Below are 57,671 nucleotides of genomic sequence, written 5' to 3'. Positions count from 1 at the left end.
ACGGGTGACCACCTTCCTCTGGGTCAGCCGTTTGAGCAGTTGCTCACGTAACGCCGGCAGCCCCAGCGGTGTGCTGTAGTTGAACAGGCCGGCGGTGTCGGTTCGGCTGATTTCGCGTATGGCGTAACAAATGTCATCGCTTTCACGCCAGGTGTCCGGCAACCAGCCGCAACCCAACTTCAACTCGCCCAACGGGCCATCCACATAGGCGCCCCAGCCGAGCTCCGCACCTTCATACCAGTGGCTTTCAACGCACAGCGGCGGCTGGGCCACCACATATCCCGAGCCCTGTTTTGACACCAACAGACCCTGAGCCACCATTCGCTCGAACGCCTCGATCACATTGGATTGGCTGAGCAGGTTGTCGAGGGCCAATTGCCGGATGGATGGCAAACGTGTGCCAGGGCTCGCCCCGCTCGTGCGAATCCATTGCGCCACCGCGCTGACGATTTGCTGCACTACCGGTACAAGGGCTTGTCGATCGATGCCTAAATCCATGAGCCACTCACTTCAACTGTCTGTTATTCAACCCCAAACAGTTAAGCACAGAAGCCTGACCCCGCCGGTCGCAAACTTTTATTAAAGTATTGATTTTATTGAGTTATTTACCTGCTGATACACATTCTGACGAGGCCTTGTGCCAGCCATGGAAACGCCCCACAGCGCTCCCTACCCTTTTCGAATAAGGAGTGGCGTGGTGTCTTAGATCGCGGTTGCGCCCCCGTCCACTGCCAGCGCCTGGCCTGTGGTGAACGCGGCACCGTCGCTGCACAGGTACAGCACGGCGCTGGCGATTTCCTCGACCTTGCCAATGCGCCCGACCGGGTGCATGGCCGCGGCAAACTCGGCCTTGCGCGGGTCGGCTTCATAGGCACGGCGGAACATATCCGTGTCGATCACCGCCGGGCACACCGCATTCACACGGATTTTCTTCTTCGCGTACTCAATGGCCGCCGATTTGGTCAGGCCGATCACGGCGTGTTTGGACGCAGCATAAATGCTCATCTTCGGCGCCGCCCCCAACCCCGCCACCGAGGCGGTGTTGACGATCGCCCCGCCGCCCTGGGCCAGCAGCAGCGGCAACTGATACTTCATGCACAGCCACACACCTTTGACGTTAACCCCCATGATGGCGTCGAACTCATCCAGGCTGCCGTCGGCCAGCTTGCCCTTTTCGATCTCGATCCCAGCGTTGTTGAAGGCATAGTCCAGGCGACCATAGGCGGCAACCGTCTGTGCCATCAACTGCTGCACGTCCGCTTCCTGCGTGACATTGCAGCGTACAAACAGCGCCTCGCCCCCGGCCTGCAAGATCTGCGCAACCGTGCCCTCGCCGCCTGCCACGTCCAGGTCGGCAACCACTACTTTCAAGCCTTCTGCGGCGAACGCCAGCGCGGTGGCGCGGCCAATACCGGCGGCGGCGCCGGTTACCAGGGCGACCTGGCCGGAAAACGTCATGCTCATGGGGGATGTCCTATGCAAGAAATAGCCGTGGCGCGAGTCTAGCCAACGCCAGCACCGGTGCGTCAGCACTATCAGAAGGCCAGTGAGCGCTGCATGAATGGCAGTGATAAGGCGCCCCGCGCCACTATCAGCCAGGCCTATCGGCGGGCATTCGCGCCCCTCGCATAACCTTGCCCTCAGGCCATTGCAGGTCTATCACTTAAGGTCCATTTCCAACGAGTCCTTGCCATGACTGCCCAGACCAACCGCCAGTTCCTGCTTGCCAAACGCCCGGTCGGCGCGGCCACGCGGGAGACCTTCACCTACCAGGAAGTGCCGGTGGGCACGCCTGGAGAAGGGCAAGTGCTGGTACATAATGAATACCTGTCCCTGGACCCGGCGATGCGCGGTTGGATGAACGAGGGCAAATCCTATATTCCGCCCGTCGGCATTGGTGAAGTGATGCGTGCGCTGGGCGTGGGCAAGGTGATTGCCTCCAACAACCCAACATTTGCGGTAGGCGACTATGTGAACGGTGCGCTGGGGGTGCAGGATTATTTCCTCGGCGAGCCACGTGGCTTCTATAAGGTCGACCCGGCACTCGCACCGCTGCCGCGCTACCTGTCTGCCCTCGGCATGACCGGCATGACGGCTTACTTCGCCCTGCTCGACACCGGCGCGCCCAAGGCCGGCGAAACCGTAGTGATCTCTGGCGCCGCCGGCGCGGTGGGCAGCATTGCCGGGCAAATTGCCAAGATCAAAGGTTGCCGCGTGGTGGGCATTGCCGGCGGCGCCGACAAGTGCAAGTTCCTGGTGGATGAATTGGGCTTTGACGCGGCCATCGACTACAAAAGCGAAGACGTGCCTGCCGCCCTCAAGCGCGAATGCCCCAAAGGCGTGGACGTGTATTTCGATAACGTCGGCGGCGACATTCTCGACGCCGTGCTCAGCCGTCTCGCGTTGAAGGCGCGGGTAGTGATCTGCGGTGCGATCAGCCAGTACAACAATAAAGAAGCGGTTAAAGGCCCAGCCAATTACTTGTCATTGCTGGTCAATCGCGCGCGGATGGAGGGGTTTGTGGTGATGGACCACGCGGCGAACTTTGCCGCAGCCGGGCAGGAAATGGCCGGCTGGATGGCGCAGGGCAAGCTCAAGAGCAAGGAAGATATCGTCGAGGGTCTGGAGACGTTCCCGGAAACGTTGATGAAGCTGTTCAACGGCGAGAACTTTGGGAAGTTGGTGTTGAAGGTCAGCTGACACACCACAAGACCTAATGTGGGTACGGTCAATGTGGGAGCTGGCTTGCCTGCGATGGCATCGGCTGGTTATGCCTGACAAGTGCCATCACAGGCAAGCCAGCTCCCACACTTGACCGTGCCCACTTTCAATCACACTAATCAGGCGATCTCAGCAACCACTGCCGCCAACGCCTTCGCCGGATCCGCCGCCTGGCTGATCGGGCGACCGATAACCAAGTAATCCGAACCCGCGTCCAACGCCTGACGCGGCGTCAGAATGCGACGCTGATCGTCCTGCGCACTGCCCGCCGGGCGAATCCCCGGGGTCACCAGCTGCAACGACGGGTGCACGGCCTTCAGGGCCTGGGCTTCCAGCGCCGAACACACCAGACCATCAAGGCCAGCCTTCTGCGCCAAGGCCGCCAAGCGCAATACCTGCTCCTGAGGCTCGATATCCAAGCCGATGCCGGCCAAGTCTTCACGCTCCATGCTGGTCAGCACGGTCACACCAATCAGCAGCGGCTTCGGCCCGCTACGCTGTTCCAGCACTTCACGGCAGGCGCTCATCATGCGCAGGCCGCCGGAGCAGTGCACATTGACCATCCACACGCCCATTTCCGCAGCGGCTTTAACCGCCATCGCAGTGGTATTGGGGATGTCGTGGAATTTCAGGTCGAGGAATACTTCGAAACCTTTGTCACGCAGGGTGCCGACGATTTCGGCGGCGCAGCTGGTGAACAGTTCCTTGCCAACCTTGACCCGGCAAAGCGTGGGATCCAACTGGTCAGCTAGCTTCAGTGCGGCGTCACGAGTGGGGTAATCCAGGGCGACGATGATAGGAGTCTGGCAGACGGACATTGGAATAGGCTCTCAGGCAAGTCGAAATCGGCGCGGATTGTAGCGCAAGCGGCGCCGTTGCGGGATCCGATGATCGGTAAATACTGACCAACCGCGCTACGGCGACCATTTTAACCAAATGTGTCAAGGCTGATACATTCACGACATGCCCCCAACACGACCCGCCGCTAGCCTCGCGCACATGACCGCCCGCCCAGCACTTCCAGCCATGGAGCTGGGCGCCTATGCTGACAGCAACAACCAGGCAGATGATCGCACTATGCATACCCCTACCGTCTCTGTAAATGAAGAGCAAAACGGCGCGGTGATCGCCGAAGACAAGCGCTGGAGCACCCGTGCGCTGATCGTCGATGACGATGTACCGATTCGTGAATTGCTGATCGATTACCTGGCCCGCTTCAATATTCTCGCCATCGGCGTCACCGACGGCACCGCCATGCGCCAAGCCATGCAAGCCGAAACCTTTGATGTGGTGGTGCTCGACCTGATGTTGCCGGGCGAAGACGGCCTGTCACTGTGCCGCTGGCTGCGCGGCGAATCGGACATCCCGATCCTGATGCTCACCGCGCGCTGCGAACCCACCGACCGCATCATCGGCCTGGAACTGGGCGCCGATGACTACATGTCCAAACCCTTCGAACCGCGCGAGCTGGTGGCCCGCATCCAGACCATCCTGCGCCGGGTGCGCGATGACCGCACCGAGCAACGCGCCAATATTCGCTTCGACAATTGGCGCCTCAACAGCGTACTGCGCCAACTGGTGGCCGACGACGGCCTGGTAGTGCCGCTGTCCAACGCCGAGTTTCGTTTATTGTGGGTGTTTATCGAACGACCACGCCGCGTGCTGAGCCGCGAACAGCTGCTGGACGCTGCACGTGGCCGCTCTATCGAGGCGTTTGATCGCAGCATCGACTTGCTGGTGTCGCGCCTGCGCCAAAAGCTGGGGGATGACCCCAAAGCTCCGCAACTGATCAAAACTGTGCGGGGCGAAGGCTACCTGTTCGACGCGCGGGATATCGGCTGATGCGTGCCACCTTCAATACGCTGTTTGGCAGGCTGTTCGGCGTATTGCTGGTGGCCATTGTGCTGGCCCACGTGCTGGCATTCTTCTGGTTTCACCACTACGGCCCGCCACCGCCGCCGCCCCAGGAAACCTTCGTCGAGCAGCCGGACGGCACGATGAAGCCGCTGCCCAAGCATCATCGCCCCTGGTTCGGCGGCCCCGTGGTGCCGCTGACCTTTCAGTTTATCTCGCTGATTATCGCGGCCTGGTACGGTGCCAAACTGCTGAGCCGGCCGATCCAGCGCCTGAGCGCGGCGGCCGAACGCTTGAGCCTCGACCTCGACAGCCCGCCGCTCAGCGAGTCCGGGCCTCGCGAGGCGCGGCAGGCGGCGTCGACGTTCAACCTGATGCAAAAACGCATTCGCGAGCAAGTCAGCCAACGCGCACGCATGCTCGGCGCGGTCTCCCATGACCTGCGCACGCCGCTGTCACGCCTCAAGCTGCGCCTGGAGCAGATCGAAGACACCAAGCTGCAAGGCCAGATGCGCCAGGACTTGGATGACATGATCGGCATGCTCGATTCCACCCTGAGCTACCTGCACGAACAACGCACCAGCGAAACCCGGCACTGGCTAGACGTGCAGGCGCTGGTCGAATCCCTCAGCGAAAACGCCCAGGACCAAGGCTGCGATGTGCAGTTCGCCGGCAATTGCGCGCCCTTGCAGGTGCAGCCGATGGCGTTGCGCTCATGCCTCAACAACCTGATCGACAACGCCTTGCGCTACGCCGGTACCGCGCGAATAGAACTGGCGGACAGCCGCGAGGCCCTGGTCATCCGAGTGATCGACCACGGCCCGGGGATTGCCACGGATAAGCGTGAGGCGGTGTTCGAGCCATTCTTTCGCCTGGAAGGTTCACGCAACCGCAACTCGGGCGGCGTCGGCCTGGGCATGACGATTTCCAAGGAAGCGGTGGAACGCCTCGGCGGCCGCCTGAACCTGGAAGAAACCCCAGGCGGCGGCTTGACCGCCGTGATGTGGTTGCCGAGGGCTTGGTTTGGTTGCCGAGGGCTTAGAGGGGTTTGTCTTCGCGACGGGCCTGAGCCTGGGTTTCACTCCAATCCGTCAGCAGGCTGTAGGCCACCGCGAGTAAGGTCGGGCCGATAAACAGGCCGATAAACCCAAAGGCGATCAACCCGCCAAACACGCCCAACAGTACAATCACCAGCGGCAAGTTGCCGCCGCGGCTGATCAGGTAAGGCTTGAGCACGTTGTCCACGCCGCTAATGATGAACGTGCCCCACACGCCGAGGAATACCGCGTGGCTGTAGTCGCCCTTCCATGCCAGCCAGGCCGTGGCCGGGATCCACACCAGCGGCGGGCCCATGGGGATCAGGCTGAGCAGGAAGGTGACGATGCCCAGCACCAGCGCGCCCGGCACTCCGGCGATCAGGAAACCGATCAGCGCCAGCAGCGCCTGGGCCGCAGCCGTACCGATCACGCCGTTAACCACGCGTTGCACGGTGCCGGCCACCAATTCGATGTAGTAGCCAGCACGGTCGCCAATCAGGCGTTCCAGCAAGCGATGCACAAAGGTCGCCAGGCGCGGCCCGTCCCGGTAGAAGAAAAACACGAACACCAGGCTCAGGGTCAGTTCGAGAATGCCGCCGCCGATCTGCGCACTGCGCGCCAGCAGCCAATTACCGACCTGCCCCAGGTACGGTTTAATGCTGACCATCAGCGCCGCGCCCTGTTGGTCGATGCTGTCCCAAGTAGCCACCAGGCGCTCACCGACAAACGGGATCGACCCCAGCCAGGTCGGCGCGGCAGGCAAGCCGTCGACCTGGATATCCTTGATCAGGCCCACGGCGTCGCGCACATGGTCGGCCAAGTTGAAGCCCAGCCACACCAGCGGCACCGCCACCAGCAACATCCAGCCTAACGTCAAAATGCCCGCCGCCAGGGATTCCCGGCCGCCCAGCCAGCGGGTCAGTAAACGCATCAGCGGCCAACTGGCAAACGCCAGCACCGCGCCCCAGAACAGCGCCGACCAGAACGGCGCCATGACCCAGAAGCTGGCACCAAACAGCACCAGCAGCAGGATTTGCACCAGTAGGCGATCGTTATTGAGCATCGGGTATCTCGAGAAGAAGGCTGTAGGAAGAGAGCTTAGGCGAACGGCGCGGGTCCGTTCGCCCTGTAACGGTCAGCGTATCAGATGCAGGTGCAAACCCTTAGCGTCACCGGTGCCGGTTTCCAGGCGCGCGGCGCGCACACCGCTGTCGATCAGGCCCTGGCGCCAGGCTTCGGCGCTCGCCCCGGTCAAACTGATGCGCAAGGTAGCGTCGAGGTTCAGGCCACGGGAAATAAGGGTCAGCCAGGTGGCGTCAGGTTCGGCGCCGAGTGCCGGGAAGTCCAGTTCACCCGTGCTTTTCAACTCACGCAGCAGGGTGGCCGAGGTGGGCAGCACGTCTCCCAGCGGCGCACTGGCGTCGAGTTGTTCAACATGCAGATAGGCGCGACGGTTGCCGCGCGTGATGCCGTACAGCGCTACCAGAGAGTTATCCTGGGGGGCCGCGAGGCGTAACAGCAGGTATTCCTGCTGACCATCGGCGCCGACCAGCTTGGCGTTGCCGAACACTTCATTGGCCCACAGGCTGCTTTCACCGCAATCACGGGCCTGGCACCAGAACAATAACTGCGCGCCTTTGGCCTGCAACGCTTCGCGGGTCGCGGTAAACGCGGCGCTAGAGGTGTGCTCGGCGGGCAGTTCATAGGTAATGGCGGTGGCTTGGCCGCGCGCCGTGGCCTGGCCTTCGTAGCGCAGTTGGCCGCTGATTTTGCGGATCGCGCCCATCGGGTAGATGCGTTCCTTTTCTTCGGCAGGGCGGTAATCGACGATTTGCGCATCGACCTGGCGGGACACGGCCGGTAAATCCAGGCTTCCCGGCACGTCGGCGGCGAACACCAAAGGGCTGAAACAGCACAGCCCGAGGGCACGGATACATCCTTTACGCAGGCTCATCGCAGGGTTGAGCCATGGCCATTAGAGGTCGCAGCAGTGTTCATATCGTACATGGTTGACTCCCTTTCAATCCGCCCAGCCTCGGCAGTTGCCCACGCCAAGTCAAGGCGCGTGGAAGAACCGATTGAAACAGTCTGCAACAAGGATCGCGCCGGGCTCATCATTAAGGTGTAAATGATGGCCGCCCGGCAGTGTGTCCACCGTAAAAGGTAGCTGGGAAAGCAATTCGGAATGTTTCACCAGCATGCCGTCAGCCGCGACCACCAATTGTGTAGGGCAACCCACACGCCGCACGAAAGCCATCGCCTGTTCATCGGTCAGGCGCATCGGCGATGCCAAGGTCAGGCGACTGTCCGTACGCCAAGTGTAGCCACCCGGCACCGGCATCAAGCCGCGCTGGGCCAGCAGTTCAGCGGCTTCGCGGCTGACCGCCACCACGCCTTTCATGCGCGCTTCAACCGCCCGATCCAGCGTGTGGTAGACCGGTTTGCGCTTGTCCTGCAGGCTCAACTGCGCCTGCAACGCCATGCCCAGCCGCTCGGCGGCGTTCTCGCCTGGGGCGGTCGGCGGGATCACACCGTCGATCAATCCCAGGTGCGTGACCCGTTCCGGTAAGGCACCGGCCAGTACCATGGAAACGATGGCGCCGAGGGAATGGCCAAGTAATGCAAAACGTTTCCAACCCAGTTGTTCGGCAACTTGCAGCACATCAAAGACGTAATCCCAGAGGGAATAACCGGCGCCTAAAGGGCGATGCGCCGAATGCCCATGGCCGGCCATGTCCAGCGCAACGATGCGCAAACCGCGCAGTTTCGGCGCCAACCGCGCAAAGCTGTTGGCGTTGTCCAGCCAGCCATGCAGGGCGATCACCGGCAGACCGTCTTCGGGGCCAAACAGATGCGCCGCCAACTCGATATGCGGCAGGCTCAGGCGAACCTCTTCGACCGGTGTGCTCATGCGCAACGGCGCTCGCGCGCTTCCCAACGCGAGAACAGGTTCTTGATCAACGTCGCGGTGTCCTGAGGGCGCTCAAGCGGGAACATATGGCCGCCAGGCATAGTGAGCATCTCGCCCATGGGCAGGCGGTCGACGCCGCTGGCATGGTGACGCATCACCACCCGACTTTGACGGCCACGGACGACAGCCAGCGGCACCTTCAACTGGCGAACCTGGCCCGGGCTAGTGTGGGGCACGCCCCGGTAGATGCTGATTTCGGTGGCCGGATCAAAGCGCAGGCGCAGGCGATCACCCACCTGCTGCAGGCCATGTTGCAGGTAAGCATCAAAGCATTCCGGGTCGAAGCCGCGAAACAACGTCTTGCCGGCGAAGTAACTGCGCGCGGCATCCAGGTCGGTGAACTCTTCACGGCGGCCCAAGGTGCGCCCGGCCGGGGTCAGGCGGTCGATAAAACCGAAGCGCTTGGCGGCACGGATAACCCAGCGATCGGCGCGGGTCAGCACCGGCGAATCGAGCATCACCACACCCCGGTACAACTGCGGGCAGCGCATGGCCGCGTGCAAATGCAATACGCCACCCAGGGAATGGCCCACGCCCCACACCGGTTCCGGCTGCAGTTCCAGATGGTGGATCAGCTCGTCCACCAGGTTCTGCCAGTTGTCGTCCACCGGAAACCTGGGGTCGTGACCGTGCTGCGGCAGGTGAGCCACTGCATATTCGGGGGCCAGGGCGGCAAACAACTTGCCGTAGGTGGCCGAAGGGAAGCCATTGGCGTGAGCGAAAAACACATGCTGCGACATACCGGACTCATCTACAAAAACAGAAGTTGATTGTCACCATGCCTGGCCGTTACAGCAATGACTGTAACCGCCAGGAATGATGACACTCACGCCACGCCTATCGCGCCGGCGGGTTCTCGCCCAAAGGCACCACGGCCATGGTCAGGCGCGATACGCAGCTGGCTTTGCCATCGTCGCTGGTCAAGCGAATGTCCCACACCTGGGTCGTGCGGCCGATATGGATCGCCCGCGCCACCGCCGTGACCCGCCCGCTGCGCACACCGCGCAGGTGGTTGGCGTTGACCTCCAGGCCCACGCAATAGAACTTGCTGGCATCAATACACAGGTAAGCGGCCATGGAGCCGACGCTCTCGGCCAGCACCACCGACGCGCCGCCGTGCAGCAGGCCGTAGGGTTGATGGGTGCGATGGTCGACCACCATGCTGGCGGTCAGGGATTGGTCGTCGAAGCTTTCGAAACGGATATCCAGCAGCTCACCAATGGTGTTTTTCTGGATCGCGTTGAGTTGCTCGATATTCGGTTGGGTGCGCCACAGGCTCATGCGATTGTCCTTGTTAGTTTTATTACGGCCCTAATCCTGCCACAGAATGGATTCGCTGCGCGCGCTCCAACGCTGGAATTGGGCACCGTAGGTCGACTCGATCACCGTGCGTTTGATCTTCAGGGTCGGCGTCAGAAAGCCGTTTTCCACCGCCCAACTGTCTTTTACCACCACCAGTTGGCGCAAGCGCTCATGCTTATCCAGCGCCTGGTTGACCTGTTCCAGCCAGCGTTCGAGGCTGCTGCGCAACGCGTGTCGGTCTTGAGGCCCGGCGGATAAAACGCACAAGCCGATCGGCGCACTCAGGCCATCGCCGACCACGCATACTTGCTCGATGCGTGCATGTTCGGCCAGGCGATTTTCAATCGGCGCCGGGGCCACGTATTTGCCCTTGCTGGTCTTGAAGATTTCCTTGAGCCGTCCGGTCAGGCGCAGGCGGCCGTCGGCATCCTGCTCGCCCTTGTCGCCGGTGCGCAGGAAACCATCGTCGGTGAGGGTTTCGGCGGTTTTCTGCGGGTCTTTGAAGTAACCGAGCATGGTCGCGCCGCTGCGCACTTGCACTTCACCCGATGCGTCGATGCGCACTTCAACCCCAGGGCACGGCAGGCCGATCCAGCCGAGCGTCTGCTGGCCGGGGCGACAGACGTGGGAATAGCCGCAGCTTTCGGTCATGCCGTACACCTCCAGCACGTCCAGCCCCAGGCGCTGATACCAGCGCAGCAAGGCCTCGGGCACAGGCGCCGCACCGGACAGCGCAATGCGCAGCGCATCCAGCCCCAAACCCGCGAGGATTTTATGGCCGACGCGTTTGCCGATAAACGGCAGGCCCAACAGGGTGTCGAGGCGCTTTTGCGGGATCTTGCTGTAGACGCCCATCTGGAACTTGGTCCAGATTCGCGGCACGCCGAACAGCGCCGTCGGTCTCGCCCTCTGCAAATCGGTTAGAAAGGTGTCGAGGCTCTCGGCAAAAAACACGGTTTGCCCAGTGTAGATCGACGCCAGCTCCACAAACATCCGCTCCGCCACATGGCACAGCGGCAGGTAAGACAGCAGGCGGTCGCCCTCCCCCAGGCCAAACAACTCAGTGCCACGGGTGGCAGCAAAGCCCAAGGCGCCGAAGGTTTGCATCACGCCTTTGGGCAAGCCGGTGGTGCCGGAGGTATAGACGATGGTGGCCAGGCTGGAGGCGGCAGGTTCGGGGCTGTCCTGGATCGGCGAGCAGGCTTGCAGATCGGCCCAGCGGTAATCGAAGTCACCGGCCGGGCACAGCGGCAGGCTGATGGTCGGCAACCCGTTCGGGATACCCGGCGCCATGTCCGGCCAGTCATCCAGCTTGCCGATCAGCGCCAGCGCCGCCTCGGAATGGGTCAGCACATGGGCGACGGAGTCGGCGGTGAGGTTGGGGTAGAGCGGCACCGACACATGCCCGGCCATCCAGATCGCCAGGTCTGCGATGATCCAGTGCGCGCAGTTTTTCGAGATCAGCGCAATGTGTGAGCCTGCCGGCAGCTCACGGGCACGCAGCCACTGCGCGGCGCAGCGGGCCTGGTGGCCGACCTCGCCCCAGGTGAGGGTCTGCACTTCGCCGCCGCCGGTGGGCTGCACCAGAAAGGGCTTGCGCGGGTGTCGCGCTTCACGTTCGAAGAAGACCTGCAACGGCAAACGAAAAGCGACAGGCATGGGACGCGCTCCTTTGTGATCCGATGATAGCCAACCAAGCACTTGCTTGGTTGACTATATAGCACACACGACTCCAACCCTACGGGTTCTTCACACTCACCAAGCTCATCAACCCCGCCAGCGGAAAATCCCCTTCAAGCTCCGCCAGGCTGGCGGTATACATCGGTTGCGGCTGCCGCAGATGGCCATGCTGCAAAAAGCTGATCAGGCTGCCAACCAAGGGCTGGTGGCTGACCAGCAGCACATTGTCATCAGTGTCGAGTTTTTCCAGCACCTGCACCGGGTTGCTGTCCGGCGTCAGCCACGCCACGGTGCGAATGTCCGGCTCAAAACCCAACACATCACGCACCAGGTGCGCAGTTTGCTGCGCACGCACATACGGGCTGGCGAAGATGGCACTGATCGGCAACCCGATCAACTGCGCGGCACTGCGCAACACTTCGCTGCGGCCATGCTCAGTGAGGTTGCGCTCGGCGTCGGTGCGCGCATGCCCTTCGGCTTCACCGTGACGCAAAACCCACAGCTTCACAGTTTTGGCTCTTCATCACGCACCGGGTGCGGCGCCGGCGGCACGCTGTGGGCAGCCTCACCTTCGGGTGCGCGCGGCGTCGGCCAATCGGCGAACGGCCAAGGTTTTTGCTCGGTGTGGAAGCTACCGAAACGGCCGATCTGCGCAAGAAACTGGCTGAGACTGTCACCAAAGTTCATCAGGCCCAGGTTCGGCGCGCCGTAGATCAGGCGATACACCAACTGCACCACCACCAGCGCGCCAAGCAGGAACTGCGCGACTTGCCACACCAGGGCAAACACCAGCATCCACAGGACACGCAGGAGAATGGACTCGTATTTAGGGGCCGCTTTCGGATCGTTCATGGCGCGTTCCTCAGTTGAAACCACTGGTGGAAATAAAGTCGACATCGGTTTTCGGTTCGGCGCGCATCAGCAACTCGATGACCTGATTCAAGGTGCGCCCTTCAAACAGAATCGCATGCAGCCCGGCGACCAGCGGCATGTACACACCGACTTCCTGGGCCTTGGCCTTCAACACTTTAAGGGTGTTGACGCCCTCGGCAACTTCGCCCAGGCGCGTCACCGCGTCTTCCAGGCTCAGGCCCTGGCCCAGGGCGAAACCCACCTGATAGTTGCGGCTTTTGGGCGACGAGCAGGTCACGATCAAGTCGCCAACGCCCGCTAGCCCCAGGAAAGTCATCGGGTTAGCGCCCTGGTTCACCGCAAAGCGGGTCATCTCCGCCAAGGCGCGGGTGATCAGCATGCTCTTGGTGTTTTCACCCATGCCCAAGGCCACGGCCATGCCGGCGATGATCGCGTAGACGTTTTTCAACGCCCCGCCCAGTTCGACGCCAAAGCGATCGCTGCTGGCGTAGACGCGGAAGGTGCGGCCATGCAGCACCGCCTGGACGCGCTCACACAATTCTTCATCTTCACTGGCGACCACGGTAGCCGTCAGCGCGTGCTCGGCGACTTCTCGCGCCAGGTTCGGCCCGGACAGCACGCCAATGCGCGCCTGGGGGGCGATCTCTTCGAGGATTTCGCTCATCAGCTTAAAGGTGTGCGCCTCGATGCCTTTGGTCAGGCTGACCAGCAGCTTGCCCGCCAGGCGTTCGGCATGGGGTGCCAGCACCGAACGCAAGGCGCTGGAAGGCAGCGCGACGAAGCACAGGTCACACTCATTGAGCGTAGCCAGCAAGTCTGTGACCGGTTCCACAGCCGCATGGATCTTGATGCCTTTAAGGTAACGGGGGTTTTCACGGTGAACGCGGATGGCCTCGGCCTGCTCGGGGTCGCGCATCCATTGGCGCACCGCGTGGCCGTTTTCGGCCAGCAGGTTTGCCACGGCGGTACCAAAACTTCCGCCTCCCAGGACCGCAATAGGGCGCTGCTCAGTCATATGCAATCCGTTAATCCATACCAGTGGCGATGCCAGCATTATACGGGGCGACCCGCTTGCGGCCAGCCCCCATGACAATTCACACGCTTGTCGGAAAATGCCAGGTTTGTGTGAAGTAATTGCAAGGGCGACGACTGGCAAATGGCCCCACCTCAGTTAACATGGGCGGCTATCCGCAATTATCAAGGCTGTACCGTGTATCTGGGCCCTCCTCCTCGCTCATCTGTGTTGTTGATGCTGCTTTGCAGCGCGTCTGCATTGGCCGATGACCTGTTCCTCGACAGTCAGCCGCTGCCCCAGGTACTGACGGCCACACGCCTCAAGCAATCGGCGGCCGCCGTGCCCGGCAGCATGACCGTGATCGACAGCGAGCTGATCAAGGCCAGCGGCGCGCGAGACATCGCCGAGTTGCTGCGGCTGGTGCCGGGAATGATGGTCGGCTATACCACCGGCAACCAGGCAGCGGTGAACTACCACGGCACCAGTGCCAGCGATGCGCGGCGCATGCAGGTGTTGATCGACGGGCGCTCGGTGTACCGCGCAGGCCTGGCCACAGTGGACTGGAGTGATATCCCAGTGGCCATGGAAGACATCGAACGTATCGAGGTGTTTCGCGGCCCCAACACCGTCAGCTATGGCGCCAATGCGTTGATGGCGGTGGTCAATATCCTCACACGCTCACCGTCCAACAGCCACGGCTCGCGGGTCAAAGTGGTGCGTGGCGAACGCGGCATCAACGATTTCTACGCCAGCCAGGGCATGGGCTGGGAAACCGGTGACTTGCGCCTGTCGATGTCCGGGCAACAGGACGATGGTTTTGACAGCGATAAGGTCGGTGCCGACCGTCGGGACGGCCGCCGCCTCAGCCGTTTCAGCTTGGCCGTGAGCCAGACCCTGAACGCGCAGCAGAGCATCGATGTGCAACTCGACGCCAAAGAAGGCAGCAATCAGCGCCCTTATACCTACACCCCGGTATTCGCCGGGATTACCGAAGGTGGCACCAATTCCGACGTGACGGCCAAGGACTATGCCGGCTCCGTGCGCTGGAACGTCGAGTTCAACCCCGAACACAGCCTGTATATCCAGGGCTCGGCCCAGCAATGGGACCGCCAACAGATCTGGAAAGCCTGTGACGCCAAGGTGTCGTTCAGCCCGGAACTGACCCAGCTGTGGCAGCTCAACCCCAACTATGCCGAGCAGTTGGCCCGGCATATGAACACCTACACGCCCGGCAATCCGCCGCCAGGCAGTAGCGCCGAGCGGGCGCTGGCCGAGCAAGTGCTGCAGCAATGGGGTGGCGACGGCAAAAACCCTGTCTGCGGCAATATCGACCAAAGCACTCGCGAGAGTCGCTACGACCTCGAGATCCAGGACACTCTCAGCCTGTCCGACAGCCTGCGCCTGGTCAGCGGCATGAATTACCGTTATGACCGCGCCGACTCCGACACCTACTTCAACGGCACCCTCGACGACACCACCTGGCGCCTGTTCGGCCACCTGGAATGGCGCGCCAGCGAACACTGGCTGCTGCAAGGCGGCGCGATGTACGAAGACACCCACTTGAGCGGCAACTCGCTGACGCCGCGGGTGGCGGTCAATTACCTGATCAACCCGCGCCACGGCCTGCGCGCGGTGTATTCCGAGGCGATTCGCTCGCCGGACATGTTCGAGAACAACGTCAACTGGAGCTATCGCGTCACCAATCTCAGCTCGCCGACCTACGGACAAAACTCCGGGCAATATTTTGTGGTAACACGCGGGCCCGGGAACCTCGATAAAGAGTTGATGCGTTCGCGCGAGCTGGGCTACAACGGCTTCTTTGCCGACCTTGGGCTGAATGTCGACGTGAAACTGTTCTACGACGAAATCACCGACATGATCAGCTCGCCGCTGCGCAACAACCAATACATTGCCAGCAATGCCAACAGCTCGCGGTTTACCGGCGCCGAATCACAGTTCGACTGGCGTATGAGCAACGCCGACCGCCTGCGGCTGACCTATGCTTACGTCGACGCCACCGCCAGCAACCCCAAGGACAAAGCGCAAACTGCACGCAACAGCGGCTCGGCCGGCTGGTTGCGCGAATGGGGCCACGGCTGGTCGAGCGCGCTGTTCTACTATGGCGACGACGCACTCAACCACTATCGCTTCGAACGGGTCGACCTGCGGGTGGCCAAGCGCATTGCCCTGGGCAAAGCCAACGTGGAGCTGGCCGGTATGTTGCAACAACGCCTGGATAACCAGCCGACCACTTGGGCCGACAACAACTACGACAGTCGCCACGTCCTCTACTTCAGCGCGGAGTTAGAGTTCTGACATGGGCGATCAGTCACGGATGACCCTCCTTTATGTTGCACGGCTGTGGCGGCGCGGCGTGCTGTTGGCGTGCCTGCTGCTGACTGCGCCGGCCTGGAGCGCCGACATTCTGCTGACCGCCGCCGAAGACGGTGCCGGTATGCAAGCCTTTACCCAGGCCCTTGCCCAGCAGCGCCCCGAAGACCATGTGACCTTCACCCCGCTCAAAGACCTGCCGCCCCCCAGTGAGTTGCCTACCAACACCCGTCTGATCCTGCTCGACCTGCCGGGTCTCGATTGGCGCCTGCAGGATGCCCAGGGCCCGCCGACCTTGGTGCTGCGCATCAGCCGCCTGCAAGCCCGGCAGCGCCTGGGCAACGCTCACCCAGCAAAAATCAGCCTGTTGTGGAGCGATCCCCCTCTTGAGCGTCAACTGAAACTGATCGCCGATATCCTGCCCCAAGCCCAACGCATCGGCGTGCTCTACGGCGTCGACAGTGAGTTCCTGCTGCAGGAGTTGCGCCAGTACGCAGCGCCTATGGGGCTGGAGATTGTGCCGCAGCGCTGGGACAACATTAATGACAGCCGCCCGCTGCAAAACCTGCTCAAGAGCAGTGACGTGCTGCTCGGCCTCGATGACCCGCGGCTCTACAACCCGAAAACCGTGAAGAACCTGTTGCTCAGCAGTTACGCCCAACAACTGCCGCTGGTGGGGCCCAACGCCGGGTTCGTCAAGGCCGGCAGCCTGGCCAGCACTTACAGCGACCAGGCCGACTGGCTCAATGTACTCGGCCGACTGTTAGACCACCCGCCGGCCAGTTGGCCGCGCACGTTGTACCCGGAACACTTCAAAGTCGTGGGCAACCCGCAAGTCGCACGCTCACTGGGGATCGAACAGGTTGACGAAGTCGCCGTCGCCGCCCGATTGGCCGAAGGAGAAAAACGTCCATGACCTTGCGTCGTCGTTGGGACATCAACACCCGCACCCAGCTCATCACCCTGGGCCCGGCGCTGTTGCTGACCTTGCTGTTGATCAGCTTTTTCACCTTCGTGCGAATCCAGGACCTGCGCCAGGAACTGGACCACACCGGCCAACTGATCGCCAACCAATTGGCCCCCGCCACCGAGTACGGCGTGATTTCCGGCAACAACGACGTGCTCGAGAGCCTGCTGCGCGCAACATTGGCCACGCCCCATGTGCGCTTTCTGGAGATTCAGGACAGCACCGAGCAAGTCCTGGTGTACGTCGAACAGCCGTCGGAAAATCACGACCGCTCACTGTCGATGAAAGTCTACCAAGCCCCCATTCGCTTGCAGCATATCCAACTGGGTAACGACTTTTTCCAGGACAACCTCAACGAACCCAAGGCGCCGCACGCGGATTACCTGGGCCGGGTGATTGTCGGCATGTCCAATGACGCGTTCAGTCAGCGCCAACAGGAGATCCTGTTCAAGGCCGGCATCCTCGCCTTGTTCGCCCTGCTATTTACCTTCCTGCTCGCACGGCGCCTGGCCGCCAGCCTGTCGCAGCCGATCAGCGCCATGGGCCATGCGGTGAAGGCCATCCAGCAAGGTGATTACAAAACGCCATTGCCGATTGTCGACGACTCGGAACTGGGTGACCTGTCGCGGCATATCAATAACCTCGCCGAGGGCCTCAACCAGGCCAGCCGTGAGCAGCACCAGGCCATGGCCCAGTTGATCCAGACGCGCGAGGAAGCCGAACGGGCGAACAATGCCAAGTCGGACTTCCTGGCGATGATGAGCCACGAGTTGCGCACACCCATGAACGGCGTGCTGGGCATGTTGCAACTGCTGGAAACCACCGAGATGACCGAGGAGCAGACCGAGTACGCGGCGCTGGCCAGCGAGTCCACCGAGCATTTGCTCAAGGTGATCAACGACATCCTCGACTTCTCACGCATCGAACGCGCCGCACTGGAGCTGGAACATATCCCGTTCAACCTCGCGGACCTGATCAGCAGTTGCGCCCAGGCCTTCCAGCACAACGCCCAGCAACGCGGGCTGGCGCTGGAGCTGCCGATTCCGCAGGGCATGGACGCCCTGCGCGTACAGGGCGACCCCACGCGTATCCGGCAGATCCTGGTGAACCTGATCGGTAACGCGCTGAAGTTCACCGAACACGGCACGGTGACTGTCGAGCCTCACTGGCAAACCCTCGACCACGAGTTGGTGTGGTTCACCTGCACCGTGCGCGACAGCGGCATCGGGATTTCCGCCGAGCGCTTGGAACTGATGTTCGACGCGTTCCAGCAGGCCGACAGTTCCATTTCAAGACGTTACGGCGGCACCGGGCTGGGCTTGCCGATCGCACGCACCCTGGCCGAACGCATGGGCGGCACGCTGCGCGCCCAAAGTGAGGAAGGCCGAGGCTCGGTGTTTACCTTGGAAATTCCACTGGCCATCGATCAGCAAAGCCTGCCGACGATTGCCCCGCACGCCGAAGGCAAGAGCAGCGCCGGCGATGGCCGCCACGTGCTGCTGGTAGAAGACAACCCGGTCAACCGCACCGTGGTCGAAGCCATGCTACGCAGCCTGGGCTTTGAAGTGAGCCTGGCCACCGACGGCGCCGAGGCCATCCGAAGTGCCGAGAGCCTGATTTTTACCGCGATCCTGATGGATTGCCGCCTGCCGTTAATCGACGGCTACGAGGCCACAAGGCAAATTCGCCAACTGCCCGGCTGCGCCGATCTGCCTATTATTGCCTTGACCGCCAATGCGTTGCAGGGCGATCGCGAAGCCTGCATGGCAGCCGGAATGAACGATTACCTGGCCAAGCCGTTCAAACGCACGGATTTGCAGCAAATCCTGCAACGCTGGGTGCAATAGCGCTGGGCCATCAACCAACTGCGACTGGCGTGAAAGACGAAAGTGCGGCAGTCTTAGGCACCCGAACGGGCCCATAAACAGGCCCGGTTTAAAATTTCAGTGAACAAGTGTACATTCAGTACCTTATCGCTGTGACTTTCACTACAACGCAATAGTCTATGTGTAGGCTGCCGACATGAGGCATGAACGCTTCATTCGGTTCGGGAAGATTTGCCCTACCCTGCCGCATGGGATTATTGAGGAGCTCGCATGACCAAACAAAACGCCTTTACTCGGGAAGACCTGCTGCGCTGCAGTCGCGGTGAGCTGTTCGGCCCAGGTAACGCGCAACTGCCCGCCCCTAACATGCTGATGGTGGATCGCATCACCCATATCAGCGAAGAAGGTGGCAAGTACGGCAAAGGTGAATTGGTCGCCGAGCTGGATATCACCCCTGACCTGTGGTTCTTCGCCTGCCATTTCGAAGGCGACCCTGTCATGCCGGGCTGCCTGGGCCTTGACGCCATGTGGCAACTGGTTGGCTTCTACCTGGGCTGGCAAGGTCTGCCAGGCCGCGGTCGCGCCCTGGGTTCAGGCGAAGTGAAGTTCTTTGGCCAGGTCTTGCCAACCGCCAAGAAAGTCACTTACAACATTCAAATCAAGCGCGTCCTCAAGGGCAAGCTGAACCTCGCTATCGCCGACGGTTCGGTGACTGTCGACGGTCGCGAGATCTATACTGCCGAAGGCCTTCGGGTCGGCGTATTCACTTCCACTGACAACTTTTAAGGGTTATCCGCATGCGCCGCGTCGTTATCACTGGTCTGGGCATTGTTTCTTGCCTGGGCAATGACAAAGAGACCGTCACCGCTAACCTGCGTGCAAGTCGCCCTGGCATCCGCTTCAACCCGGAATATGCCGAAATGGGTCTGCGTAGCCAGGTTTCCGGCTCCATCGACCTGCCCCTCGAAGAACTGATCGATCGCAAGATCTATCGCTTCGTCGGCCACGCTGCCGCCTACGCCTACCTGGCCATGAAAGACGCCATCGCCGACTCCGGCCTGAGCGAAGACCAGGTTTCGAACGTACGCACCGGCCTGATCGCCGGCTCCGGCGGCGCATCGACCCTCAACCAGATGGAAGCGCTGGACATCCTGCGCGAAAAAGGCGTGAAGCGCGTTGGCCCGTACCGTGTCACACGGACCATGGGCAGCACCGTTTCGGCCTGCCTGGCCACGCCGTTCCAGATCAAGGGCGTGAACTACTCGATCTCCTCGGCGTGCGCCACCAGTGCTCACTGCATCGGTACTGCCGTTGAGCAGATCCAGTTGGGTAAGCAGGACATCGTGTTTGCCGGCGGCGGTGAAGAAGAGCATTGGAGCCAATCGTTCCTGTTCGACGCCATGGGCGCGCTGTCCACCCAGTACAACGAAACCCCGGAGAAGGCCTCCCGCGCCTACGACGCCAAGCGTGACGGTTTCGTCATCGCCGGCGGTGGCGGCATGGTGGTGGTCGAGGAGCTGGAACACGCTCTGGCCCGTGGTGCGAAGATCTACGCGGAAATCGTCGGTTACGGCGCGACTTCCGACGGCTACGACATGGTTGCCCCAAGCGGCGAAGGCGCCATCCGTTGCATGCAGATGGCGATGTCCACCGTGGATACCCCAATCGACTACCTGAACACCCACGGCACCTCGACTCCGGTCGGCGACGCCAAGGAAATGGAAGGTGTGCGTGCGGTATTCGGCGACAAAGCCCCGGCCATCAGCTCCACCAAGAGCCTGTCCGGTCACTCCCTGGGCGCCGCCGGCGTTCACGAAGCGATCTACTGCCTGCTGATGATGGAAGGCAACTTCATGGCCGGTTCGGCCAATATCGAAGAGATCGACCCGGTCGTTGCCGATATGCCGATCCTGACCAAGACCGTTGAAAACGTCAAAATCGACACCGTGATGAGCAACAGCTTCGGCTTCGGTGGCACTAACGCTACCTTGGTGCTGAAACGCTGGCAGGGCAAGTAAGCCCCGCAGGTTGATCACATGAAAAAGCCCCGACTGGTTCGGGGCTTTTTTATGGGGGGTCGGATTTGACACCGAGTCGCCCTCATCGCAGAGACTACACATCTTTTTAGGGTTGAATGCTTTGGTTGTCGCGGGGGGGCGCTGGGTACATATCCGTTATTTGGGTAACGGCTGCTATGGGTTCCGCTCTTACAGCGGGTCACTTTTGTAAAGACACAAAAGTAACCAAAAAGTCTTCGCCCCACCACTCGGTGCCTCGCTTAGGCTCGGCATGCCCTCACTCGGCTTGATCGTTGGCCCAGCGCGGCTAACCCGGTGTCCTGCCGGGTTACCCAAGTATTCACGCCTGCGTTCGGCCAGCGTGGTTTAACGGGGCGCCTCAGATCAAAAGCAAGATCAAGATCAAAAGCAGATCAAGAGCCGAGTGACTTGAACTGCGTCGTGTATTTGCTCATGAAAAGCCTCAGGAGTTGGACGAGTGTCCAACTTCTGGGGCGCACTTCACACCGCTTCGCGAGCAAGCCCGCTCCCACATTGGGATCTCATTACATCAGTAGATAGGGTGTGCTTGCTTCTGCCTGCTTTTGCTTCACCACTCAGGTCGGCTACTAGGCCGCCGTGCTCTTGCTTTTGATCTTGATCTTGATCTGAGGCGCCCCGTTAACCACGATGGCCGAACGCAGGCTTGAATCCGTGGGTAACCCGGCAGGACGCCGGGTTAGCCGCGCTGGGCCAAGGATGGCCCATCGCGGCGGCCCACGGATTCAAGCCGGAGTGAGGGCATGCCGAGCCTAGGCGAGGCACCGAGTGGTGGGGCAAGAGCCCTTTTGGTTACTTTTGGGGCTCTTTTCCAAAAGTGACCCGCCGTAAGGGCGGAACCCTAAGCAGCCGTTACCGCAGCAACGGATATGTACTCAATCTACCTAAACCATCCAGGCTAAAAGCAACACAAAAAGTTGCGTAGATACCCATGGCATCGCAGGCAAGCCAGCTCCCACATTGCACAATGGGGCTGGCTTGCCTGCGATGGCGTCAACTCGCTTGCACGCCCTACACCGAAAACCGCGCCACCATGGTATTCAGGTCCACCGCCAACCGCGACAATTCCTGGCTCGCCGCACTGGTCTGGTTCGCCCCGGTCGAGGACTGGTGCGCCAAATCGCGAATATTCATCAAATTGCGATCCACCTCCCGCGCCACCGCCGCCTGCTGTTCCGACGCACTGGCAATCACCAGGTTGCGCTCGTTGATCAGCGCAAACGCCGAGGCAATCTCCTCCAGCGCCGTGCCCGCCGACTTGGCGATATCCAGCGTGGAACGCGCCCGCGTATTGCTCTGCTGCATCGAACTGACGGCTTGATCGGTGCCCTGCTGAATCCCGCTGATCATCTGCTCGATTTCCTGGGTCGACTGCTGCGTGCGATGGGCCAAGGCCCGCACTTCATCCGCCACCACCGCAAACCCACGTCCGGCATCCCCAGCGCGTGCCGCTTCAATCGCCGCATTCAGCGCCAGCAGGTTAGTCTGCTCGGCTATCGAGCGAATCACATCCAGCACTTTGCTGATGCCATACACCTTCTGCGCCAGCGCCTCGACCTGGGTCGCATTGGCCGTCACATCCGTGGCCAACGCCTCGATCGACGCCACCGTCTGGTGCACTTGCTCACGCCCACGCTGGGCAATGCGGTCAGATTCGCGGGACGCCTGTGACGTTGCCACCGCATTACTCGCCACCTCCTCCACCGCCGCCGTCATCTGGTTAACCGCCGTGGCCGCCTGCTCGATTTCCTGATTCTGCTGGTGCAGGCCACGGGTAGCGTCCTCAGTCACGCAACTGAGTTCTTCGGACGCCGAGGCCAATTGGTTCGAGGATTCGGCAATGCGCCGGATGGTGTCACGCAGGTTCTCCTGCATGCCTTTGAGCGCCTGTTGCAAACGCGCCGGCTCATCGTTGCCGGTCACACTGATCTCACCGGTCAGGTCGCCACCGGCAACGCCCTGGGCAACTTTCAGCGACTGCGCCAGCGGCAGTACGATGCTGCGGGTCAGCCACACCGCCAACCCGACGGTGATCAACGCAGTCAGTACGATCATGACGATCACCCACGTACGCGACTGAGTAAACACACTTTGCGCCAGGCTGGCGGCCTGATTGGCACTGGCCTTGTTCAAGGCGACCAGGTCATGCAGCGTCCTGGACATCGCATCGGCGAGTTGATTCATCTCGCCGTTGACGATCTTGATTGCATCCTCCAGCTGATTAGCCTTGGAGAACCCCATGACCAGGTCCTGACGCTGCAGGTATTGCTGCTCTTCGGCCTTGAAGCGATCAAACAGCGTGCGCTCTTCGGGCAGCACGATCAGCCCTTCATAGAGCGTCTTCGCGTGATGCAGGCCATTCTTGAGGTCGGTGAGTTTCTGCTCGTTCTGCGCGAGCGCCTGCGAGTCACGGTTGACCAGCAAACGCAGGGTCAGCGCGCGAATCCGCAGCAGGTCCTGGTTCATCTCCCCCACCGCCATCACGCTGGGCAGCCAGTTATTTTCTACCTGATCCGACTGATGGCGCATATTAGCCATTTGCAAAAGGGCGAAGCCGCCCAAGGCGAACACCATCAACGCCAGCACGCCAAAGCCCAAGCCGGCACGGGGGGCGATATTCAGACTGCGGATACTACTCATTGCCGGGATTCCTTCCAAATGCGCTGCATCCACCTGCAGCGGGGCATCCTGAAAGGTATCGGCCCCTGCTCACATTTGCGTAAGACGAAAAGGCGATATCAATGTGCCTGCTCATCGCGAGTGGATTTCGGCAGAGTCGCCAGGAAGTTATCGCGTGCCATCTTGCGGGCTATCGCTTCGGGCAGTGCATCGAGAAACGGATCAAAGCGATGCATTTCCTTACCGAGCTTGTTGAAGCGCCCTACAACGTCCGAACCCACCATAAAGCGCTCCGGGAAACGCTCTACCAGCTTTAACCACTCAGGCCTTGGCTTACCCGCGTCATCGAGCAAGTACGGCGTGAGCATGCTCCAGGACAGGTCGATGTACAGGTTGGGATACGCCTCCAACAGGCGGCTCAAGGTCGGCAGGAGAAAGTCCATCTGCACCTGATGGCGGTGGATCTCCTTGCTGGTACCGGCGTGGGCCCAGATAAAGCGGGTGTGTGGGTGGTTGCGCAGCGATTCTTCCACCTCCGGCAGGTACAGCGGGTTGCGCTCGCGTTTGGAGGTGATATTGGAATGCAGCAGCACCGGCAGGTCGTTTTCGGCGGCAAGGTGATAGATGCGCTTCATGGCTTCGTTGTTGGCACGTGGGGTATCGCCGGCGGTCAAGGCGGTCAAGGCGGTCAGGTCGTCATGGCGCGTGAACACTTCGCCGATGCCCTGCCACAACCCAGGATTGAGATTGAGCATGCGCTGGATATGCGCGGCAGAGTTCTTGTCGTTAGGGTTGAAACCGGACAGAAACGGATGGAAATGCTGACGCTGCTCAGGTGTGAGCTTGTTCAGCGCAGCCGCGACGATCACATCGGTGGCGCTGTACCAATAGGCGTCGGCATCGTCACCGGCGTAGTAACGCGGGCGCTTGGGTTCATCTTCGTGCCATTTTTTGGCCACGGGAATGCCGGAAATCATCACGTGTTCGATGCGAGCGTCGGCCATGGCCTTGAGCAACTTATCCACGCCCGCCGTTTCCTGAAAGAAATCCACGTAATGCAGGTGCGCGTCGCTGTAGGCATAGTCGCGGGCTTGCGCAGCAAGGCTACTGGCGGCGAGTAACAGGGCCAGACTCAGGCGATTCCAGGGCACGGTAAACCTCGATATAGGCTAATACGGGTAGACCTTGCGGCATGTGCCGGGGTTCATCAGCCAAAAAAACGCGGAACACCTAAGTGCCAGCATGCTCTATAACTGCATGACCTTCATCCCGCCAACCTGTGAGGTTCACCATGCCTGTTACCGTCAACACCCTGAACCACGATAACTTTCGCCACAGCGTGAATATCAACAACCACGAACTGTTCACTGACCTGCCCAAGAGCCTGGGCGGCGACGACTCGGCGCCCTCCCCGCACGACTATTTCGATGCCGCCCTGGCATCGTGCAAAGCCTTGACCGTCAAGCTCTACGCCCAGAAAAAAAGCATCCCGCTGACCGGCGTGACCGTGGAAGTCACCCACGACAGTACCGAGGAGCAAAAAGGCAAGTACAAGCTCAGCGTCAAGCTGACCCTCAAAGGCGTGCTCACTGACGAGCAGCGCGACGAGCTGCACCGCGTGGCAGATCGCTGCCCGGTGCACAAGCTGATGACCACGGCTGAGGTCACTATCGAGACGAAATTGTCGGAAGGCGCCTTCAGCCAATAGCGCCAACGCCCTGTCGAGCGGGTTATGCTCACTGCCATCTAACCCGCTGAGACAGGGACGCACCATGACCACCCTCACCGTGATTCGCCCACGCGCCGAAGAGGTTGAAGGCCAGCCGATCCTGCGCCCGCTGCCCTCGCGCGAATGCCGCAGCGTCGGGCCTTTTGTGTTTTTCGACCATATGTTGCTCACCCGCTATACAGCCGGCACCGGCATGAACATCCGCCAGCATCCGCATATCGGGCTGTCCACGCTGACCTATCTGTTTGAGGGCGCACTGCAACATAAGGACAGCCTCGGCTCGGACCAGGTGGTGCACGCCGGTGACGTCAGCTGGATGACCGCCGGCAGTGCCATCGCCCACGTCGAACGAACGCCCGAGGCGCTCAAGGCCGCAGGTTTCAGCCTGCATGGCCTGCAAGTATGGCTGGCCTCGCCTAAGGATCACGAGACCGGGCCAGGGCATTACAGCCATCACTCGGCGGCGAGTTTGCCGGTCAGCGACAATTTGGGCGTGCAGATCCGCCTGATCGCAGGCTCTGGTTTCTGCCTCAAATCGCCGGTGCCAGTGCTGTCGCCAACACTGTATGCCGAAGTGCGGATGCAGACGGCCACGACCCTGCTGATCCCGGATGAGCACGAGGAACGCGCGGTGTATGTGCTGGAGGGTGAAGCGCAGTTGGATGGCGAGGCGTTGGAGGTGCATAGCCTGGCGGTATTGCCTGCGGGGCAGGAAATGACGCTGTTTGCTGAAAGCGATTGCCATCTGGTGGTGTTTGGCGGCGCGCCGCTGGATGGGCCACGGCGGATCAATTGGAACTTCGTGGCGAGCGACGCGGCCATGATCGAACAAGCGCGGCAGCGTTGGGCGGCTGGGGATTGGCCGACGGTGCCGGGCGAAACTGAAAGGATTGAGTTGCCTGTGAAATAGCTTTGGATGATCGTTCCCACGCTCTGCGTAAGAGCGGAGCGTCTAGCCAGGCATTCCCACGCGGAGCGTGGGAACGATCACATGGTCAGCCCTTGAACACTTCATCCAGCAAGTTATGCATCGACTGGAACGCCCGCGCAGCGGTCTTCGCGTCGTACATCATCTTGCCCGGCACATTGGCGTGCGGGTCGGTGAAGGAATGCACCGCACCGCCGTAGCTCAGCAACTGCCAATCCACACCGGCTGCGTTCATTTCATCTTCAAACGCCGGCAGCTGTTCTTTGGGCACCAATGGGTCGGACGCGCCGTGCAGCACCAACACCGAGCCCTTGACGTTCTTCGCGCCAACCGGGTTCTGCGTGTCGATAGTGCCGTGGAACGATACGGCAGCCTTCAAGGGCGCGCCGGTACGCGCAAGCTCCAGCGAGCAGAAACCGCCAAAGCAGAAGCCGAAGGTCGCCAGCTTGGAGGCGTCCACGGCCGCTTCGGTTTGGCTTTGCAGTTGCTCAAACGCTGCCTGCATACGCTTTATCAGTACCGGGTTGTCATTCTTCAACGGCATCATCGCCGCGCCCGCTTCATCGCCATTTGAGGGGCGTACGGTTTGCCCGTACAGGTCGGCGATCAGCACCACGTAGCCCTTGGCGGCAACGCTTTTGGCGATGTCTTCGGCACCCGCACTCACACCCATCCAGTTCGGCGCCATCAGCAGGCCCGGCAGCGGGCCTTTGTGGCTGGCATCGAAGGCCAGGCGACTTTCATAAGACTGGCCATCAATCTGATAGACCACGGAACGTACTGTGACTTGGCTCATCATTTACTCCAGTTGGGATGCGTTAAACAAAAAAAACCCGCCGAAGCGGGTTTTTCTACAACGGTGTTAAACCGACAGTTCAACCAACAGCTTGTTCAGTCGGCGCACGTAAGCGGCCGGGTCTTTCAAGCTGTCCCCAGCGGCCAGGGCCGCCTGATCGAAGAGGATGTGCGACAGGTCGCCAAAACGCTCTTCGCTTTGCTCGCCGTCAAGTTTCTCGATCAGCGGGTGAGCCGGGTTGAATTCGAAGATCGGCTTGGAATCCGGAACCTTCTGACCGCTGGCTTCGAGGATCTGACGCATCTGCATGCCCAAGTCCTGCTCGCCGATGGCCAGAATCGCAGGGGAGTCGGTCAGACGGTGCGAAACCCGCACTTCGCTGACCGCATCGCCCAAGGCTGTCTTGATCCGCTCAACCAGACCTTCTTTGGCCTTGGCGACTTCTTCGGCTTCTTTCTTCTCTTCTTCGGAGTCCAGGTTACCCAGGTCCAGGTCACCACGGGCTACGTCGACGAAGGTCTTGCCGTCGAACTCGCTGAGGTAGCTCATCAGCCACTCATCGATACGGTCCGTCAGCAGCAGCACTTCGATGCCTTTCTTGCGGAAGACTTCCAGGTGCGGGCTGTCTTTGACGGCTTCGTATTTCTCGCCGGTCAGGTAGTAGATCTTGTCCTGACCTTCCTTAGCGCGGGCCAGGTACTCGGCCAAGGAGACGATTTGCTCCGCATCGCTGCCTTGAGTCGAGGCAAACCGCAGCAAGCCGGCGATTTTTTCCTTGTTGGCAAAGTCTTCCGCCGGGCCTTCTTTCATGACCTGACCGAAGTTTTTCCAGAAACCCTTGTATTGCTCAGGCTCGTTCTTCGCCAGTTTTTCCAGCATGTCGAGCACGCGCTTGGTCAGCGCCGACTTCATGGAGTCGATGATCGGGTCTTTCTGCAGGATTTCCCGCGACACGTTCAGCGACAGGTCGTTGGAGTCGACCACGCCTTTGATGAAGCGCAGGTACAGCGGCAGGAAGGACTCCGCCTGATCCATCACGAACACACGCTGCACATACAGCTTCAGGCCTTTAGGCGCTTCACGCTGGTACAGGTCGAACGGAGCACGCGCCGGTACGTAGAGCAGCGAGCTGTATTCCAGCTTGCCTTCGACCTTGTTGTGGCTCCAGCTCAGCGGGTTTTCGTAATCGTGAGCGATGTGCTTGTAGAACTCCTGGTATTCCTCATCCTTCACCTCGGTGCGAGGGCGCGTCCACAGGGCGCTGGCGCGGTTGACCACTTCCCATTCCAGGGCAGGCTGCTCTTCGCCTTCAGGGGCTGCTTGTTCTTTCGGCAGCTCGATCGGCAGTGCAATGTGGTCGGAGTACTTCTTGATGATGTTGCGCAGACGCCAGCCATCGGCGAATTCATCTTCAGCGGATTTGAGGTGCAGCACGATGCGGGTGCCACGGTCAGCCTTATCGATGGTGGCGATTTCGAACTCGCCTTCACCTTTGGACGACCAGTGCACGCCTTCGCTGGCGTCGAGGCCGGCGCGACGGCTGAATACTTCTACCTTGTCGGCGACGATGAAGGCCGAGTAGAAGCCCACACCGAATTGACCGATCAGGTGCGAATCTTTCTTCTGGTCGCCCGACAGGTTCTTCATGAAATCGGCGGTGCCGGATTTGGCGATGGTACCCAGGTGGGTGATCGCGTCTTCACGGCTCATGCCGATGCCGTTATCTTCGAGGGTGACGGTTTTGGCGTCTTTATCGAAGCTCACACGGATTTTCAGCTCGGCGCCACCTTCCAGCAACTCAGGCTTGGAGAGGGCTTCGAAACGTAATTTATCGACAGCGTCAGAGGCGTTCGAGATCAATTCGCGAAGGAATATTTCCTTGTTGGAATACAGCGAATGGATCATGAGGTGCAGCAGTTGCTTCACCTCGGTCTGGAAGCCCAGGGTTTCCTTTTGAGTTTCCACACTCATGGTCATCAAACTCCAATTGGATGGCAGTGGCCGCGCCCTTGAGGGTTGGCGGCGGGTTGTCATCAAAGTTGGGGGCTAAGACCAGGATTTCAAGGGCGCGCCGATTCCTCAATTTTGAAATGTGCACGGGCGGTGGCAATCGGTTCGGCCGGGGTGCTTTGCCAGGCGGTGATCGCCACATTGGCAACCCGGCGGCCTTGGCGCCACACCTGGCATTTGGCGTAAGTGTCGCGGAACTGCCCGGCGCGCAGGTAATCCAGGGAAAAGTCGATGATTTTCGGCAGGCCCGGCGCACCGGTAAATACCAGCAAATGTAACGCCGCCGACAGCTCCATGAAGCCGGCAATCACCCCTCCGTGCAGCGCCGGCAATATCGGGTTACCAATGTTGTCCTTGTTGGCCGGCAGGCGGAACAGCAATTCATCGCCCAAACGCGTGCATTCGATGCCGATCAGCTTGGCGTAGGGCACAAGGTTGAGCAGAGCCTCGTAGTCACCGCGCTCATGGGCCTGTTCGAGACGGGTTTTGAATCGATGTGTCATGCCTGCTCTCCCTTGATCGTGCTGCCCAATCCTTGTGCGCCCTTAAGGCGCTTGCCCATGCGCATGAACGTGCCTACCACATGGGCAATGGGCTGTTGCGGGTCATCCTGATAGGCGAAACCACGGGTGAAAATCACGTCGGTGGTGACCCGGTAGCACTGCGCAAAGCCATACACCGGTTTGTGCGGTTCGGCGGGATGCATGTAGTCGATACGCAGGTCCAGGGTCGGGCATACCTCGAACTCGGGCAATACGCACAACGTGGCCATGCCGCAGGCGGTGTCCATCAAAGAGGTCAGCGCGCCACCGTGAATCACGCCGGTTTGCGGGTCGCCGACGATAGAGGGCGCGTAAGGCAGCAGCAGCGTGATGCCCTCCAAGCCTGCGGCATGAACGGTAATGCCCAGCACCTGACAATGGCGCAGAGCCGAAACAAAGCGCGTGGCGCGCTCCTGCAAGGGATTTTCGGTCATGTGTACAGACTCTTATTAGTGTTGACGGGTGGAGTATGGGATGACGGGTGAAAGTTCCTTGAGGGCCGTGTTTTATATATCTTTGAAACAAAAGGAACTAATGCTGACTGCCCAAGCTCGAAAGGCCAGTAGATATCTTCAATAAGGAGAAACACCCAATGCGCAAGACTTTAGCTATTTCCATGATGCTCGCCGCTGCCCTCGGCCTCGCTGCCTGCGATAAAAAATCCGAAGACAAAGCCCAAGATGCAGCTTCGCATTCTGAGCAAGCTCAGAAAGACATGGCCAAAGCTCAGGATAAAGTGAACGACGCTGCGAAAGAAAACGCCGATGCTGCCAAAGCTCAGGCTGAATCGAACGCTGCCGCCGCGAAAGAAGCAGCACCTGCCACACCAGCAGAACCTGCCAAGCAATAATCGCCTGGCTATTGCTGCAAAAAAGCCCGCTTATATAGCGGGCTTTTCTTTGTCTGCTGTTTTATCCGTGGCAAAAAAGTTGGACTAACCTTGCGGCCCGAGTGAAGACACCGTTTCTTTAGCCACTTCCGATACCGGCATGTCGGTCGGGGTATATACCATCACTTGCAATACGTCGGAATGAAACTCTCGGCGATACAGCACCACTACGACGCCGCTGCTCATCAACATGAACAACCACGGGCTGACAAACCAAGCCAGCATGGTCATGCCGAAGTAATAAGCACGCAGCCCAAAGTTGAATTGGTTGGCCGCCATGGAAATCACCCGCGCCGCCCGCAGGGCAAATGCCTTGCGCTCCTGCTCCGACACATGGCGCTCACCGATCATCGGCGCCGACCCCACCAGCACCGCCGCAAAGTTGTATTGGCGCATGCACCAGCTGAACGTGAAGAAGGCGTAGACGAACACCAGCGCCAGGCACAGCAGTTTGATTTCCGACATGCCCTGAGAGGCTTGCTGCACCATGGGTATGTCCGCCAGCAACGACACCGCCCGCTCGGAAGCGCCCAGTACGGTGAGAATACCGGCGAGGATGATCAGCGTGCTGGAGGCGAAAAACGAGGCGTTGCGCTCCAGGTTGCCGACCACGCTGGCGTCGGCAATACGGTTATCGCGCAGCAGCATGCGGCGCATCCAGTCTTCACGATACAGGTGCAGCACGCTGGCCAGGCACGCGGTGTCACGGGCTTTCCAGGTGGCGTAACGGGTGTAACCGCCCCAGCACAGGACGAACCACAGCGCGGCAAGCAGGTGTATCTGGTTGGTTTCGACGAACGACATGCGGGTCCTTAGACACAGTGGATGGGGACGAACGTGGTTCAACATGTGGAGGCTGGCTTGCCTGCGACGGCGTCTGTGCAGTCACTACCGCGCCGTCTGGTCCGCCGCTGTCGCAGGCAAGCCTGACCCCACATTGACCGAACTCCAACTTTAGAGGGTTGTAGTCATACACGCATAAAAAATGCCCCGTATCGATTGATACGGGGCATTTCGGTACAGCCCAGAAGCTACGTTAAGCGATGGCTTCGCTACGCTTGCCGAGCATACGGTCAACCAACACGGCAACGGCCAACGTCATCACCGACGGTACCAGCCACGCCAGGCCTTGCTCGCTCAGCGGCAGGTGCGCCAGTTGGGTCGGCATCCAATCCGCCAGGCCCGCGCCCTTGAGTGCATCGATGCAGCCAAAGATGAACGACACCAGCATCACCGGACCAACGATACGGCCCTGCTCCAGCCAGAAGTCTTTGCAGAAGCTCAGCGCCACCAACACGATGCACGGCGGGTAGATCGCCGTGAGCACCGGGATCGAGAAGGCAATCAGCTTGGTCAGGCCCAGGTTGGACACGAACAACGAGAACAGCGCCAGGATTACGACCAGTGTCTTGTAGGACAGCGGCAGGATTTTGCTGAAGTACTCGGCACAGGCGCAGGTCAGGCCCACGGCGGTTACCAGGCACGCCAGGGAGATCAGCACGGCGAGGAAGCCGCTGCCCAGGGAGCCGAAGGTGTGTTGCACGTAAGCGTGCAGCACGGCGGCGCCGTTACCGGCACCGGCGGCCACGGCATGGCTGCCAGAACCCAGACGGAAGAGGCTGATGTACACCAGCGCCAGGCCCACGCCGGCAATCAGCCCAGCAATGATCGCGTAACGGGTGATCAACTGTGGCGATTCAACACCACGGGAACGGATAGCATTGACGATGACGATACCGAACACCAGCGCGCCCAGGGTATCCATGGTCAGGTAGCCATTGATAAAGCCTTGGGAAAACGGTGCGGCGACGTATTCCGGCGTGGCAACGCCGATGTCACCGGCCGGCAAGGCAAACGCGGCGATACCGAGGATCGCCAAGGCGATGATTTTCAGCGGTGCCAGGAAGCGACCGACGGTGTCCAGCAGGCGGCCCGGGTACAGAGAAACAAAGAACACCACCAGAAAATACACCGAGCTGTAGAGGAACAGCGCCAGCGGGCTTTCGCCGGTCAGCGGCGCCAGGCCCACTTCAAACGAAACGGTCGCGGTACGCGGGGTGGCGAATAGCGGCCCTACCGCCAAGTACGCCGCCGCCGCGAGCAGGCCGCCGGCGATCTTGCCGATCGGGCTGCTCAGCGCGTCCATACCGCCGCCGACCTTGGCCAGGGCGATCACAGTGACCACCGGCAGACCGACCGCGGTGATCAGGAAGCCCAGCGCCGCCATCCAGACATGAGGCCCGGACTGCAAACCAACGATAGGCGGAAAGATGATGTTGCCGGCGCCCACGAACAGGGCAAAAGTCATAAAGCCTAACGCCAGGACATCCTGGCTTTTCAACACTTTCATTTGAGGAAATACCACACTACTGAATCGGAATTTAGAGAGGGATTCCCTATGGATGAGGGAACTGCTGCCGGTCCTTATGGGGACCGACCGGTCTAGCGCGCGGCTTCCTTTTGAGATGCGGGCGCATAAAGAGGCGGCTAGCCTAACGAATTTGGGCGACAAACGCACTGTTGCGGGGCGAACTGTCCGATAAGCGACATCCAAATGTCGCATTTTCATACTTAAATTTGGCAATACAGACCCATGTGGGAGCTGGCTTGCCTGCGATGCGGGCGACTCGGTCCATCAGGCAAACCGCGTCGATGCTATCGCAGGTAAGCCAACTCCCACAGGTGGACGGGGCATCCAATCTGATGAGAATACCCAGAATGCACAAAGGCCACCCGAAGGTGGCCTTTGCTTGGTAAAGCGTCAGCTAAGCGCGAGGCTTACTTGACAGCCCAACCGGTCAGCTCGGACAAAGCCTTGCCGATGTCTGCCAGCGAACGCACGGTTTTAACGCCTGCGTCTTCAAGGGCAGCAAACTTCTCGTCTGCAGTGCCTTTGCCGCCAGAGATGATTGCGCCAGCATGGCCCATGCGCTTGCCCGCAGGGGCAGTCACACCAGCGATGTAGGAAACAACTGGCTTGGTCACGTGGGCCTTGATGTAGGCAGCCGCTTCTTCTTCAGCCGAACCGCCGATCTCACCGATCATTACGATCGCTTCGGTCTTCGGGTCTTCCTGGAACAGCTTCAGGATGTCGATGAAGTTGGAGCCTGGGATCGGGTCACCGCCGATGCCGACGCAAGTCGACTGACCGAAACCGGCGTCAGTAGTTTGCTTAACAGCTTCGTAAGTCAGGGTGCCGGAACGCGAAACGATACCGACTTTACCTGGCAAGTGAATGTGACCTGGCATGATGCCGATCTTGCATTCGCCTGGGGTGATCACGCCTGGGCAGTTAGGGCCGATCAGGGTAACACCCAGCTCGTCGCACTTAACTTTAGCGTCCAGCATGTCCAGGGTAGGAATGCCTTCGGTGATGCAAACGATCAGCTTGATGCCGCCGAATGCTGCTTCCAGGATGGAGTCCTTGCAGAAAGGAGCTGGAACGTAGATCACGCTGGCAGTGGCGCCAGTGGTTTCTACTGCTTCTTTCACGGTGTTGAACACTGGCAGGCCCAGGTGCTCGGTGCCGCCTTTGCCCGGAGTAACGCCACCCACCATCTTGGTGCCGTATTCGATGGCTTGCTGGGTGTGGAAACTACCTTGCGAACCGGTAATACCCTGGCAGATAACTTTGGTGTCTTTATTGATCAGGACGCTCATTATTTGCCCTCCGCAGCTTTGACAACTTGTTGAGCAGCGTCGGTCAGGCTGGTAGCCGCGATGATGTTCAAACCGCTTTCTGCCAGTACTTTAGCGCCCAGTTCAGCGTTGTTACCTTCAAGGCGAACAACAACCGGGATTTTAACGCCGACTTCTTTCACTGCACCGATGATGCCTTCGGCAATCATGTCGCAACGAACGATGCCGCCGAAGATGTTAACCAATACTGCAGCGACGTTGGAGTCGGACAGGATGATTTTGAAGGCTTCGGTTACGCGTTCTTTGGTAGCACCACCGCCCACGTCGAGGAAGTTGGCTGGTTTGCCGCCATGCAGGTTGACGATGTCCATGGTACCCATGGCCAGGCCAGCACCGTTGACCATGCAACCGATGTTACCTTCCAGGGCTACGTAGTTCAGCTCGAACTTGGCAGCGTGCGCTTCGCGCGGATCGTCTTGCGACGGATCGTGGAAAGTCTTCAGCTTAGGCTGACGGTACATGGCGTTGGCGTCGATGTTGATCTTGGCATCGAGGCAATGCAGATCGCCGTCAGCCTTGATCACCAGCGGGTTCACTTCCAGCAGGGCCAGATCGTGATCCTTGAACAGTTTGGCCAGACCTACGAAGATCTTGGCGAACTGGGTAACTTGCTTGCCTTCCAGGCCCAGCTGGAAAGCCAGCTCGCGACCCTGGAATGGCTGAGCGCCAACCAGTGGATCGATGGTGGCTTTCAGAATTTTTTCTGGGGTTTCGTGAGCGATCTTCTCGATGTCCACGCCACCTTCGGTGGAAGCCATGAACACGATGCGACGGCTCGAACGGTCAACGACAGCGCCCAGGTACAGCTCTTTAGCGATATCAGTGCACGATTCAACCAGGATCTTGGTGACTGGTTGGCCATTGGCATCAGTCTGGTAAGTCACCAGACGCTTGCCCAGCCACTGCTGTGCGAAGGCCTTGGCGTCTTCTTTGCTGCGAACCAGCTTAACGCCGCCCGCTTTACCGCGACCACCAGCGTGGACCTGGGCTTTGACAACCCACTCGGTACCACCGATTTTGTCGCAAGCTTCTGCTGCTGCTTCCGGGGTGTCTACTGCGTAACCCTTGGATACTGGCAGGCCGTATTCAGCGAACAGCTGCTTACCCTGATACTCGTGAAGATTCATGCTTTTTACCGTCTTCGTTAGGTACTGCGCATTCGGCGCTGCGCTCATTATGAGTGCCGCGCCACCTGTGACTGCTGCTTGCACAACTTCCAAGGCTTAACGCCCGTAAAGCTGCGCAAGACTGCGTCCAGCGGACATTCCGCGGTGAGTCTTGCGCGCAAGGCTCACGACGGGCAACCGCCGTGGTTTCTTATTATCTCGCTTAGCGCTTCTTCTTGTTGGCGATGTGGATGGCGCCGCCATTCACTGCCAACGCTGCTTCATGCAACGCTTCGGACAGGGTCGGATGGGAGAAGACCATCATGCCCAGGTCTTCGGCACTGGTGCCGAATTCCATGCCGATCGCGCCTTGCTGAACCAGTTCTGCTGCGCTTGGACCAATCACGTGGACGCCCAATACGCGGTCAGTCTTGGCATCAGCGATGACTTTGACGAAACCACCGGTGTCGTTGGCTGCCATGGCACGGCCAGAAGCAGCAAACGGGAAGGTGCCGACGTTAACTTCAACGCCTTCAGCTTTCAACTGCTGTTCGTTCTTACCGACCCATGCAATTTCCGGGTGTGTGTAGATAACAGACGGGATCAGGTCGTAGTTCATCTGGGTTTTGTGACCCTTGATGCGCTCGACAACCATGATGCCTTCTTCGGAAGCTTTGTGCGCCAGCATCATGCCGCGAACCACGTCGCCGATGGCGTACACGCCTGGAACGGTGGTAGCGCAGTGATCGTCAACGTGGATGAAACCACGCTCGTCGATATTCACGCCACTGTCGGAAGCCAGCAGGTCGGTGGTCACTGGACGGCGACCCACGGCTACGATCAGCTTGTCGAAGGTGATGGTCTGCTCGCCTTCTTTATTGGTGTAGGTCACCACGACTTCTTCGCCGTTGACCTTGGAACCGGTAACACGGGCGCCCAGCTTGATGTCCAGACCTTGTTTGGTCAGGGTTTTCAACGCTTCTTTGGACACCGCGGTGTCGGCAGCCAGCAGGAACGTGTCCAGGGCTTCCAGAACGGTCACTTCGGAACCCAGGCGGGCCCATACCGAACCCAGTTCCAGACCGATTACGCCAGCGCCGATCACGCCCAGACGCTTAGGAACGGATTGGAATTCCAGGGCACCGGTCGAATCAACGATCACGTTCTGGTCAACTGGAGCAGGCGGAATGTCGATTGGGCGCGAGCCTGGCGCCAGGATCACGTTCTCGGCTTCGATGACTTCTACCGAACCGTCAGGCTTGGTGATTTCAATTTTCTTGCCGGCCAGCAGCTTGCCGTGACCTTGCAGAGAAGTAACGCCGTTGGCCTTGAACAAGGTGGCAACGCCGGAAGTCAGGCCTTTAACGATGTTGGCTTTACGGCCGACCATTGCTGGCACGTCCATGGTCACGCCAGCATGGTTGATGCCGTGGATCGCGAAACCGCTTTGGGCTTCGTGGAATTTCCAGGAGCTGTCCAGCAGCGCCTTGGAAGGAATGCAACCGACGTTCAGGCAAGTACCGCCCAGCGCCAGTTTGCCTTCCTTGTCGGTGTATTTTTCGATGCAAGCAGTCGAGAGGCCCAGTTGTGCGGCCTTGATCGCGGCAACGTAGCCGCCAGGACCAGCACCAATCACTACAACGTCAAATTTCTGCGACATGAAAATAGTTCCTCTATTTAGCAGCAAGCTTTCAAGCCGCAAGCCCCAAGCCCAGCTGCCTTATCCGGCAGCCTGTCACTTGAGGCCTGCAGCTGCTTCTATCAGATATCCAGCAGCAGACGAGCCGGGTCTTCCAGCAGGTTCTTGATGGTCACCAGGAAAGTCACGGCTTCTTTACCATCGATCAGGCGGTGATCGTAAGACAGTGCCAAGTACATCATTGGGCGGATCACGACTTGGCCGTTGATGGCCATTGGACGCTGGATGATGTTGTGCATGCCCAGGATCGCAGCTTGCGGCGGGTTGACGATCGGGGTCGACATCATCGAACCGAAGGTACCACCGTTGGTGATGGTGAAGGTACCGCCGGTCATCTCGTCGATGGTCAGCTTGCCGTCACGGGCTTTTTTGCCGAAGCCAGCGATGCCGCCTTCGATTTCAGCCAGGCTCATCAGCTCGGCGTTACGCAGAACCGGAACCACCAGGCCACGGTCGCTGGACACGGCAACGCCGACGTCTGCATAGCCGTGGTAAACGATGTCGCTGCCGTCGATGGAAGCGTTGACTGCCGGGAAGCGCTTCAGCGCTTCGGTGGCCGCTTTCACGAAGAACGACATGAAGCCCAGGCGCACGCCGTTGTGGGACTTCTCGAACAGGTCTTTGTACTTCGAACGCAGGGCCATGACTTCGGTCATGTCGACTTCGTTGAAGGTGGTCAGCATCGCCATGTTCGACTGTGCTTCAACCAGGCGCTTGGCCACGGTGGCACGTACCCGAGTCATCGGTACGCGCTTCTCGGTGCGGTCGCCAGCGGCGAACACAGGCGCAGCGGCAGCCGGGGCAGCAGCCTTGGCAGGTGCGGCAGCTGGAGCGTTTTTCTTGGCTTCAACCGCGGCAACCACGTCTTCCTTGGTCACACGGCCGTCTTTGCCGGTGCCCTTGATGGACGCCAGGTTGATGCCGTTTTCTTCAGCCAGTTGACGAGCAGCCGGTGCGGCGATTGGGTCTTCGCCACCAGCAGCCGGAGCGGCAGCTGGAGCAGAAGCCGCGGCCGGTGCAGCAGCGGCGGCGGCGGCAGGAGCAGCGGCAGCGCTGCCCTCTTCGATCGAGCCCAGAACCTGGTTCGACAGAACGGTAGCGCCTTCTTCGGCAACGATTGCGCCCAGCACGCCGTCAGCTTCAGCCAACACTTCGAGCACGACTTTGTCGGTTTCGATGTCGACGATCAGGTCGTCACGCTTGACGGCCTCGCCTGGTTTCTTGTGCCAGGTGGCAACGGTGCCATCGGCAACCGATTCCGGGAATGACGGGGCTTTGATTTCGATAGCCATTATCTGTGGGTCCTTAAAATTCGGTTTCAGTCAGCGCGAAGGCGTTAAACAGTGAAAGCATCTTGCAGCAGTTTTTCCTGCTGCTCGGCGTGCATCGACGCATAACCACACGCAGGTGCAGCAGAAGCATCACGACCGGCGTACTCAAGGCCAAGGCCTGTCTTGTGGTTACCGACGCTGCGACGCAAATGATGCTGGCTGCTGTACCACGCGCCCTGGTTCATCGGTTCTTCCTGGCACCACACCGCGTTGGTGAGGCTGGTGTAAGGCGCGATGGCCTCCATCAGGTCGTCTTCCGGGAACGGGTAAAGCTGCTCGATCCGCACGATGGCGATGTCTTCGCGGCCTTCGGCACGGCGTTTTTCCAGCAAATCGTAGTAAACCTTGCCGCTGCACAGGATCAGGCGAGTGACCTTGGCCGCGTCCAGGGTGTCGATTTCTGAAATAACGGTCTGGAACGAACCGTCGGCCAGATCTTCCAGGGTCGAGATGGCCAATTTGTGACGCAACAACGATTTCGGAGTCAGCACTACCAGCGGCTTGCGCAGCGGGCGGATCACCTGACGACGCAACAGGTGGTAGATCTGGGCCGGGGTAGTCGGCACGCACACCTGGATGTTGTGCTCAGCGCACAACTGCAGGTAACGCTCCAGACGGGCCGAGGAGTGCTCCGGACCCTGACCTTCATAACCGTGTGGCAGCAGCATGGTCAGACCGCACAAACGGCCCCACTTGTGCTCGCCGCTGGTGATGAACTGGTCGATAACCACCTGGGCACCGTTGGCGAAGTCGCCGAACTGGGCTTCCCAGATCACCAGCGCCTGAGGCGTGGTGGTCGAGTAACCGTATTCGAACGCCAGTACGGCTTCTTCGGACAGGAACGAATCGTACAGGTCGAAACGTGGCTGGCCTTCATACAGGTTCTGCAACGGGATGTAGGTGCCCGCGTCTTTCTGGTTGTGCAATACCGCGTGACGGTGCGAGAACGTACCACGGCCGATGTCCTGGCCGGTCATGCGGATCGGGTGACCTTCGAACGCCAGGGTCGCGTACGCCATGGTTTCGGCGTAACCCCAGTTGATCGGCAGGCCGCCGGCTTGCATCTTCTGACGGTCTTCGTAGATCTTCGAAACCTGGCGCTGCACCACGAAGCCTTCTGGAATTTCCAGCAGCTTGGCGGACAGTTCCTGCAGGGTTTTGAGGTCGAACGAGGTGTCGTGACGCGCCGTCCAGGCGTGGCCCAGGTACGGGCGCCAGTCCACGAACAGCTCTTTGTTCGGCTCTTTAACCAGGCTTTTTACAACATGCAGACCGTTGTCCAGCGCGTTGCGGTACTCATCGACTTTCGCCTGAACACGCGCATCGTCAACCACACCGGCCTTGGTCAGGCTTTCGGCGTACAGCTCACGAGTGGTGCGCTGCTTGGTGATCTGCTGGTACATCAACGGCTGGGTGCCGCTCGGCTCATCCGCTTCGTTGTGACCGCGACGGCGGTAGCAAACCAGGTCGATGACCACGTCACGCTTGAACTGCATGCGGTAGTCGATGGCGAGCTGGGTCACGAACAACACGGCTTCCGGATCATCACCATTCACATGGAGGATCGGCGCCTGGATCATCTTGGCAACGTCGGTCGCGTACTCGGTAGAGCGTGCGTCCAGCGGGTTGCTGATGGTGAAACCCACCTGGTTGTTGATGACGATGTGAACCGTACCGCCGGTCTTGAAGCCGCGAGTCTGCGACATCTGGAACGTTTCCAGGACCACACCCTGACCGGCGAATGCCGCGTCACCGTGGATGGAAATCGGCAGGACTTTTTCACCGGTGGAATCGTTACGGCGATCCTGGCGAGCACGCACCGAACCCTCGACCACTGGAGAAACGATTTCCAGGTGGGATGGGTTAAAGGCCATGGCCAGGTGAACTTCACCGCCGGTGGTCATCACGTTGGACGAGAAGCCCTGGTGGTATTTAACGTCACCGGAACCCAGCTCGACTTTCTTCTTGCCTTCGAACTCGTCGAACAGCTCGCGCGGGTTCTTGCCGAAGGTGTTGACCAACACGTTCAGGCGACCACGGTGAGCCATGCCGATCACGATTTCCTTGGTGCCGTAGGAACCGGAACGCTGGATCAGTTCGTCGAGCATTGGAATCAGGCTTTCGCCGCCTTCCAGGCCGAAACGCTTGGTGCCCGGGTATTTGGTACCCAGGTATTTCTCGAGGCCTTCGGCTGCGGTCACGCGCTCCAGCAGGTGGCTGCGCACATCGTCGGACAATACCGGACGGCCACGCACACCTTCCAGACGATGCTGGAACCAGTGGCGCTGCTCAGAATCGGTGATGTGCGTGAATTCAGCGCCGATGGTGCGGCAATATGTCTGCTGCAACGCTTCGTGAATTTCGCGTAGGCTCGCTTCCTCTTTGCCGATGAACAGGTCGCCGGCACGGAAGGTCGTATCAAGATCGGCATTGGTCAAGCCGTAATGATTGATCGACAGGTCTGCAGGTGCAGGACGCTGCCAGAGCCCCAGCGGGTCAAGCTGGGCCGCCTGGTGGCCACGCATACGGTAGGCCTGGATCAGTCGCAATACTTCAACTTGCTTCTTCTCGTGCTCACTGCTCACGCTCCCGGCGGAAACCGGCTGAGCGCGGCGCTGGTTCTTTGCCAGCAGCACAAACTGATCGCGAATTGTTGCGTGCGATACATCGGTGGCAGCGTTGCCGTCTGAAGACAACGTCTGAAATTTGGTGCGCCATTCTTCTGGCACAGCGTTAGGGTCGTGCAGGTAGAGCTCATAAAGCTCTTCCACATAGGCAGCGTTACCACCTGAAAGATAGCCGCTGTTCCACATGCGCTGCATCACGCTTTCTTGCATGCTTGGTCACCCTCGATTTGGGGACACCACCGGCGAAAACACCGAGTTTGCTTGCAAAAGGCCAAGTGCAGCGACCAAAACAAGCCACTTAGGATCACGCTGATAGTTCGGGTACCAACCCGAATGCCCCTGCTTGTCTCATTTCTTCAAAATAAGAGCCGCGGCTTTGTAAGTCGCTGCTCAAGTTAAAACTACGGCGCCGGTTGAAGCCTGCGCCGTAGCATTTACGGGCACAACGGTCCTGCTTTGCTACAACGTCGCTTACACGCCGCTTTGCAGCAGCATGTTACGGATGTGACCAATGGCCTTAGTCGGGTTCAGGCCTTTGGGACATACGTTGACGCAGTTCATGATCCCACGGCAGCGGAATACGCTGAACGGGTCATCCAGTGAAGCCAGGCGCTCGGACGTCTTGGTGTCACGGCTGTCTGCCAGGAAGCGGTACGCTTGCAGCAGGGCAGCTGGACCCAGGAACTTGTCCGGGTTCCACCAGAAGGACGGGCACGAAGTCGAGCAGCAAGCGCACAGGATGCACTCGTACAGACCGTCGAGCTTTTCACGCTCTTCAGGGGACTGCAGACGCTCGATGGCCGGAGCCGGCGTGTCGTTCTGCAGGAACGGCTTAACTTTCTCGTATTGCTTGTAGAAGATGCTCATATCGACGACCAGGTCACGGATAACCGGCAAACCTGGCAGAGGACGAACGATCAGCTTGTTGCCTTTAACCACGGCGGACAGCGGCGTGATGCACGCCAGGCCGTTTTTGCCGTTGATGTTCATGCCGTCGGAACCGCACACACCTTCACGGCAAGAGCGACGATAAGAAAAACCTTCGTCCTGCTCTTTGATCAGTGCCAATACATCCAGCACCATCAGGTCTTTACCACCGGTATCGACCTGAAATTCCTGCATGAACGGCGCAGCGTCCTGATCAGGGTTGTAGCGGTAAACACTGACTTTCAACATGGCAGCCACCCTTAGTAAGTCCGAATCTTCGGTTCAAAGGTCGGAACTGTCTTCGGCGAGAAGTTCACGGCACGCTTGGTTACGCGCTTGTCACCCGGGAAGTACAGGGTGTGGCACAACCAGTTTTCGTCGTCGCGATCTTCAAAGTCTTCACGAGCGTGAGCACCACGGGATTCTTTACGAACCTCGGCGGCGATCGCAGTCGCTTCAGCCACTTCCAACAGGTTTTGCAGCTCAAGGGCTTCAATACGAGCGGTGTTGAACGCCTGGCTCTTATCGTTGATCTTGACGTTGGCGATGCGCGTACGCAGGTCAGCCAACTGGGCAATACCCTTCTGCATGTATTCGCCGGTACGGAATACACCGAAGTAGTTCTGCATGCAGTTTTGCAGCTCGCGACGCAGGGTTGCTACGTCTTCGCCATCAGTGCGCTCGTTCAGAGCGTTCAGACGCGCCAGGGCAGCTTCGATATTGGCGTCGGTAGCGTCATCGTATTCGATGCCGTCGGTCAGTGCCTTCTCGAGGTGCAGGCCGGCCGCGCGGCCGAATACCACCAGGTCGAGCAGCGAGTTACCGCCCAGGCGGTTGGCGCCGTGAACCGATACGCAGGCCACTTCGCCTACCGCGAACAGACCATGAATGATCTCGTCCACGCCTTCGGCGTTCTGGGTGATCGCCTGGCCATGAATGTTGGTCGGCACGCCGCCCATCATATAGTGGCAAGTTGGAACAACCGGAACCGGAGCAACCACCGGGTCAACGTGAGCAAAGGTCTTGGACAGCTCACAGATACCTGGCAGGCGGCTGTGCAGGACTTCTTCGCCCAGGTGATCGAGCTTCAGCAGTACGTGGTCGCCGTTCGGGCCACAGCCGTTGCCGGCGATGATTTCTTTAACCATCGAACGGGCCACAACGTCACGACCGGCAAGGTCTTTCGCGTTCGGAGCATAACGCTCCATGAAACGCTCGCCGTGCTTGTTGATCAGGTAACCACCTTCACCACGGCAACCTTCTGTAACCAGTACACCGGCACCGGCGATACCGGTCGGGTGGAACTGCCACATTTCGATGTCTTGTACCGGAACGCCTGCACGCAGGGCCATGCCGACGCCGTCACCGGTGTTGATCAGGGCATTGGTGGTCGATGCGTAGATACGACCTGCACCGCCGGTCGCCAGAACAGTAGCCTTGGCGCGGATGTAGGTGGTTTCACCGGTTTCGATGCAGATCGCGATCACACCGACGAACTCGCCTTGTGCGTTCTTGACCAGGTCAACCGCGTAGTACTCGTTCAGGAACGTGGTGCCGGCTTTCAGGTTGCCCTGATAAAGCGTGTGCAGCAGCGCGTGACCGGTACGGTCGGACGCAGCGCAAGTACGCGCAGCCTGGCCGCCCTTACCGTAATCCTTCGACTGGCCGCCGAATGGACGCTGGTAGATACGACCTTGCTCGGTACGCGAGAACGGCAGACCCATGTGGTCCAGCTCGAACACAGCGGCCGGGCCTTCTTGACACATGTATTCGATAGCGTCCTGGTCACCGATGTAGTCGGAACCTTTGACGGTATCGTACATGTGCCAGCGCCAGTCATCGTTCGGGTCAGCGGACGCGATGGCGCAGGTGATGCCACCCTGGGCCGATACGGTGTGGGAACGCGTTGGGAACACCTTGGTGATCACGGCAGTCTTGTGACCGCCCTGGGCCAGCTGCAGCGCAGCGCGCATGCCAGCACCGCCGCCACCAATAATGATGGCGTCGAAGGAAATAGTTGGAATGTTAGCCATGACTCAGATACCCCAAAGAATCTGCACACCCCAGACGAAGTAAGCGAACATCGCGACGCCGCATACTGCCTGGAAGAGGAAACGGACTGCAGTCGCGGACTTGCCCAGCGCCATCGGCGTCAGGTAGTCGGTCGCGATCGTCCACATGCCGACCCAGGCGTGTGCGCCCAGGGCTACAAGTGCCAGCAGACTGAAGATTCGCATCGCATTGTGGGAAAACAGGCCGTGCCATTGTTCATAGCCAATGCCCGGGTTTGCGACGAGGTATCCGATCAGGAAAATGAAATAAGCCGCGAGAACGACCGCAGACACACGCTGCGCCATCCAGTCATAGAGGCCCGAACGCGAAAGGTTCGTAACGCTGGTTACCATATCCAAACTCCTGCCAGAACGATCAGCACCACGGAAATGGCGATGATGATTTTCGAGCCCAGGCGGCCGCCTTCCAGCGTCTCACCGATGCCCATATCCATGATCAAGTGGCGCACGCCGGCTACCAGATGATAAAGCAGAGCGGACAGGAGGCCCCATGCTACGAACTTGGCCAGCGGGCTGGTCAAGCATGCCTTCACCTCGGCGTAACCTTCCTCGGAACCCAGGGATTTGCTCAATGCATAAAGCATGATGCCCAAGCCCAGGAACAGGATGATGCCGGAAACACGGTGCAGGAACGACGTAACGCCGGTGATGGGGAGTTTGATGGTCCTTAGGTCTAGGTTTACAGGTCGTTGGCTATTCACGGCTTTTTTCACACTTAAGAGCCCCTAACAATCAGGGCAAAGTTGTCGGGGAGTGCACTGGTCAGGTAAGCACCACCCAGGGAGTGCGACCCCCAATGAAAGCAAGCCCAAAAGCCCTTGGCGGTCGGTGGCCGAGTATAGACAGTTAGGCTACTAATGACAACGCGCACACCTCACCCTAATAGCTGATTGCGCTGGCGGTATAAAAGGCGTAAATGGCAGTCAATTTCGACGAAAAAGTACGGTTAAAGCCTTCTGGAGCAAGACTTTAGGCAAATTGACATCTGAATTTATCTCACTATAGTGGTGCGGGCCCTGCGTGGGGGGTCTGTCTGATGATTTGAAGCATAAATAGGAGGCCACATGGCTGACAAAAAAGCGCAGTTGATCATCGAGGGCGCAGCCCCCGTCGAGCTGCCCATTTTAACCGGCACCGTTGGTCCCGATGTTATCGACGTACGGGGCCTGACGGCCACGGGCCGTTTCACTTTCGACCCAGGCTTCATGTCGACCGCCTCTTGCGAGTCGAAGATCACCTATATCGACGGCGACAATGGCATTCTGCTGCACCGGGGCTACCCGATCGAGCAACTGGCTGAGAAGTCGGACTACCTGGAAACCTGCTACCTGCTGCTAAATGGCGAATTGCCAACGCCTGCGCAAAAAGCCCAGTTCGTCAGCACTGTAAAGAACCACACCATGGTTCACGAGCAGTTGAAGACCTTCTTCAACGGCTTCCGTCGCGACGCCCACCCGATGGCCGTCATGTGCGGCGTGGTCGGCGCCCTGTCGGCCTTCTATCACGACTCCCTGGACATCAATAACCCGCAGCATCGCGAAATTTCCGCGATCCGCCTGGTTGCCAAGATGCCGACCCTGGCCGCAATGGTTTACAAGTACTCCATGGGCCAACCCATGATGTACCCGCGCAACGACCTGACGTACGCGGAAAACTTCCTGCACATGATGTTCAACACCCCGTGCGAGATCAAACCGATCAGCCCGGTGCTGGCCAAGGCAATGGACCGGATCTTCATCCTCCACGCCGACCACGAGCAAAACGCCTCCACCTCTACCGTACGTCTGGCAGGCTCTTCGGGTGCCAACCCGTTCGCCTGTATCGCCGCCGGTATCGCCGCACTGTGGGGCCCTGCCCACGGCGGTGCGAACGAAGCCGTATTGACCATGCTCGATGAAATCGGCGATGTCTCGAACATCGACACGTTCATCGCCAAGGCCAAGGACAAGAACGATCCGTTTAAGCTGATGGGCTTCGGTCACCGGGTTTACAAAAACCGCGACCCACGCGCTACCGTCATGAAGCAGACCTGCGACGAAGTACTGAAAGAACTGGGCATCAACAACGATCCGCAACTCGAACTGGCCATGCGCCTGGAAGAGATCGCCCTGACCGACCCGTACTTCATCGAACGCTCGCTGTACCCGAACGTCGACTTCTACTCGGGGATCATCCTCAAGGCGATCGGCATTCCAACCAGCATGTTCACCGTGATCTTCGCCCTGGCGCGGACCGTGGGCTGGATCTCCCACTGGAAAGAAATGCTCTCCAGCCCGTACAAGATTGGCCGCCCGCGCCAGCTGTACACCGGCTACGAGTCGCGTGACATCACCAAGCTGGAAGATCGCAAGTAAGCCATCAACCGCTTAGTTGCACTGAAAACGGCCTCCCTAGTGGAGGCCGTTTTTGTTTGTGTCGCCTGTGCAGTCGCCCTCGCGCGCACAATGGCCCAGCAACCCCATAACCACAGGCAAAAAAAATGCCCCGGCCTTTCGACCGGGGCATTTCTTTATCCAGCGACAACCCTTAGTGGTTAACCGCCCCACTCGCCCCCAGGCCAGTCTGCGAACGCACAAACTGCGGGAAATACAGCGCACGTTCTTTCTCTGCCCCCGCCGACTTGTCGGTGATGGAGAAGAACCAGATACCGACGAACGCAATGATCATCGAGAACAGCGCTGGGTATTCGTACGGGAAGATGGCTTTTTCGTGGTGCAGGATCGACACCCAGATGGTCGGGCCGAGGATCATCAGGCCGACGGCACTGATCAAGCCCAGCCAGCCGCCAATCATGGCGCCACGGGTGGTGAGGTTTTTCCAGTACATCGAAAGCAGCAGCACCGGGAAGTTACAGCTGGCGGCAATGGAGAACGCCAGGCCGACCATGAACGCAATGTTCTGGCTTTCGAACAGGATACCCAGGCCGATTGCCAGCACCGCCAGGGCGATGGTGGTGATCTTCGACACGCGAATCTCATCCTTCTCGTTGGCCTTGCCTTTCTTGATCACGCTGGCATACAGGTCGTGGGACACCGCCGAAGCACCGGCCAGGGTCAAACCGGCAACCACCGCGAGGATGGTGGCAAACGCCACGGCCGAGATGAAGCCCAGGAAGATACTGCCACCCACCGCATTGGCCAGGTGCACCGCCGCCATGTTGTTACCGCCGAGCAAGGCGCCTGCAGCATCCTTGAACGCCGGGTTGGTGCTGACCAGCAGGATCGCGCCAAAGCCGATGATAAAGGTCAGGATGTAGAAGTAGCCGATGAAGCCAGTGGCATACAGCACGCTCTTACGCGCTTCCTTGGCGTCGCTGACGGTGAAGAAGCGCATCAGGATGTGTGGCAGGCCCGCGGTACCGAACATCAGCGCCAGGCCTAAGGAGAATGCCGAGATCGGATCTTTCACCAGGCCGCCCGGGCTCATGATCGCTTCACCTTTAGGGTGAACCTTGATCGCCTCAGAGAACAGCATGTTGAAGTCGAAGTTGACGTGCTTCATCACCATCAGCGCCATGAACGAGGCACCGGACAGCAACAGCACCGCCTTGATGATCTGCACCCAGGTGGTGGCCAGCATGCCGCCGAACAACACATACATGCACATCAGGATGCCCACCAGGATCACCGCCACATGGTAATCGAGGCCGAACAGCAGCTGGATCAGCTTGCCCGCGCCGACCATCTGCGCGATCAAGTAGAACGCCACCACCACCAGCGAGCCACAGGCCGACAGGCTGCGGATCTGGGTTTGCCCCAAGCGATAGGACGCTACGTCAGCAAAGGTGTACTTGCCCAGGTTACGCAGGCGCTCGGCGATCAGGAACAGAATGATCGGCCAGCCCACCAGGAAGCCGATCGAGTAGATCAGGCCGTCGTAACCGGAGGTGAACACCAGCGCGGAAATGCCCAGAAAGGACGCCGCCGACATATAGTCGCCCGCAATCGCCAGGCCGTTCTGGAAACCGGTGATCTTGCCGCCGGCTGCATAGTAGTCGGCCGCCGACTTGTTGCGTTTGGACGCCCAGTAGGTGATGCACAACGTCGCGCCGACAAACGCCACGAACATCAGGATCGCTGCAATATTCAGCGGTTGTTTGTGCACTTCACCGGTCAATGCATCCGCCGCCCAAACAGCTGGAGCAAACAGCGAAACGCCGGATACAGCCAATAGACGACGGATCATTGCGCAGCCTCCTTGAGAATCGCATTGTTCAGGTCGTCGAATTCGCCGTTGGCGCGTCGCACATAGATAGCGGTGAGGACAAAGGCCGAGATAATCAGCCCGACCCCGATGGGGATGCCCCAGGTGATGGATGAGCCGGGGCTGAGTTTGGCCCCCAGAATGTGTGGCCCGTAGGCGATCAACAGGATGAATCCGGAGTACAGCCCTAGCATGATCGCCGAGAGAATCCAGGCGAACCTTTCCCTTTTTCTCACCAGCTCCTTGAAACGCGGGCTGTTTTGAATCGAGAGGTAAATGCTGTCGTTCATTGTTTTTATCCTCGCAGCACAGCTTTTTTATTATTGGAACGTATCCACTGTATGCGGCTGCAGAACAGGTTCCAGACGACCTTAGTATTAGAACGACATTAGGGTTCGCGCCAACTTTGAACTGATTAAAGTGACAGCCTTTACCCCAGAAACGACAAAACCCGCCGGACGAGAACGCCAGGCGGGCTTGCAAGGTGCTATTTAGACGCTTCGGGTGTTATTTACCGATCCACTCAGCCACACGCTCAGGGTGCTTGGCAACCCAGTCCTTGGCCGCTGCTTCAGGCTTGGCGCCCTCTTGAATCGCGAGCATGACTTCGCCGATTTCATCCTTGGAGGCCCACTGGAATTTCTTCAGGAAAGCGGCAACTTCCGGCGCTTTCTTCTCCAGGCCCTTGCTGCCGATGCTGTTGACGGTTTCAGCAGCACCATAAATCCCTTTTGGATCGTCCAGGAAACGCAGTTTCCACTTGGCGAACATCCAATGCGGCACCCAACCGGTCACCGCAATGGAATCCTGCTTGTCTTCGGCACGGGTCAGCTCGGCGATCATCGCGGCGCCCGAGCTGGCTTGCAGCTTGTAGTCCAGGCCATAGGCCTTGATGGCTTCGTCGGTCTTGAGCATCACGCCTGAGCCTGCGTCAATGCCGACGATCTTGTTCTTAAAGGTGGTGTCGGTCTTGAGGTCTTCGATGGACTTGGCCTTGACGTACTCCGGCACGATCAGGCCAATTTTTGCATCCTTGAAGTTGGGGCCGTAGTCGACCACCTTGTCCTTGTTCTTGGCCCAGTACTCACCGTGGGTCACGGGCAGCCAGGCAGAGAGCATGGCGTCGAGCTTGCCGGTGGCCACGCCCTGCCACATGATCCCGGTGGCGACGGCTTGCAGTTTCACGTCATAGCCGAGCTTTTCCTTGATCACTTCTGCCGCCACGTGAGTGGTGGCAACGCTGTCGGACCAGCCGTCTACATAGCCGATGCTCAGGGTTTTGCTGTCGGCGCTGGCCAGTGTGGAGCCCATCGCAACTACCAGAGTGGCAGCTGCGCCCAAGAGTCGTCGCATCTTCATAGTACTTCCCCGAAAGTGCTGCGCCCGGCGGATGCCGAGCGACGTCAACCTGTTGTTATGTGGTGCACCGCGCCCCCTTCACGCGCATCGATCCGACGGCGGCGACATCAGTGGAGTGCTGACGCTTCGATCATCAACCTGACGGGGCCTTGGACCTGCTCTGACTGCGACCTCAGGTAAGCAGGAAACGACATCACATCGCCAGCAGGACGATTTGTAGGACATCGCAACAAAATCCCGCCCGAACTTTGCATGTCTAAATTATGCAGCCCCACTGGGACGGGCTAATTCCGGGTAAGATGCGCGCCTTTGCTCCTCCAGATAAGCCGACCATGCCCGCGACTGCCCGCTTCCCTGCCCTGCCCTATTTCTTCGCCTTAATCCTCGGCGTGCTCGCCCTTGTCGGCTATTGGTACGGCCTCGGCCGGCCAGTGGTGTTGCCGGACGTGGCCAGCGCCAGCCACAAAATGCAATGTGCCTCCTACACGCCGTTCGACAAAGACCAATCGCCGTTCGATCAGCCGTTCACGCTGCGCCCCGAGCGCATGGACGCCGACCTGGCGCTGCTGGCCACCCGCTTCGAGTGCATCCGCACCTACTCCATGACCGGCTTGGAAGCCCTGCCGGGCATGGCGCGCAAGCACGGGCTGAAGGTGATGGCCGGCGCCTGGGTCAGCAGTGACCCGGTGGCCACCGAAACAGAAGTCGACGAGTTGATCGCGGCGGCCAACGCCAACCCCGATGTGATCACCTCGGTCATCGTCGGCAACGAAGCCCTGCTGCGCAAGGAAGTCACCGCCAAGCAGTTGGTGACGCTGATCCATAAAGTCAAAAGCCAGATAAAGCAGCCAGTCACCTATGCCGACGTGTGGGAGTTCTGGCTGCAACACCCGCAAATCGCCCCGGCGGTAGACTTCCTGACCATTCACCTGCTGCCGTACTGGGAAGATGACCCATCGGGGATCGACCAGGCGCTCAAACACGTAGGTGATGTACGCCAGACCTTCGGCCACAAGTTCGCGCCCAAAGACGTGCTGATCGGCGAGACCGGCTGGCCCAGTGAAGGCCGCCAGCGTGAAACCGCGGTGCCTAGCCGGGTCAACGAGGCCAAGTTCATGCGCGGCTTTGTGGCGATGGCCGAGGCCAATGGCTGGCGCTACAACCTGATCGAAGCCTTTGACCAACCGTGGAAACGCGCCAGTGAAGGCGCCGTCGGCGGTTATTGGGGGCTGTTTGATGCCGATCGCCAGGACAAGGGCATCCTTGCCGGGCCGGTGACCAATGTGCCGTACTGGCCGCTATGGCTGGGCGTGGGCGGGATTATCCTGCTGGGCACCCTGGCACTCGGCGGGCGCGTTCGCAGTACTCGCGCCGCACTCATGCTGCCATTGCTCGGCGCCGTGGCAGCCTGCTCCATCGGCACCTGGGCCGAACTGACCCGCGTGACCGCGCGCTTCAACGATGAATGGGTGTGGGCAGGCTTGCTGGTGGTGTTGAACCTGCTGGTGTTGGCCCATGCCGCGCTGATACTGAGCGCCCGCGAAGGTTGGCGCGAGCAGGCCTTCAACTGGCTGGAGCGACGCGCGGGCTGGCTGCTGGCAATCGCCGGGTTCGCCGGTGCGGTGATGATGTTGGCGCTGGTGTTTGACCCGCGTTATCGCAGCTTCCCAAGTGCGGCACTGGTGCTGCCGGCCTTGGTTTACCTGATTCGCCCGGTGACTGGGCCGCGTCGGGAGATTGCGCTGCTGGCCTTTATCATCGGTGCCGGCATCGCGCCGCAACTGTATCGCGAAGGGTTGCTGAACCAGCAGGCGTGGGGTTGGGCGGTGGTCAGCGTGCTGATGGTTGTAGCGTTGTGGCGTTGCTTGCGGGTGCGCAAGGCTTAAGACCGCTATCGCAGCGTTGCGACGACTCGGCAAGCCAACTCCCACATTTGATTGTGTTCACACCGTCAAAATGTTGGAGCGGGCTTGCCCGCGATGAGGCCCTATCAGGCAGCCCGAGGCTTCCTGACCAACCGCAGCCCCGCAATCACCACCGCAAACACCGCAATTAGTCCGAGTACACACATCTACCTGATGTACTGAGCTCAAAATGTGGGAGCGGGCTTGCTCGCGAATGCGGTGGGCCATTCACCAGATACATCAACTGACACACCGCCATCGGGAGCAAGTCGAACCGTCGCACCGCCCCTCCCACAATTCAACCCAGTCCAGTTTCCAGGATCAGGTCGGCTGTCAGGCCGCCGTGCTGTAGATCTTGATCTTGATTTTGATCTTAGGCGCCCCGTTAAACCACGCTGGCCGAACGCAGGTATTACGGAGCGGGTAAACCGGCAGGACGCCGGTTTAGCCGCGACGGGGCAGGGACGGCCCGTCGCGGCGGCCCGCGGAGTAATGCCGGAGAGAGGGCACACCGAGCCGGAGGCGAGGTGCCGAGTGGTGGGGCAAGAGCCCTTTTGGTTACTTTTGGGGCTCTTTTCCAAAAGTGACCCGCGTAAGGCGGAACCCATTCAGCCTACCCAAACAACGGATATACTCGGCAAGCCAACTCCCACATTTGATTGTGTTCACACCGTCAAAATGTTGGAGCGGGCTTGCCCGCGATGAGGCCCTATCAGGCAGCCCGAGGCTTCCTGACCAACCGCAGCCCCGCAATCACCACCGCAAACACCGCAAACGTAGTGTTGTACAACGCCAGCGCGGGAAACCCGAACACCAGCCCCAGTACCGCTAACCCCCATCCCAAACGGCCCGGCACAAAGAACGCCAGCACCGACGCAACCAGCGCCGCCCAGCCCAGCACCTTGAAGTGGATCATCAGCCCCAAGTTCGAACGCAGCTGGCATTCCCAACGGCTGGCCTCATCGGCGCAGATGCCAACCCACTGGCCATCCTCCATAAAACCGTAACGTGCGCCATAACTGGCGGCCAGCCATAACGGCAAGGCAATAAGCAGCAAAATCAACGGCAGACGGCGGGACATGGAGCACTCCGATAGGCAAAAACGGCGCTCAGCTTAATGCGCCTGCGGCCGTTAGCAAGGCGCATACACACAATTAGTGTCCATCAACGCGTGGCAAAGTGTATCTTCTGGCTACTATTACCCCGATTCCGACGTTTTTTTCCGACTTTTCGTGCCGAACGCTGGCACTTCGGTGGCAACGCGGTGGTCATAGCCTGCGAACTTCATTCAGCACCTTTCCTCTTAGGGATTAAGTCATGCTCCGTTCCTTGCGCTGCGCTGCCTTTCTGGGCAGCCTATTTTTGAGTGCGTCAGCACTGGCCGTCGATATCGACCAGGCCAGCTATGGCTACCCTTTGACCAACCCGTTCGAAGCGACCATCGCCACCACGCCGCCTGACCTGCGGCCTAAACTGCCGAGCGACGACGAGATCAACCAGTCCGACTACACGCTGAACATGCGCCCCGAGCGCGAGTTCAGCCTGCCGGACAACTTCTGGGCGGTGAAGAAACTCACCTACCGCATCGCCAAGCAAGACCGCGCCGCGCCGCTGATCTTCCTGATCGCAGGCACCGGTGCGCGGTTTGACAGCAGCATCAACGAATACCTGAAAAAGCTCTATTACCAGGCCGGCTACCACGTGGTGCAGCTGTCGTCGCCGACCAGCTTCGACTTCATCAGCGCCGCCTCGCGCTTCGCCACGCCGGGTATCACCCAGGAAGACGCCGAAGACATGTACCGCGTCATGCAGGCCGTGCGCGCGCAAAACGCCTCGCTGCCGGTGACCGACTTTTACCTCACCGGCTACAGCCTGGGTGCCCTGGATGCGGCGTTTGTCAGCAAGCTCGACGAAACCCGTCGCAGCTTCAACTTCAAGAAAGTGCTGCTGCTCAACCCGCCAGTCAACCTCTACACCTCGATCACCAACCTCGACAAGCTGGTACAGACCGAGGTCAAGGGCATCAACAACACCACCACCTTCTATGAGCTGGTGTTGAGCAAACTGACCCGTTACTTCCAGCAAAAGGGCTACATCGACCTCAATGACGCCCTGCTCTACGACTTCCAGAACTCCAAGCAGCACCTGACCAACGAACAGATGGCGATGCTGATCGGCACCTCATTCCGCTTCTCGGCGGCCGACATTGCCTTCACCTCGGACCTGATCAACCGTCGCGGCCTGATCATCCCGCCTAAATACCCGATCACCGAAGGCACCAGCCTCACGCCGTTCCTCAAGCGTGCGCTGCAATGCGACTTCGACTGCTACCTCACCGAACAAGTGATCCCGATGTGGCGCGCGCGCTCCGACGGCGGCAGCCTGCTGCAACTGGTTGACCAAGTGAGCCTGTATGCGCTCAAGGACTACCTGCACAGCAGCCCGAAAATCGCGGTCATGCACAACGCCGACGACGTGATCCTCGGCCCGGGCGACCTCGGCTTCCTGCGTAAAACCTTCGGCGATCGCTTGACCGTCTACCCGCTGGGCGGCCACTGCGGCAACCTCAATTACCGCGTCAACGCCGACGCCATGCTGGAGTTCTTCCGTGGCTAAATATCTTCTGCTGCTCGCCGCCCTGATGTGCGCGGGCGTCGCCAATGCCGACAACAGCAAGGCGCACGAACCGGTCAAGGTCGACTCTGACGGCTTCAAGGAGCCGCTGACCAAGCTCAAGTTCAACCCGGGCCTGGACCAGCGCGAGTTCGAGCGCTCATCGCTGACCGCGCTCAACGTGTACGACCCGCTGGAATCGTGGAACCGCCGCGTGTACCACTTCAACTACCGCTTCGACCAATGGGTGTTCCTGCCAGTGGTTGACGGCTACCGCTACGTCACACCGAGCTTCCTGCGCACCGGCGTCAGCAACTTCTTCAACAACCTGGGCGACGTGCCCAACCTGATGAACAGCCTGCTGCAACTCAAGGGCCATCGCTCCCTGGAAACCACCGGGCGCCTGCTGCTCAACACCACCATCGGCATCGCCGGCCTGTGGGACCCGGCCACCGCCATGGGCCTGCCGCGCCAGAGCGAAGACTTCGGCCAGACCCTGGGCTTCTACGGCGTACCCGGCGGCGCCTACGTTATGCTGCCGATCTTCGGCCCCTCGAACCTGCGCGACACCGCCGGCCTGATCGTCGACTACGGCGCCGAAACCCAGATCAACTTCCTCAACGTGTCCAAAGTCAGCGAAAACCACCCGGAAATCTGGGCCTTGCGCGCCGTCGACAAGCGCTACCAGACCAGCTTCCGCTACGGTCAGATGAACTCGCCGTTTGAGTATGAAAAGGTGCGCTACATCTATACCGAATCGCGCAAGTTGCAGATCGCCGAGTAAACGCCCACAAAAAAGGCCATTCGATTGAATGGCCTTTTTTATTGCGCTGATTTTACTCACTTCAGTAAGCAACTGCAGCACCGCCGCCCGGGCCATCTCGCGATCCTGCTCGGCCAGCGACAATGGCTGTTCGAGCGCTTCCAGTAACGCAGCGCTGGGCGCATCCAGCAACGACGCATTTGGCTTGCTCGGCCCACCTCGCTTGAGCGCCGCCGCCAACTGCCGTAAATACCCATCGCGTTCAATCGCCAGCAAGCCTTGGCTGTTCGATAGGCTTGCGCGCAGTTCCAGCAATTCATCGCCCAGGTCCAGCCCCAACAAGCCGTTGTCCCAATGGTGGCGGCGGTCGGCGGGCAAGGCTTCGCTGTAGCGCGACAGGCGAATCAAGCGATCGGCCATACGCCCGCCAAACCAGCTCTCGGCCTGCTCCAAAGGGCGCGATGTCAGCTGCGCCAGGTCAAACAACGAAGCCTTGAACATCCGCCGATAGTGGTGCTCGCCAGGGTTGAGCTGGATCAGCCGAAACACCACCACCGCAATCCCGACGCCCACTAGGGTCGCGATGGCCTTGTTCAGAAAGGCGGCGATGTCGTAGGTCATCAGGTTGCTCGGCCCGATGTTATTGACGAAGAAGATGCAGAACGCCGAAGCGGTGGCCGCAAGCTTCACCCGGCTCATGCACAGCGAAGCGAAAAACAGCGGCACACCCAACGCCAGGCAGAGCAACGGAAAACCATCAAACCCAGGCAGCAAAGCAAAACGTACAACGCCGGCCACCGGGATCGACAGCGCGATGCCCTTGAGAAAATTCAGGCTGGCGGCCGAAGGGTTTTCCCGCGCGGCAAACAGGCTCAGTACCACACCGCTGATCGACACCGCACCCAACCCCGACGGCCAGGCGGTAAACACCCAGAACGCCGCGACGGCCAAAAACGCCAATGCACTGCGTAACCCACCCAGCACGCCCTGCTCGATATCCCGATGCCAGGACATGGCCCCCGGCGCGCCGGGCGGCACCCTGCCCGCCTCAACGGCCGCCAGGGTCAGCTCGCCCAGGTTCACCCACCGCAGAACCTGGGCCAATTGCATCAGGCAAAAGTGCGCCTCTGGGCTCAAATCTGGGTCATCCAGCGCCAGCATGAGGCGACGGGACAATTCAGGCAGCGCCTCATGCCGCTCTTGCTGCAACGTCGCGGCCACCTCATCCACCCAAGGCGCAATGAGCGTCGTGTCAGGCAGCATCATCCGTTGACGGGCCACGCCTCGCGCTGCGCGCAGCAGGCCAAGCAGATCCCGACTGAGCACCCGCAACGCCTGGGAGCGGCGCCGCCCCTTGGGGCCTTCAAACCAGGCATGGTCGCGCTGGGCGTCCACCGCGACCAAGCGGCCCAGTGCCTCCAGCAAGCCCTTGCGCTGATCCGCACCCAGCAGCTCCGAGGCCGCTGCGCGCATTCCCGCCTGCCAGGCGCCACGACCTTGAACCGCGAGGGTCTGCTCAACCCGGCGCGGCCATAAGATCGTGCTGGCGATCGTGGCGCAGAGGATCCCCTGGCTGATCTCCTGGCAGCGCGCCACTGCCTCATCGAACACGCCCAGCGGCGCGGCGGTCGCGGGCAAGGCAATAATGGCCGTGGTGTAGCCGGCCAGCACAAAGCCATAAGAGGCATGATTGCGCAGCAACGACGCCCCCGTGGTGCAAAACGCCAACCACAACGCCATGCACAGCAGGAACAGCAATGGCGCCTGACCGAATATGCCAATCATCGCGATGGAAGCCACGGCGCCCACAAACGTGCCCAGCAACCGATAAGCGCCCTTGGCCAGGACCATGCCGCTGGTGGACTGGCCGACGATAAACACCGTGGTCAGCGCCCATTGCGGCTGCTGCAAGTCAAAGCAAAAGGCCAGGTACAACGCGACCCCGCCAGCGATCATGTTGCGCAAGGCAAACAGCAGATCGGTACGCGAGGGCGCCAGGGTGGCTTGCCAGAAGTCAGGCAGTTGAAACGCGGGAAGCTTCATTCAGCGAACACTTAGATAGCAAGCTAATGATTAGCATCGTATCTATATTCGCAGCGAATGCCAATCTAGCGTTTCACCGCACTCCACAGCTTGCCCACCAGCGAAACCACCGCCAGCACCACTGCCCCGGCGATAATCCCAGCCACCGCATTGAGCAGCGTCGGCATCAACCACGCCATCGCGCCGACACTCTGGCTTACCGTCTCAATCCAGTGGTGCACCACCGGCACGCCATGGGTGAGAATCCCGCCGCCGACCCAACCGACAGGCCGCCATCGCAGGCAAGCCAGCTCCCACAGTTGGATTACGATGTCTCAGCTAATCAGGGTGCCTGCCTGCCGCCGCCCAGGCTCTGAATCAGCGCGACACGGCCTTGGCTAACTGCCTTGGGTGTCGCGCAAGTTTTGCTCAGCTTGCAGCAACACCCACTGCTGAGCACGCAACTGCGCCTCCTGACTCCCAAACAGCTGCTGATTGCGCTGGTACACCTGCTGGAAAGCATCCGCCTGGGTTTGCAGATGATTGATCGCCGACAAATTGTCCTCAACATTCTGCAACGCACTCAGCACCGTGCCCCGATAATTCGCCGCGATCTGGTCATAACTCGCCTCAGCCTGCTTGGCCGCCGCCTCCCGCGCACCGCCATCAACAGTCGTCTCCAACGCCGGGCCCAACGTCCAAATGCGGTTCGGCAACGAAAACAACCCACCCAGCGCGATGGACAGCGAGATCACGATCACCACCAGCAATATCGCCAGCCCCAGCTCGTACTGCACATCGGTAAACGAGGCGCGGATGCGCCATCAACAGTCGTCTCCAACGCCGGGCCCAACGTCCAAATGCGGTTCGGCAACGAAAACAACCCACCCAGCGCGATGGACAGCGAGATCACGATCACCACCAGCAATATCGCCAGCCCCAGCTCGTACTGCACATCGGTAAACGAGGCGCGGATGGTCTGGGTGCGGTCGGTGAGCACCGCCACGTTCAAGGTGCCCGGCAGGCTCGCGCGTAACGTGGGCAGCCGTTGCTGCACGCGGTCGAGCACTTTGATCACGTTAGCACCGGGCTGGTACTGGCCTGCCTTTGTGGGCGCCGCCAAAGAAGTGCATGCCCAGGCCAATCGACAGCGCGACCAGCAACGTTCAAGGTGCCCGGCAGGCTCGCGCGTAACGTGG

48 protein-coding genes and 5 pseudogenes (1 of these 53 only partly in view) are annotated in these 57,671 nt (G+C 60.0%); 15 read left to right on the top strand and 38 right to left on the bottom strand.

What is annotated here, in order from left to right; genetic code table 11:
* Positions 1-498, bottom strand: the 5' portion of a protein-coding gene (locus GJU48_RS08565; RefSeq protein ID WP_094952714.1) for an aminotransferase-like domain-containing protein. Its footprint begins 915 nt before the window's first position; only the first 498 of its 1,413 coding nucleotides appear in the window; its start codon is at positions 496-498; its stop codon lies beyond the left edge, outside the window.
* 204 nt (positions 499-702) lie between these two features.
* Complete coding sequence (locus GJU48_RS08560; protein ID WP_094952713.1) at positions 703-1,464, bottom strand: SDR family oxidoreductase; 762 nt, start codon at positions 1,462-1,464, stop codon at positions 703-705.
* 228 nt (positions 1,465-1,692) lie between these two features.
* Between GJU48_RS08560 and GJU48_RS08555 the strand changes: the two genes are divergently transcribed.
* Positions 1,693-2,700: an NADP-dependent oxidoreductase gene (locus tag GJU48_RS08555; RefSeq protein WP_094952712.1), complete on the top strand. Its 1,008-nt coding sequence runs from the start codon at positions 1,693-1,695 to the stop codon at positions 2,698-2,700.
* Between the two features lie 140 nt (positions 2,701-2,840).
* Here the strand turns inward: GJU48_RS08555 and pyrF are convergent, their stop codons facing one another.
* Complete coding sequence (gene pyrF / locus GJU48_RS08550; protein ID WP_094953668.1) at positions 2,841-3,539, bottom strand: orotidine-5'-phosphate decarboxylase; 699 nt, start codon at positions 3,537-3,539, stop codon at positions 2,841-2,843.
* 259 nt (positions 3,540-3,798) lie between these two features.
* Between pyrF and GJU48_RS08545 the strand changes: the two genes are divergently transcribed.
* Positions 3,799-4,563, top strand: coding sequence for a response regulator (locus tag GJU48_RS08545; RefSeq protein ID WP_094953676.1), 765 nt, complete (start codon positions 3,799-3,801; stop codon positions 4,561-4,563).
* Positions 4,563-5,594: pseudogene (locus GJU48_RS08540) on the top strand (sensor histidine kinase); the annotation flags it as partial. The gene GJU48_RS08545 and the pseudogene GJU48_RS08540, both read left to right, overlap by 1 nt.
* A 19-nt stretch (positions 5,595-5,613) precedes the next feature.
* Here GJU48_RS08540 and GJU48_RS08535 read toward each other — a convergent pair.
* From GJU48_RS08535 to GJU48_RS08495, 9 genes are all read right to left on the bottom strand, one after another.
* Positions 5,614-6,675, bottom strand: coding sequence for an AI-2E family transporter (locus GJU48_RS08535; protein WP_094953670.1), 1,062 nt, complete (start codon positions 6,673-6,675; stop codon positions 5,614-5,616).
* Between the two features lie 72 nt (positions 6,676-6,747).
* Complete coding sequence (locus tag GJU48_RS08530; protein WP_094953671.1) at positions 6,748-7,566, bottom strand: DUF4892 domain-containing protein; 819 nt, start codon at positions 7,564-7,566, stop codon at positions 6,748-6,750.
* A gap of 102 nt (positions 7,567-7,668) precedes the next feature.
* Positions 7,669-8,523, bottom strand: coding sequence for an alpha/beta hydrolase (locus GJU48_RS08525; protein ID WP_094953672.1), 855 nt, complete (start codon positions 8,521-8,523; stop codon positions 7,669-7,671).
* On the bottom strand, positions 8,520-9,323 hold the full coding sequence (locus tag GJU48_RS08520; RefSeq protein WP_094953673.1) for an alpha/beta fold hydrolase: 804 nt from the start codon (positions 9,321-9,323) through the stop codon (positions 8,520-8,522). The genes GJU48_RS08525 and GJU48_RS08520 overlap by 4 nt, the downstream gene beginning before the upstream one ends.
* A 97-nt stretch (positions 9,324-9,420) precedes the next feature.
* Positions 9,421-9,864 (bottom strand): hotdog fold thioesterase, encoded by a 444-nt coding sequence (locus tag GJU48_RS08515; protein ID WP_094953674.1) that lies wholly within the window; start codon positions 9,862-9,864, stop codon positions 9,421-9,423.
* Positions 9,865-9,894: 30 nt separating this feature from the next.
* Positions 9,895-11,544 (bottom strand): AMP-binding protein, encoded by a 1,650-nt coding sequence (locus tag GJU48_RS08510; RefSeq protein WP_094953675.1) that lies wholly within the window; start codon positions 11,542-11,544, stop codon positions 9,895-9,897.
* 79 nt (positions 11,545-11,623) lie between these two features.
* A complete protein-coding gene (gene sixA / locus GJU48_RS08505; protein ID WP_094950695.1) occupies positions 11,624-12,073 on the bottom strand; it encodes a phosphohistidine phosphatase SixA in 450 nt (149 codons plus the stop codon).
* Positions 12,070-12,417, bottom strand: a complete 348-nt coding sequence (locus GJU48_RS08500) for a DUF4389 domain-containing protein (RefSeq protein ID WP_094950696.1) — start codon at positions 12,415-12,417, stop codon at positions 12,070-12,072. Before GJU48_RS08500 ends, sixA begins: the two co-directional genes overlap by 4 nt.
* A gap of 10 nt (positions 12,418-12,427) precedes the next feature.
* On the bottom strand, positions 12,428-13,453 hold the full coding sequence (locus GJU48_RS08495; RefSeq protein ID WP_094950697.1) for an NAD(P)H-dependent glycerol-3-phosphate dehydrogenase: 1,026 nt from the start codon (positions 13,451-13,453) through the stop codon (positions 12,428-12,430).
* 195 nt (positions 13,454-13,648) lie between these two features.
* Between GJU48_RS08495 and GJU48_RS08490 the strand changes: the two genes are divergently transcribed.
* The 5 genes from GJU48_RS08490 to fabB all read left to right on the top strand — a co-directional run bounded on the left by GJU48_RS08490 (position 13,649) and on the right by fabB (position 20,595).
* Positions 13,649-15,769 carry a TonB-dependent receptor plug domain-containing protein gene (locus GJU48_RS08490; protein WP_317988385.1) on the top strand — a complete coding sequence of 707 codons (2,121 nt, stop codon included), beginning with the start codon at positions 13,649-13,651 and terminating at the stop codon, positions 15,767-15,769.
* Between the two features lies 1 nt (position 15,770).
* Positions 15,771-16,700, top strand: a complete 930-nt coding sequence (locus tag GJU48_RS08485; RefSeq protein WP_094950699.1) for an ABC transporter substrate-binding protein — start codon at positions 15,771-15,773, stop codon at positions 16,698-16,700.
* Positions 16,697-18,598: an ATP-binding protein gene (locus GJU48_RS08480; protein ID WP_094950700.1), complete on the top strand. Its 1,902-nt coding sequence runs from the start codon at positions 16,697-16,699 to the stop codon at positions 18,596-18,598. Before GJU48_RS08485 ends, GJU48_RS08480 begins: the two co-directional genes overlap by 4 nt.
* Before the next feature lie 249 nt (positions 18,599-18,847).
* Positions 18,848-19,363, top strand: coding sequence for a 3-hydroxyacyl-[acyl-carrier-protein] dehydratase FabA (gene fabA, locus GJU48_RS08475; RefSeq protein WP_003210552.1), 516 nt, complete (start codon positions 18,848-18,850; stop codon positions 19,361-19,363).
* A gap of 11 nt (positions 19,364-19,374) precedes the next feature.
* Complete coding sequence (gene fabB / locus GJU48_RS08470; RefSeq protein WP_053255243.1) at positions 19,375-20,595, top strand: beta-ketoacyl-ACP synthase I; 1,221 nt, start codon at positions 19,375-19,377, stop codon at positions 20,593-20,595.
* 1,050 nt (positions 20,596-21,645) lie between these two features.
* Here the strand turns inward: fabB and GJU48_RS25625 are convergent.
* The 3 genes and pseudogenes from GJU48_RS25625 to GJU48_RS08460 all read right to left on the bottom strand — a co-directional run bounded on the left by GJU48_RS25625 (position 21,646) and on the right by GJU48_RS08460 (position 24,404).
* Positions 21,646-22,509 (bottom strand): methyl-accepting chemotaxis protein, encoded by an 864-nt coding sequence (locus GJU48_RS25625; protein ID WP_371917677.1) that lies wholly within the window; start codon positions 22,507-22,509, stop codon positions 21,646-21,648.
* A pseudogene (locus GJU48_RS25620) lies at positions 22,501-23,274 on the bottom strand (MCP four helix bundle domain-containing protein); the annotation flags it as partial. The gene GJU48_RS25625 and the pseudogene GJU48_RS25620, both read right to left, overlap by 9 nt.
* Before the next feature lie 98 nt (positions 23,275-23,372).
* Positions 23,373-24,404, bottom strand: coding sequence for an amidohydrolase family protein (locus GJU48_RS08460; RefSeq protein ID WP_094950702.1), 1,032 nt, complete (start codon positions 24,402-24,404; stop codon positions 23,373-23,375).
* 140 nt (positions 24,405-24,544) lie between these two features.
* Between GJU48_RS08460 and GJU48_RS08455 the strand changes: the two genes are divergently transcribed.
* Both GJU48_RS08455 and GJU48_RS08450 read left to right on the top strand, forming a co-directional pair.
* Positions 24,545-24,961 (top strand): OsmC family protein, encoded by a 417-nt coding sequence (locus GJU48_RS08455; RefSeq protein WP_094950703.1) that lies wholly within the window; start codon positions 24,545-24,547, stop codon positions 24,959-24,961.
* 64 nt (positions 24,962-25,025) lie between these two features.
* Complete coding sequence (locus tag GJU48_RS08450) at positions 25,026-25,892, top strand: pirin family protein (protein ID WP_094950704.1); 867 nt, start codon at positions 25,026-25,028, stop codon at positions 25,890-25,892.
* Between the two features lie 85 nt (positions 25,893-25,977).
* Here GJU48_RS08450 and GJU48_RS08445 read toward each other — a convergent pair whose 3' ends face one another.
* The 4 genes from GJU48_RS08445 to GJU48_RS08430 all read right to left on the bottom strand — a co-directional run bounded on the left by GJU48_RS08445 (position 25,978) and on the right by GJU48_RS08430 (position 29,692).
* A complete protein-coding gene (locus GJU48_RS08445) occupies positions 25,978-26,706 on the bottom strand; it encodes a dienelactone hydrolase family protein (protein WP_094950705.1) in 729 nt (242 codons plus the stop codon).
* Between the two features lie 66 nt (positions 26,707-26,772).
* Entirely contained in the window at positions 26,773-28,677 is a 1,905-nt protein-coding gene (htpG, locus tag GJU48_RS08440; protein WP_094950746.1) for a molecular chaperone HtpG, read from the bottom strand.
* Positions 28,678-28,766: 89 nt separating this feature from the next.
* A complete protein-coding gene (locus GJU48_RS08435) occupies positions 28,767-29,219 on the bottom strand; it encodes a PaaI family thioesterase (protein WP_094950706.1) in 453 nt (150 codons plus the stop codon).
* Positions 29,216-29,692 (bottom strand): PaaI family thioesterase, encoded by a 477-nt coding sequence (locus GJU48_RS08430; protein ID WP_094950707.1) that lies wholly within the window; start codon positions 29,690-29,692, stop codon positions 29,216-29,218. The genes GJU48_RS08435 and GJU48_RS08430 overlap by 4 nt, the downstream gene beginning before the upstream one ends.
* A gap of 158 nt (positions 29,693-29,850) precedes the next feature.
* On the opposite strand from GJU48_RS08430, the gene GJU48_RS08425 reads away from it, so the two are divergent.
* Positions 29,851-30,108 (top strand): hypothetical protein, encoded by a 258-nt coding sequence (locus GJU48_RS08425; RefSeq protein WP_094950708.1) that lies wholly within the window; start codon positions 29,851-29,853, stop codon positions 30,106-30,108.
* Positions 30,109-30,192: 84 nt separating this feature from the next.
* Here the strand turns inward: GJU48_RS08425 and GJU48_RS08420 are convergent, their stop codons facing one another.
* The 11 genes from GJU48_RS08420 to sdhC form a co-directional block, all read right to left on the bottom strand.
* Positions 30,193-30,951, bottom strand: a complete 759-nt coding sequence (locus GJU48_RS08420) for a DUF599 domain-containing protein (RefSeq protein ID WP_094950709.1) — start codon at positions 30,949-30,951, stop codon at positions 30,193-30,195.
* A gap of 232 nt (positions 30,952-31,183) precedes the next feature.
* Positions 31,184-32,497 carry a branched-chain amino acid transport system II carrier protein gene (gene brnQ, locus GJU48_RS08415; protein ID WP_094950710.1) on the bottom strand — a complete coding sequence of 438 codons (1,314 nt, stop codon included), beginning with the start codon at positions 32,495-32,497 and terminating at the stop codon, positions 31,184-31,186.
* A 428-nt stretch (positions 32,498-32,925) separates the two neighbouring features.
* A complete protein-coding gene (gene sucD / locus GJU48_RS08410) occupies positions 32,926-33,807 on the bottom strand; it encodes a succinate--CoA ligase subunit alpha (RefSeq protein WP_065872666.1) in 882 nt (293 codons plus the stop codon).
* Positions 33,807-34,973 (bottom strand): ADP-forming succinate--CoA ligase subunit beta, encoded by a 1,167-nt coding sequence (gene sucC, locus GJU48_RS08405; protein ID WP_094950711.1) that lies wholly within the window; start codon positions 34,971-34,973, stop codon positions 33,807-33,809. Before sucC ends, sucD begins: the two co-directional genes overlap by 1 nt.
* A gap of 202 nt (positions 34,974-35,175) precedes the next feature.
* Entirely contained in the window at positions 35,176-36,612 is a 1,437-nt protein-coding gene (gene lpdA, locus GJU48_RS08400; RefSeq protein WP_094950712.1) for a dihydrolipoyl dehydrogenase, read from the bottom strand.
* A gap of 101 nt (positions 36,613-36,713) precedes the next feature.
* Entirely contained in the window at positions 36,714-37,943 is a 1,230-nt protein-coding gene (gene odhB / locus GJU48_RS08395) for a 2-oxoglutarate dehydrogenase complex dihydrolipoyllysine-residue succinyltransferase (protein ID WP_094950713.1), read from the bottom strand.
* A gap of 44 nt (positions 37,944-37,987) precedes the next feature.
* Positions 37,988-40,819 (bottom strand): 2-oxoglutarate dehydrogenase E1 component, encoded by a 2,832-nt coding sequence (locus GJU48_RS08390; protein ID WP_094950714.1) that lies wholly within the window; start codon positions 40,817-40,819, stop codon positions 37,988-37,990.
* A gap of 261 nt (positions 40,820-41,080) precedes the next feature.
* The gene (locus GJU48_RS08385; RefSeq protein WP_003172807.1) at positions 41,081-41,785 is read right to left on the bottom strand and encodes a succinate dehydrogenase iron-sulfur subunit; all 705 of its coding nucleotides are present in this window, start codon (positions 41,783-41,785) and stop codon (positions 41,081-41,083) included.
* Between the two features lie 11 nt (positions 41,786-41,796).
* Positions 41,797-43,569 carry a succinate dehydrogenase flavoprotein subunit gene (sdhA, locus tag GJU48_RS08380; RefSeq protein WP_094950715.1) on the bottom strand — a complete coding sequence of 591 codons (1,773 nt, stop codon included), beginning with the start codon at positions 43,567-43,569 and terminating at the stop codon, positions 41,797-41,799.
* A 3-nt stretch (positions 43,570-43,572) separates the two neighbouring features.
* Positions 43,573-43,941, bottom strand: coding sequence for a succinate dehydrogenase, hydrophobic membrane anchor protein (sdhD, locus tag GJU48_RS08375; RefSeq protein ID WP_003172805.1), 369 nt, complete (start codon positions 43,939-43,941; stop codon positions 43,573-43,575).
* Complete coding sequence (gene sdhC, locus GJU48_RS08370) at positions 43,935-44,321, bottom strand: succinate dehydrogenase, cytochrome b556 subunit (protein WP_094950716.1); 387 nt, start codon at positions 44,319-44,321, stop codon at positions 43,935-43,937. The genes sdhD and sdhC overlap by 7 nt, the downstream gene beginning before the upstream one ends.
* Before the next feature lie 351 nt (positions 44,322-44,672).
* On the opposite strand from sdhC, the gene gltA reads away from it, so the two are divergent.
* Positions 44,673-45,962, top strand: coding sequence for a citrate synthase (gene gltA / locus GJU48_RS08365; RefSeq protein WP_094950717.1), 1,290 nt, complete (start codon positions 44,673-44,675; stop codon positions 45,960-45,962).
* Between the two features lie 172 nt (positions 45,963-46,134).
* Here gltA and GJU48_RS08360 read toward each other — a convergent pair whose 3' ends face one another.
* The 3 genes from GJU48_RS08360 to GJU48_RS08350 form a co-directional block, all read right to left on the bottom strand.
* Complete coding sequence (locus tag GJU48_RS08360) at positions 46,135-47,793, bottom strand: cation acetate symporter (RefSeq protein ID WP_094950718.1); 1,659 nt, start codon at positions 47,791-47,793, stop codon at positions 46,135-46,137.
* The gene (locus tag GJU48_RS08355) at positions 47,790-48,101 is read right to left on the bottom strand and encodes a DUF485 domain-containing protein (RefSeq protein WP_094950719.1); all 312 of its coding nucleotides are present in this window, start codon (positions 48,099-48,101) and stop codon (positions 47,790-47,792) included. The genes GJU48_RS08360 and GJU48_RS08355 overlap by 4 nt, the downstream gene beginning before the upstream one ends.
* Positions 48,102-48,318: 217 nt before the next feature.
* Complete coding sequence (locus GJU48_RS08350; RefSeq protein WP_094950720.1) at positions 48,319-49,170, bottom strand: glycine betaine ABC transporter substrate-binding protein; 852 nt, start codon at positions 49,168-49,170, stop codon at positions 48,319-48,321.
* 332 nt (positions 49,171-49,502) lie between these two features.
* Here GJU48_RS08350 and GJU48_RS08345 point away from each other — a divergent pair, with 332 nt between their 5' ends.
* Positions 49,503-51,056, top strand: coding sequence for a glycoside hydrolase family 17 protein (locus GJU48_RS08345; protein ID WP_094950721.1), 1,554 nt, complete (start codon positions 49,503-49,505; stop codon positions 51,054-51,056).
* Positions 51,057-51,786: 730 nt separating this feature from the next.
* On the opposite strand, the gene GJU48_RS08340 is transcribed toward GJU48_RS08345, so the two are convergent.
* Positions 51,787-52,155 carry a hypothetical protein gene (locus GJU48_RS08340; protein WP_094950722.1) on the bottom strand — a complete coding sequence of 123 codons (369 nt, stop codon included), beginning with the start codon at positions 52,153-52,155 and terminating at the stop codon, positions 51,787-51,789.
* 236 nt (positions 52,156-52,391) lie between these two features.
* Here GJU48_RS08340 and GJU48_RS08335 point away from each other — a divergent pair, with 236 nt between their 5' ends.
* Together GJU48_RS08335 and GJU48_RS08330 are read left to right on the top strand one after the other, a co-directional pair.
* Positions 52,392-53,690 (top strand): serine/threonine protein kinase, encoded by a 1,299-nt coding sequence (locus tag GJU48_RS08335; protein ID WP_094950723.1) that lies wholly within the window; start codon positions 52,392-52,394, stop codon positions 53,688-53,690.
* Positions 53,683-54,471, top strand: coding sequence for an MlaA family lipoprotein (locus GJU48_RS08330; protein ID WP_094950724.1), 789 nt, complete (start codon positions 53,683-53,685; stop codon positions 54,469-54,471). The genes GJU48_RS08335 and GJU48_RS08330 overlap by 8 nt, the downstream gene beginning before the upstream one ends.
* 69 nt (positions 54,472-54,540) lie before the next feature.
* Here GJU48_RS08330 and GJU48_RS08325 read toward each other — a convergent pair.
* The 4 genes and pseudogenes from GJU48_RS08325 to GJU48_RS25615 all read right to left on the bottom strand — a co-directional run.
* Positions 54,541-56,493: pseudogene (locus GJU48_RS08325) on the bottom strand (FUSC family protein); the annotation flags it as partial.
* 65 nt (positions 56,494-56,558) lie between these two features.
* Positions 56,559-56,750 (bottom strand): annotated as a pseudogene (locus tag GJU48_RS08320) (DUF808 domain-containing protein); the annotation flags it as partial.
* A gap of 65 nt (positions 56,751-56,815) precedes the next feature.
* Positions 56,816-57,209 (bottom strand): annotated as a pseudogene (locus GJU48_RS08315) (TolC family protein); the annotation flags it as partial.
* A gap of 20 nt (positions 57,210-57,229) precedes the next feature.
* Positions 57,230-57,595: an efflux RND transporter permease subunit gene (locus GJU48_RS25615; protein ID WP_371923435.1), complete on the bottom strand. Its 366-nt coding sequence runs from the start codon at positions 57,593-57,595 to the stop codon at positions 57,230-57,232.
* Positions 57,596-57,671 lie beyond the last annotated feature (76 nt).

It is taken from the genome of Pseudomonas sp. IB20 (genome assembly GCF_009707325.1).
Classification (GTDB): domain Bacteria; phylum Pseudomonadota; class Gammaproteobacteria; order Pseudomonadales; family Pseudomonadaceae; genus Aquipseudomonas.
The sequence above is the reverse complement of the archived record's forward strand: the minus strand, read 5'-3'. Positions and strand labels throughout refer to the sequence as shown.

Bases quoted from the DNA above. Each gene is read 5' to 3' on its own strand.
- sucD (WP_065872666.1), bottom strand. From the start codon at position 33,807: ATGAGCGTCCTGATCAATAAAGACACCAAAGTTATCTGCCAGGGTATT.
- GJU48_RS08335 (WP_094950723.1), top strand. From the start codon at position 52,392: ATGCTCCGTTCCTTGCGCTGCGCTGCCTTTCTGGGCAGCCTATTTTTG.
- GJU48_RS08455 (WP_094950703.1), top strand. From the start codon at position 24,545: ATGCCTGTTACCGTCAACACCCTGAACCACGATAACTTTCGCCACAGC.
- brnQ (WP_094950710.1), bottom strand. From the start codon at position 32,497: ATGAAAGTGTTGAAAAGCCAGGATGTCCTGGCGTTAGGCTTTATGACT.
- sdhA (WP_094950715.1), bottom strand. From the start codon at position 43,569: ATGGCTAACATTCCAACTATTTCCTTCGACGCCATCATTATTGGTGGC.
- GJU48_RS08515 (WP_094953674.1), bottom strand. From the start codon at position 9,864: ATGAGCCTGTGGCGCACCCAACCGAATATCGAGCAACTCAACGCGATC.
- gltA (WP_094950717.1), top strand. From the start codon at position 44,673: ATGGCTGACAAAAAAGCGCAGTTGATCATCGAGGGCGCAGCCCCCGTC.
- GJU48_RS08520 (WP_094953673.1), bottom strand. From the start codon at position 9,323: ATGTCGCAGCATGTGTTTTTCGCTCACGCCAATGGCTTCCCTTCGGCC.
- sdhD (WP_003172805.1), bottom strand. From the start codon at position 43,941: ATGGTAACCAGCGTTACGAACCTTTCGCGTTCGGGCCTCTATGACTGG.
- htpG (WP_094950746.1), bottom strand. From the start codon at position 28,677: ATGAGTGTGGAAACTCAAAAGGAAACCCTGGGCTTCCAGACCGAGGTG.
- pyrF (WP_094953668.1), bottom strand. From the start codon at position 3,539: ATGTCCGTCTGCCAGACTCCTATCATCGTCGCCCTGGATTACCCCACT.
- GJU48_RS08430 (WP_094950707.1), bottom strand. From the start codon at position 29,692: ATGACCGAAAATCCCTTGCAGGAGCGCGCCACGCGCTTTGTTTCGGCT.
- GJU48_RS08420 (WP_094950709.1), bottom strand. From the start codon at position 30,951: ATGTCGTTCGTCGAAACCAACCAGATACACCTGCTTGCCGCGCTGTGG.
- GJU48_RS08445 (WP_094950705.1), bottom strand. From the start codon at position 26,706: ATGAGCCAAGTCACAGTACGTTCCGTGGTCTATCAGATTGATGGCCAG.
- odhB (WP_094950713.1), bottom strand. From the start codon at position 37,943: ATGGCTATCGAAATCAAAGCCCCGTCATTCCCGGAATCGGTTGCCGAT.
- GJU48_RS08495 (WP_094950697.1), bottom strand. From the start codon at position 13,453: ATGACTGAGCAGCGCCCTATTGCGGTCCTGGGAGGCGGAAGTTTTGGT.
- GJU48_RS08555 (WP_094952712.1), top strand. From the start codon at position 1,693: ATGACTGCCCAGACCAACCGCCAGTTCCTGCTTGCCAAACGCCCGGTC.
- lpdA (WP_094950712.1), bottom strand. From the start codon at position 36,612: ATGTCGCAGAAATTTGACGTTGTAGTGATTGGTGCTGGTCCTGGCGGC.
- GJU48_RS08345 (WP_094950721.1), top strand. From the start codon at position 49,503: ATGCCCGCGACTGCCCGCTTCCCTGCCCTGCCCTATTTCTTCGCCTTA.
- GJU48_RS08535 (WP_094953670.1), bottom strand. From the start codon at position 6,675: ATGCTCAATAACGATCGCCTACTGGTGCAAATCCTGCTGCTGGTGCTG.
- fabA (WP_003210552.1), top strand. From the start codon at position 18,848: ATGACCAAACAAAACGCCTTTACTCGGGAAGACCTGCTGCGCTGCAGT.
- GJU48_RS08390 (WP_094950714.1), bottom strand. From the start codon at position 40,819: ATGCAAGAAAGCGTGATGCAGCGCATGTGGAACAGCGGCTATCTTTCA.
- sucC (WP_094950711.1), bottom strand. From the start codon at position 34,973: ATGAATCTTCACGAGTATCAGGGTAAGCAGCTGTTCGCTGAATACGGC.
- GJU48_RS08510 (WP_094953675.1), bottom strand. From the start codon at position 11,544: ATGCCTGTCGCTTTTCGTTTGCCGTTGCAGGTCTTCTTCGAACGTGAA.
- GJU48_RS08545 (WP_094953676.1), top strand. From the start codon at position 3,799: ATGCATACCCCTACCGTCTCTGTAAATGAAGAGCAAAACGGCGCGGTG.
- GJU48_RS08530 (WP_094953671.1), bottom strand. From the start codon at position 7,566: ATGAGCCTGCGTAAAGGATGTATCCGTGCCCTCGGGCTGTGCTGTTTC.
- GJU48_RS08360 (WP_094950718.1), bottom strand. From the start codon at position 47,793: ATGATCCGTCGTCTATTGGCTGTATCCGGCGTTTCGCTGTTTGCTCCA.
- GJU48_RS08350 (WP_094950720.1), bottom strand. From the start codon at position 49,170: ATGAAGATGCGACGACTCTTGGGCGCAGCTGCCACTCTGGTAGTTGCG.
- GJU48_RS08435 (WP_094950706.1), bottom strand. From the start codon at position 29,219: ATGACACATCGATTCAAAACCCGTCTCGAACAGGCCCATGAGCGCGGT.
- GJU48_RS08385 (WP_003172807.1), bottom strand. From the start codon at position 41,785: ATGTTGAAAGTCAGTGTTTACCGCTACAACCCTGATCAGGACGCTGCG.
- GJU48_RS08450 (WP_094950704.1), top strand. From the start codon at position 25,026: ATGACCACCCTCACCGTGATTCGCCCACGCGCCGAAGAGGTTGAAGGC.
- GJU48_RS25625 (WP_371917677.1), bottom strand. From the start codon at position 22,509: ATGCAGGAGAACCTGCGTGACACCATCCGGCGCATTGCCGAATCCTCG.
- GJU48_RS08500 (WP_094950696.1), bottom strand. From the start codon at position 12,417: ATGAACGATCCGAAAGCGGCCCCTAAATACGAGTCCATTCTCCTGCGT.
- GJU48_RS08485 (WP_094950699.1), top strand. From the start codon at position 15,771: ATGGGCGATCAGTCACGGATGACCCTCCTTTATGTTGCACGGCTGTGG.
- GJU48_RS08480 (WP_094950700.1), top strand. From the start codon at position 16,697: ATGACCTTGCGTCGTCGTTGGGACATCAACACCCGCACCCAGCTCATC.
- GJU48_RS08560 (WP_094952713.1), bottom strand. From the start codon at position 1,464: ATGAGCATGACGTTTTCCGGCCAGGTCGCCCTGGTAACCGGCGCCGCC.
- GJU48_RS08425 (WP_094950708.1), top strand. From the start codon at position 29,851: ATGCGCAAGACTTTAGCTATTTCCATGATGCTCGCCGCTGCCCTCGGC.
- GJU48_RS08340 (WP_094950722.1), bottom strand. From the start codon at position 52,155: ATGTCCCGCCGTCTGCCGTTGATTTTGCTGCTTATTGCCTTGCCGTTA.
- GJU48_RS08355 (WP_094950719.1), bottom strand. From the start codon at position 48,101: ATGAACGACAGCATTTACCTCTCGATTCAAAACAGCCCGCGTTTCAAG.
- GJU48_RS08525 (WP_094953672.1), bottom strand. From the start codon at position 8,523: ATGAGCACACCGGTCGAAGAGGTTCGCCTGAGCCTGCCGCATATCGAG.
- fabB (WP_053255243.1), top strand. From the start codon at position 19,375: ATGCGCCGCGTCGTTATCACTGGTCTGGGCATTGTTTCTTGCCTGGGC.